56 protein-coding genes, 1 tRNA gene, 1 pseudogene and 2 riboswitches (2 of these 60 only partly in view) are annotated in these 56719 nt (G+C 56.9%); of the genes and pseudogenes, 28 read left to right on the top strand and 30 right to left on the bottom strand.

The annotated features are described in order from the left end of the window. From pstA to ACOSDR_RS05710, 5 genes and pseudogenes are all read right to left on the bottom strand, one after another. Positions 1 to 15 carry the beginning of a phosphate ABC transporter permease PstA gene (gene pstA, locus ACOSDR_RS05730; protein ID WP_420723134.1) on the bottom strand. The gene continues 1263 nt to the left of window position 1, outside the view, so the window shows 15 of its 1278 coding nt (coding positions 1–15); the start codon lies at positions 13 to 15; its stop codon lies beyond the left edge, outside the window. A gap of 14 nt (positions 16 to 29) precedes the next feature. Beyond that, positions 30 to 1409 carry a phosphate ABC transporter permease subunit PstC gene (gene pstC, locus ACOSDR_RS05725; protein ID WP_420723135.1) on the bottom strand — a complete coding sequence of 460 codons (1380 nt, stop codon included), beginning with the start codon at positions 1407 to 1409 and terminating at the stop codon, positions 30 to 32. A 121-nt stretch (positions 1410 to 1530) separates the two neighbouring features. Continuing rightward, a complete protein-coding gene (locus ACOSDR_RS05720) occupies positions 1531 to 2565 on the bottom strand; it encodes a substrate-binding domain-containing protein (RefSeq protein ID WP_420723136.1) in 1035 nt (344 codons plus the stop codon). 280 nt (positions 2566 to 2845) lie between these two features. Then, a pseudogene (locus tag ACOSDR_RS05715) lies at positions 2846 to 3628 on the bottom strand (sensor histidine kinase); the annotation flags it as partial. Between the two features lie 575 nt (positions 3629 to 4203). Then, a complete protein-coding gene (locus ACOSDR_RS05710) occupies positions 4204 to 6465 on the bottom strand; it encodes an NADP-dependent malic enzyme (protein WP_420723137.1) in 2262 nt (753 codons plus the stop codon). A gap of 232 nt (positions 6466 to 6697) precedes the next feature. Between ACOSDR_RS05710 and ACOSDR_RS05705 the strand changes: the two genes are divergently transcribed. Beyond that, a complete protein-coding gene (locus tag ACOSDR_RS05705) occupies positions 6698 to 7957 on the top strand; it encodes an EAL domain-containing protein (protein ID WP_420723138.1) in 1260 nt (419 codons plus the stop codon). Between the two features lie 12 nt (positions 7958 to 7969). Then, positions 7970 to 9013: an adenosylcobinamide-phosphate synthase CbiB gene (cbiB, locus tag ACOSDR_RS05700; protein ID WP_420723139.1), complete on the top strand. Its 1044-nt coding sequence runs from the start codon at positions 7970 to 7972 to the stop codon at positions 9011 to 9013. Here cbiB and ACOSDR_RS05695 read toward each other — a convergent pair. The 3 genes from ACOSDR_RS05695 to ACOSDR_RS05685 all read right to left on the bottom strand — a co-directional run bounded on the left by ACOSDR_RS05695 (position 8997) and on the right by ACOSDR_RS05685 (position 10996). Further along, positions 8997 to 9899, bottom strand: coding sequence for a polysaccharide deacetylase family protein (locus tag ACOSDR_RS05695; protein ID WP_420723140.1), 903 nt, complete (start codon positions 9897 to 9899; stop codon positions 8997 to 8999). The two genes, cbiB and ACOSDR_RS05695, sit on opposite strands and share 17 nt — an antisense overlap. Further along, the gene (locus ACOSDR_RS05690; protein WP_420723141.1) at positions 9896 to 10597 is read right to left on the bottom strand and encodes a GntR family transcriptional regulator; all 702 of its coding nucleotides are present in this window, start codon (positions 10595 to 10597) and stop codon (positions 9896 to 9898) included. The genes ACOSDR_RS05695 and ACOSDR_RS05690 overlap by 4 nt, the downstream gene beginning before the upstream one ends. 114 nt (positions 10598 to 10711) lie before the next feature. Continuing rightward, entirely contained in the window at positions 10712 to 10996 is a 285-nt protein-coding gene (locus ACOSDR_RS05685; protein WP_420723142.1) for a hypothetical protein, read from the bottom strand. A gap of 219 nt (positions 10997 to 11215) precedes the next feature. Here ACOSDR_RS05685 and lpdA point away from each other — a divergent pair, with 219 nt between their 5' ends. Then, a complete protein-coding gene (gene lpdA, locus ACOSDR_RS05680; RefSeq protein WP_420723143.1) occupies positions 11216 to 12619 on the top strand; it encodes a dihydrolipoyl dehydrogenase in 1404 nt (467 codons plus the stop codon). A 25-nt stretch (positions 12620 to 12644) separates the two neighbouring features. Then, a complete protein-coding gene (locus tag ACOSDR_RS05675; RefSeq protein ID WP_420723144.1) occupies positions 12645 to 13550 on the top strand; it encodes a DMT family transporter in 906 nt (301 codons plus the stop codon). A 458-nt stretch (positions 13551 to 14008) separates the two neighbouring features. On the opposite strand, the gene ACOSDR_RS05670 is transcribed toward ACOSDR_RS05675, so the two are convergent. The 6 genes from ACOSDR_RS05670 to ACOSDR_RS05645 form a co-directional block, all read right to left on the bottom strand. Continuing rightward, positions 14009 to 14779, bottom strand: coding sequence for a CbtA family protein (locus tag ACOSDR_RS05670; protein WP_420730641.1), 771 nt, complete (start codon positions 14777 to 14779; stop codon positions 14009 to 14011). A 126-nt stretch (positions 14780 to 14905) separates the two neighbouring features. Then, positions 14906 to 15097, bottom strand: coding sequence for a CbtB domain-containing protein (locus ACOSDR_RS05665; protein WP_420730640.1), 192 nt, complete (start codon positions 15095 to 15097; stop codon positions 14906 to 14908). Positions 15098 to 15132: 35 nt separating this feature from the next. Continuing rightward, positions 15133 to 15356: riboswitch (cobalamin riboswitch) on the bottom strand. 85 nt (positions 15357 to 15441) lie between these two features. Next, positions 15442 to 16098, bottom strand: a complete 657-nt coding sequence (locus ACOSDR_RS05660; protein ID WP_420730639.1) for an SCO family protein — start codon at positions 16096 to 16098, stop codon at positions 15442 to 15444. 107 nt (positions 16099 to 16205) lie between these two features. Beyond that, positions 16206 to 17984: a stimulus-sensing domain-containing protein gene (locus tag ACOSDR_RS05655; RefSeq protein ID WP_420730638.1), complete on the bottom strand. Its 1779-nt coding sequence runs from the start codon at positions 17982 to 17984 to the stop codon at positions 16206 to 16208. A gap of 28 nt (positions 17985 to 18012) precedes the next feature. Next, the gene (locus ACOSDR_RS05650; RefSeq protein WP_420730637.1) at positions 18013 to 18723 is read right to left on the bottom strand and encodes a response regulator transcription factor; all 711 of its coding nucleotides are present in this window, start codon (positions 18721 to 18723) and stop codon (positions 18013 to 18015) included. A gap of 199 nt (positions 18724 to 18922) precedes the next feature. After that, positions 18923 to 19495, bottom strand: a complete 573-nt coding sequence (locus ACOSDR_RS05645; RefSeq protein ID WP_420730636.1) for an RNA methyltransferase — start codon at positions 19493 to 19495, stop codon at positions 18923 to 18925. A 105-nt stretch (positions 19496 to 19600) separates the two neighbouring features. On the opposite strand from ACOSDR_RS05645, the gene ACOSDR_RS05640 reads away from it, so the two are divergent. Next, complete coding sequence (locus ACOSDR_RS05640; protein WP_420730635.1) at positions 19601 to 20659, top strand: asparaginase; 1059 nt, start codon at positions 19601 to 19603, stop codon at positions 20657 to 20659. A gap of 93 nt (positions 20660 to 20752) precedes the next feature. Here ACOSDR_RS05640 and ACOSDR_RS05635 read toward each other — a convergent pair whose 3' ends face one another. From ACOSDR_RS05635 to ACOSDR_RS05625, 3 genes are all read right to left on the bottom strand, one after another. After that, on the bottom strand, positions 20753 to 21265 hold the full coding sequence (locus ACOSDR_RS05635) for a type II toxin-antitoxin system YhaV family toxin (protein ID WP_420730634.1): 513 nt from the start codon (positions 21263 to 21265) through the stop codon (positions 20753 to 20755). Beyond that, positions 21262 to 21588 (bottom strand): type II toxin-antitoxin system PrlF family antitoxin, encoded by a 327-nt coding sequence (locus tag ACOSDR_RS05630; protein WP_420730633.1) that lies wholly within the window; start codon positions 21586 to 21588, stop codon positions 21262 to 21264. The genes ACOSDR_RS05635 and ACOSDR_RS05630 overlap by 4 nt, the downstream gene beginning before the upstream one ends. 281 nt (positions 21589 to 21869) lie before the next feature. Further along, the gene (locus ACOSDR_RS05625; protein WP_420730632.1) at positions 21870 to 22127 is read right to left on the bottom strand and encodes a DUF1127 domain-containing protein; all 258 of its coding nucleotides are present in this window, start codon (positions 22125 to 22127) and stop codon (positions 21870 to 21872) included. A 190-nt stretch (positions 22128 to 22317) separates the two neighbouring features. On the opposite strand from ACOSDR_RS05625, the gene ACOSDR_RS05620 reads away from it, so the two are divergent. Further along, on the top strand, positions 22318 to 23208 hold the full coding sequence (locus tag ACOSDR_RS05620; RefSeq protein ID WP_420723155.1) for a transcriptional regulator GcvA: 891 nt from the start codon (positions 22318 to 22320) through the stop codon (positions 23206 to 23208). A 2-nt stretch (positions 23209 to 23210) separates the two neighbouring features. On the opposite strand, the gene ACOSDR_RS05615 is transcribed toward ACOSDR_RS05620, so the two are convergent. Next, positions 23211 to 23726: a helix-turn-helix domain-containing protein gene (locus ACOSDR_RS05615; protein ID WP_420723156.1), complete on the bottom strand. Its 516-nt coding sequence runs from the start codon at positions 23724 to 23726 to the stop codon at positions 23211 to 23213. Between the two features lie 395 nt (positions 23727 to 24121). Between ACOSDR_RS05615 and pyrF the strand changes: the two genes are divergently transcribed. After that, positions 24122 to 24868 carry an orotidine-5'-phosphate decarboxylase gene (pyrF, locus tag ACOSDR_RS05610; protein ID WP_420730631.1) on the top strand — a complete coding sequence of 249 codons (747 nt, stop codon included), beginning with the start codon at positions 24122 to 24124 and terminating at the stop codon, positions 24866 to 24868. A 49-nt stretch (positions 24869 to 24917) separates the two neighbouring features. Then, the gene (locus tag ACOSDR_RS05605; RefSeq protein WP_420723159.1) at positions 24918 to 25559 is read left to right on the top strand and encodes a phosphoribosylanthranilate isomerase; all 642 of its coding nucleotides are present in this window, start codon (positions 24918 to 24920) and stop codon (positions 25557 to 25559) included. Positions 25560 to 25729: 170 nt separating this feature from the next. Here the strand turns inward: ACOSDR_RS05605 and ACOSDR_RS05600 are convergent, their stop codons facing one another. Next, positions 25730 to 26638 (bottom strand): LysR family transcriptional regulator, encoded by a 909-nt coding sequence (locus ACOSDR_RS05600; protein ID WP_420723160.1) that lies wholly within the window; start codon positions 26636 to 26638, stop codon positions 25730 to 25732. Between the two features lie 207 nt (positions 26639 to 26845). Between ACOSDR_RS05600 and ACOSDR_RS05595 the strand changes: the two genes are divergently transcribed. Continuing rightward, positions 26846 to 27055: a hypothetical protein gene (locus ACOSDR_RS05595; RefSeq protein WP_420730630.1), complete on the top strand. Its 210-nt coding sequence runs from the start codon at positions 26846 to 26848 to the stop codon at positions 27053 to 27055. Positions 27056 to 27185: 130 nt separating this feature from the next. Here the strand turns inward: ACOSDR_RS05595 and ACOSDR_RS05590 are convergent, their stop codons facing one another. Both ACOSDR_RS05590 and ACOSDR_RS05585 read right to left on the bottom strand, forming a co-directional pair. Further along, a complete protein-coding gene (locus tag ACOSDR_RS05590; protein WP_420730629.1) occupies positions 27186 to 27611 on the bottom strand; it encodes a DUF4864 domain-containing protein in 426 nt (141 codons plus the stop codon). Between the two features lie 91 nt (positions 27612 to 27702). Then, on the bottom strand, positions 27703 to 28857 hold the full coding sequence (locus tag ACOSDR_RS05585; protein ID WP_420723163.1) for a hypothetical protein: 1155 nt from the start codon (positions 28855 to 28857) through the stop codon (positions 27703 to 27705). A gap of 747 nt (positions 28858 to 29604) precedes the next feature. Here ACOSDR_RS05585 and ACOSDR_RS05580 point away from each other — a divergent pair. Both ACOSDR_RS05580 and ACOSDR_RS05575 read left to right on the top strand, forming a co-directional pair. After that, a tRNA-Arg gene (locus tag ACOSDR_RS05580) sits at positions 29605 to 29681 on the top strand. 391 nt (positions 29682 to 30072) lie between these two features. Further along, on the top strand, positions 30073 to 30408 hold the full coding sequence (locus ACOSDR_RS05575; protein ID WP_420723164.1) for a peptidoglycan-binding protein: 336 nt from the start codon (positions 30073 to 30075) through the stop codon (positions 30406 to 30408). Positions 30409 to 30410: 2 nt separating this feature from the next. On the opposite strand, the gene ACOSDR_RS05570 is transcribed toward ACOSDR_RS05575, so the two are convergent. Continuing rightward, positions 30411 to 30857 carry a hypothetical protein gene (locus ACOSDR_RS05570; RefSeq protein ID WP_420723165.1) on the bottom strand — a complete coding sequence of 149 codons (447 nt, stop codon included), beginning with the start codon at positions 30855 to 30857 and terminating at the stop codon, positions 30411 to 30413. 370 nt (positions 30858 to 31227) lie between these two features. On the opposite strand from ACOSDR_RS05570, the gene ACOSDR_RS05565 reads away from it, so the two are divergent. From ACOSDR_RS05565 to ACOSDR_RS05525, 9 genes are all read left to right on the top strand, one after another. Beyond that, positions 31228 to 32487 (top strand): MFS transporter, encoded by a 1260-nt coding sequence (locus ACOSDR_RS05565; protein WP_420723166.1) that lies wholly within the window; start codon positions 31228 to 31230, stop codon positions 32485 to 32487. Between the two features lie 78 nt (positions 32488 to 32565). Beyond that, on the top strand, positions 32566 to 33654 hold the full coding sequence (locus ACOSDR_RS05560) for a carbohydrate kinase family protein (protein WP_420723167.1): 1089 nt from the start codon (positions 32566 to 32568) through the stop codon (positions 33652 to 33654). A gap of 70 nt (positions 33655 to 33724) precedes the next feature. Next, complete coding sequence (locus ACOSDR_RS05555; protein ID WP_420723168.1) at positions 33725 to 34360, top strand: helix-turn-helix domain-containing protein; 636 nt, start codon at positions 33725 to 33727, stop codon at positions 34358 to 34360. 72 nt (positions 34361 to 34432) lie between these two features. Beyond that, positions 34433 to 35344: a class II glutamine amidotransferase gene (locus ACOSDR_RS05550; protein ID WP_420723169.1), complete on the top strand. Its 912-nt coding sequence runs from the start codon at positions 34433 to 34435 to the stop codon at positions 35342 to 35344. Between the two features lie 156 nt (positions 35345 to 35500). Then, a complete protein-coding gene (locus ACOSDR_RS05545) occupies positions 35501 to 36184 on the top strand; it encodes a protein glxC (RefSeq protein ID WP_420723170.1) in 684 nt (227 codons plus the stop codon). 9 nt (positions 36185 to 36193) lie between these two features. Beyond that, positions 36194 to 37516, top strand: a complete 1323-nt coding sequence (locus ACOSDR_RS05540; RefSeq protein ID WP_420730628.1) for an FMN-binding glutamate synthase family protein — start codon at positions 36194 to 36196, stop codon at positions 37514 to 37516. A gap of 42 nt (positions 37517 to 37558) precedes the next feature. Continuing rightward, positions 37559 to 38863, top strand: coding sequence for a type III glutamate--ammonia ligase (gene glnT, locus ACOSDR_RS05535; RefSeq protein ID WP_420730627.1), 1305 nt, complete (start codon positions 37559 to 37561; stop codon positions 38861 to 38863). An 88-nt stretch (positions 38864 to 38951) separates the two neighbouring features. Then, a riboswitch (cyclic di-GMP riboswitch) is annotated at positions 38952 to 39044 on the top strand. A 40-nt stretch (positions 39045 to 39084) separates the two neighbouring features. After that, complete coding sequence (locus ACOSDR_RS05530) at positions 39085 to 39603, top strand: hypothetical protein (RefSeq protein WP_420730626.1); 519 nt, start codon at positions 39085 to 39087, stop codon at positions 39601 to 39603. A gap of 168 nt (positions 39604 to 39771) precedes the next feature. Further along, positions 39772 to 40248 (top strand): MmcB family DNA repair protein, encoded by a 477-nt coding sequence (locus tag ACOSDR_RS05525; RefSeq protein WP_420723174.1) that lies wholly within the window; start codon positions 39772 to 39774, stop codon positions 40246 to 40248. On the opposite strand, the gene pip is transcribed toward ACOSDR_RS05525, so the two are convergent. Continuing rightward, positions 40245 to 41198 carry a prolyl aminopeptidase gene (pip, locus tag ACOSDR_RS05520; protein WP_420723175.1) on the bottom strand — a complete coding sequence of 318 codons (954 nt, stop codon included), beginning with the start codon at positions 41196 to 41198 and terminating at the stop codon, positions 40245 to 40247. The genes ACOSDR_RS05525 and pip overlap by 4 nt on opposite strands. 39 nt (positions 41199 to 41237) lie before the next feature. Between pip and ACOSDR_RS05515 the strand changes: the two genes are divergently transcribed. Next, positions 41238 to 42047 (top strand): thermonuclease family protein, encoded by an 810-nt coding sequence (locus tag ACOSDR_RS05515; RefSeq protein ID WP_420730625.1) that lies wholly within the window; start codon positions 41238 to 41240, stop codon positions 42045 to 42047. Here ACOSDR_RS05515 and ACOSDR_RS05510 read toward each other — a convergent pair. From ACOSDR_RS05510 to fdxA, 4 genes are all read right to left on the bottom strand, one after another. Beyond that, complete coding sequence (locus ACOSDR_RS05510; RefSeq protein ID WP_420730624.1) at positions 42042 to 42938, bottom strand: RNA polymerase factor sigma-32; 897 nt, start codon at positions 42936 to 42938, stop codon at positions 42042 to 42044. The genes ACOSDR_RS05515 and ACOSDR_RS05510 overlap by 6 nt on opposite strands. 323 nt (positions 42939 to 43261) lie before the next feature. After that, positions 43262 to 44065: a hypothetical protein gene (locus tag ACOSDR_RS05505; protein WP_420723178.1), complete on the bottom strand. Its 804-nt coding sequence runs from the start codon at positions 44063 to 44065 to the stop codon at positions 43262 to 43264. 202 nt (positions 44066 to 44267) lie between these two features. Beyond that, complete coding sequence (locus ACOSDR_RS05500; RefSeq protein WP_420723179.1) at positions 44268 to 44771, bottom strand: CarD family transcriptional regulator; 504 nt, start codon at positions 44769 to 44771, stop codon at positions 44268 to 44270. 535 nt (positions 44772 to 45306) lie between these two features. After that, a complete protein-coding gene (fdxA, locus tag ACOSDR_RS05495; protein WP_420723180.1) occupies positions 45307 to 45645 on the bottom strand; it encodes a ferredoxin FdxA in 339 nt (112 codons plus the stop codon). A gap of 109 nt (positions 45646 to 45754) precedes the next feature. On the opposite strand from fdxA, the gene ACOSDR_RS05490 reads away from it, so the two are divergent. After that, complete coding sequence (locus ACOSDR_RS05490; protein ID WP_420730623.1) at positions 45755 to 46447, top strand: DUF938 domain-containing protein; 693 nt, start codon at positions 45755 to 45757, stop codon at positions 46445 to 46447. A gap of 4 nt (positions 46448 to 46451) precedes the next feature. Beyond that, positions 46452 to 47621 carry a benzoate/H(+) symporter BenE family transporter gene (locus ACOSDR_RS05485; protein ID WP_420730622.1) on the top strand — a complete coding sequence of 390 codons (1170 nt, stop codon included), beginning with the start codon at positions 46452 to 46454 and terminating at the stop codon, positions 47619 to 47621. 132 nt (positions 47622 to 47753) lie between these two features. On the opposite strand, the gene ACOSDR_RS05480 is transcribed toward ACOSDR_RS05485, so the two are convergent. The 3 genes from ACOSDR_RS05480 to ACOSDR_RS05470 form a co-directional block, all read right to left on the bottom strand. Beyond that, positions 47754 to 49565 carry a pentapeptide repeat-containing protein gene (locus ACOSDR_RS05480; protein ID WP_420723183.1) on the bottom strand — a complete coding sequence of 604 codons (1812 nt, stop codon included), beginning with the start codon at positions 49563 to 49565 and terminating at the stop codon, positions 47754 to 47756. A 618-nt stretch (positions 49566 to 50183) separates the two neighbouring features. After that, positions 50184 to 50906 (bottom strand): acetoacetyl-CoA reductase, encoded by a 723-nt coding sequence (phbB, locus tag ACOSDR_RS05475; RefSeq protein ID WP_420723184.1) that lies wholly within the window; start codon positions 50904 to 50906, stop codon positions 50184 to 50186. Positions 50907 to 51057: 151 nt separating this feature from the next. Further along, positions 51058 to 51450, bottom strand: coding sequence for a hypothetical protein (locus ACOSDR_RS05470; protein ID WP_420730621.1), 393 nt, complete (start codon positions 51448 to 51450; stop codon positions 51058 to 51060). A 200-nt stretch (positions 51451 to 51650) separates the two neighbouring features. Here ACOSDR_RS05470 and ACOSDR_RS05465 point away from each other — a divergent pair, with 200 nt between their 5' ends. The 5 genes from ACOSDR_RS05465 to ACOSDR_RS05445 all read left to right on the top strand — a co-directional run. Continuing rightward, a complete protein-coding gene (locus tag ACOSDR_RS05465) occupies positions 51651 to 51923 on the top strand; it encodes a hypothetical protein (RefSeq protein WP_420723186.1) in 273 nt (90 codons plus the stop codon). A 139-nt stretch (positions 51924 to 52062) separates the two neighbouring features. Further along, positions 52063 to 52746: a M48 family metallopeptidase gene (locus ACOSDR_RS05460; RefSeq protein ID WP_420730620.1), complete on the top strand. Its 684-nt coding sequence runs from the start codon at positions 52063 to 52065 to the stop codon at positions 52744 to 52746. A gap of 47 nt (positions 52747 to 52793) precedes the next feature. Then, positions 52794 to 53987, top strand: a complete 1194-nt coding sequence (locus ACOSDR_RS05455; RefSeq protein WP_420730619.1) for a multidrug effflux MFS transporter — start codon at positions 52794 to 52796, stop codon at positions 53985 to 53987. Positions 53988 to 53989: 2 nt separating this feature from the next. Beyond that, positions 53990 to 55207, top strand: a complete 1218-nt coding sequence (locus ACOSDR_RS05450; protein ID WP_420723189.1) for a multidrug effflux MFS transporter — start codon at positions 53990 to 53992, stop codon at positions 55205 to 55207. Between the two features lie 185 nt (positions 55208 to 55392). Then, a protein-coding gene (locus ACOSDR_RS05445) for a DegQ family serine endoprotease (protein ID WP_420723190.1) crosses the window boundary here: on the top strand, positions 55393 to 56719 show its 5' portion. 197 nt of this gene lie beyond the right edge of the window; only the first 1327 of its 1524 coding nucleotides appear in the window; its start codon is at positions 55393 to 55395; its stop codon lies beyond the right edge, outside the window.

The following is a 56719-nucleotide window of genomic DNA, read 5'->3' as shown; positions in this document are numbered from 1 at the left end:
GGTCGTCACGGACATAATGTCGCTCCTGATCAATCGTATTTTTCACGGTATTTTTGAACGATCCGCAGCGCCACCACATTCAGGCACAGGGTCGCGACGAACAGCACAAGGCCCAGCGCAAAGGCTGCTAGTGTCTTCGGGCTGTCAAATTCGGTATCGCCGATCAACAGAGTGACAATCTGCACCGTTACGGTCGTCACTGCCTCGAAAGGATTGACGGTCAGCGACGCAATCAGGCCTGCCGCCATCACAACGATCATCGTTTCACCAATGGCGCGACTGACCGCCAGCAAAATACCCCCGACAATCCCAGGCAACGCGGCCGGGATCAATACGGCGGTAATTGTTTCCGCCTTTGTGGCGCCCAGTCCATAGGAGCCCTCGCGCATGCTTTGAGGCACCGCACGCAAGGCATCATCAGACAAGGAGGATACGAACGGGATAATCATGACACCCATGACCGCACCGGCAGCCAAGGCGCTGTTGGGTGCGATATCCATGCCCAACATGGCCCCGAACTGACGCATTGCCGGGGCGACCGTCAGCACCGCAAAGAAGCCATAAACAACCGTCGGAATACCCGCCAGAATTTCCAGGATCGGCTTAACCACATCCCGAAATTTCGGAGAGGCATATTCCGCCATATAGATCGCACTTAAAAGACCGACCGGTACAGCCACGACCATTGCCAGGGCAGAAATCAGGATCGTTCCGACAAAAACGGGCACTGCACCAAATGCACCGGCACCGGCAACCTGGTCTTCTCGCATGGCGATCTGCGGTTCCCAGCTTAACCCGAAGAAAAAGTCATACCATGGAACCAGCTGAAAGAAGCGAAAGCTTTCAAACAACAGGGAGAAAACGATGCCGAGCGTCACCAGAATGGCAAAGACCGAACAGGCGATCATTGTCACGGACATAAAGCTTTCGACCCGTGTGCGCGCCCGGAAATCTGCCGACAACTGAGACCGCGTATAGCCCAGGCCCAGGGCGGCCAGCGCACAGCCGACCACTACCATTGACCAATTCGCCATTGACTGCCAGGCAATCAAACGATCTGCGGCGGCCAGTGTTTCGGGCGCAGGCGTGCCAAAAACGCGCCCGGATGCGATAGAGCGAACTTCGCTTATCAGCAATTGGCGCGCCCCTTCCGTCAAATCATTCAGCATTGCCGCCGGGAAACTGGACATAACCAGACTATCCAGCACAGTGTCCTGAACCGCGACCCAGACCAGGATCAGCAGAAAGGCCGGGACGCCGGTCCAAAGAGCGACGTAAACACCATAATAGGATGGAAGTGAGTTCAGCCTGACCCCTTCGACAGAAGCCTTTCGCGTCGCGAAGCTTCTGGCAAGGACATAGCCAAGAATTGCTAATACCAGGATAGCAAGTGCAGACGTCCCAAACATGGAGAAATCCTCTTAAAGCCCGGCCAGGTTGGCCGGAAAGGTCACAAAGAAATTAGGTTTAATCCAGCAAAGATCCGCCGTGCCACAAAGTATGCGACACGGCGGAGTCCTTCAGACGGTCTTAGGAACCGTAACGGGTCATCATCCCGCCTTCTTTAACAGTCTTGACGAGCTTCGCGCGCTCATCATCAGACAGGGCAACCAGGCCACGCTCGTGCAGGTAACCACCTGGGCCCATAGCGGAGTCACTGACATACTCTGCAAGGAATTCATTCAGGCCGGGGATTACACCACGGTGATCGTTCTTGACATAGAAGAACAACGGACGTGACAGCGGGTAGCTGCCATCACCGATGGTGTCAAAACCAGGGCTTACATTGTTAATCTGAACGCCTTTCAGCTTATCCAGGTTTTCATACAGGAACGAGTAACCGAAAATGCCCAATGCGTTCGGATCGGCTTCCAGACGCTGAACGATCAGGTTGTCGTTTTCACCAGCTTCGATGAACGGGCCATCCTGACGCATGCGGGCGCATTTCTGCTTGGCATCATCCTTGGACAGGGCGTCATGTTCCGGCAGAGCTTCACAGCCAACTTCCATTGCCAGTTCAACGAAGGCGTCGCGGGTGCCAGAGGTCGGTGGCGGGCCCAGAACCTGGATTTCAACAGCCGGGAAGTCCGGGTTGATTTCGTTCCACATTTTGTAAGGATTGGCGACCCATTTGCCGTCAACTGGTACTTCTGCGGCCAACGCCAGGAAGATTTCTTTCTGGCTGAAGGACAGGTCGGCACCGCTGCGAGACGTCGCAATGGACAGACCGTCATAACCGATCAGAGCTTCAGTGATGTTGGTGACGCCATTCTCGACGCACAGCTTGTATTCAGACTCTTTCATCGCACGGGATGCACCGGTGATATCCGGATGGTCAACGCCAACGCCGCCACAGAAAATCTTCATGCCGCCGCCGGTTCCGGTCGATTCTACGACAGGAGCGGTGTTACCGGTCTTTGAAGAATATTCTTCAGAAACAGCCTGGGTGTATGGGAAAACCGTGGACGACCCGACGATGCGGATCTGGTCGCGTGCCTGGGCGGCACCGGCGAAGGCCATGGACCCTACGGCTACAGCCGCAAGCGTCAGTGAAAGTCTGCTCATTATTTCGCTCCATTTTGGAAAGTCGAAGTTTTAGTGGATAAGTCCGTCTTCAGATGCATGTCTTTTGTGGATGGCCGGCCCGGAAGGAATTCCCCCAACGGGGATCAGACCCCAACCCAAAAATTTCCACCTTCAATCAGGCGCTCCATGATCGCACAGTACGAACATAGCGCGCCCTAGAAGACGTTGAGGAGACTTCTAGGGGTTTCTGCTTTCCGTTTTGTGATGGTGACGAGACAGTTTTGTGACTCAAACGAAAATTTGTATAGATGATTATGTGTCAAATCGTATCAGGAGTCCCGGCCTTACTATCTGAGATAAAGGCATTCTTGGGGCGCGTCGTAGCGCCTTGCGTTGTTGCAGCAACCGGCAAGATCACGCCAAACGTGCTGCCCTTTCCAACTTTACTTGTCACAGTCAATCGGCCCCGATGACGGTTCAAAATATGTTTTACGATAGCAAGGCCCAGGCCGGTGCCGCCAAGCTCTCGTGATCGCGCGGCATCCACGCGGTAAAACCGTTCGGTCAGGCGCGGCAGGTGTTCTGGCGGGATCCCGGCGCCCTGGTCCGTGATTTCCACAACCAGGCGCCGCCGTTCATTCAGCTTTGCCGTAATCGTGACCGCATCGCCCTTCGCGCCATATTTAAGGGCGTTATCCAGCAGGTTCTGGAAAACCTGAAACAACTGATCGGAATCGCCACGCACCGGGGGCAGGTCATCCGGCCAGTCGGTGATGATCTTTACAGAAACCTTTTCCGCCTTTTGTGACAATAGCTCGATCAGCCGCCTCAACAGATCGGGAATATTGACCTGCTCCTGCGGGCGGCTGTGTTCTTCCAGTTCAATTCGCGACAGGCTCAGAAGATCTGAAATCAACCGGAACATCCGCTCTGACTGTTCCTGCATGATGGCCAGAAAGTGATCCCGTGCCACGGCATCGTCGCGGGCGGGGCCACGCAATGTTTCGATAAACCCGGTCAGGCTGGTCAGCGGCGTTCTGAGTTCATGACTGACATTGGCGACGAAATCGACGCGCATCCGCTCTGACCGGCGCAGGGCGGTGATATCCTGCATATCGATCAGAACGACCGGGGCATCCCGACCGGGCGGTGTGCCGGGTGGAGGGTCCACAGGTTCCACCCGTACGATAAATTCCGTCTCCACCGGAACCGGCAATACCAATTCGACAGTCTGAGAGCCCTGTCCATCGATCACCCGATCAATCGCCGACAACAGGGTCGGATCCCGCAGGCCATCCGCAATATCGCGCCCAATCAGATCGCTGTCCACCAAGACACGCGCAACCGTATTGGCCCGCACCACCCTGCGTTCCCGATCCAGAAAGAAAATCGGGTGCGGCAGCGATGCGATGATGCGATCGGCCACGGCGGCCTTGTAACTGAGGGCGTCCAACTGAGTCTGGGCCTCTGCCGTCAGCCGGTTCAGCCGCCGCATCACCACTTCTTCCGCAGAAAGCCGACGCCGAACGGCAATGGATGCACCAAACAAAACGGCCAGAACCAACAGCAGCACGATCCCGGTCGACAGGGATTCCTGATAATGAAGGATCGCCAGAATCAACAGCGCCGGCGCCGACGCCAGGAATATTGATCTGAGCCAGGATCCCGACATCACCGTCACACAATCGCATCATGGGCGGCCAGAGCGGCCAGGGAGACGATATCACTGACACTGGCCCCCATCTGGGCGATTTGTACCGGATGCTGTAACCCGATCAACAGCGGTCCGATCATGGTGCCGCCACCCAGGCTTTGCAGCATGCGGGTTGCCACATGGGCGGAATTGATCCCTGGCATGACCAGAACATTGGCCGCGCCGGTCAAACGGCTGAACGGATACAGCCGCTTCATAAGGTCATAATCCAGGGCGACATTGGGGGACAATTCCCCTTCAAACTCAAAATCCGGACTCTGCTGGTTTAGAATGGCCACTGCATCCCGGACGCGCTGACCGCCAGGGCGTTCCGGATTGCCGAAGTTAGAGGCATACAGCATGCCTACCCGGGGCTCGTGCCCCAATCGGCGGGCATAGGCCGCAGCCTCTTTCGCGATCTCGGCCAAGATCTTTCCATCGGGTAATTCATTAACCGCTGTATCTGCAATAAAAATCGTCCGACCGCGAGAGATCATGATCGTCAATCCCATCGCAATCGCACCCGGTGCCGTATCAATGACCTGGCGGATACCATCATAGGCGACATTATAAGCACGCGTTGCGCCGGTCACCACGGCATCCACTGCCCCATTTGCCAACATACAGGCTGCAAACACATTGCGATCCTGATTCACCAAACGCTGACAGTCGCGATACAACATCCCTTTGCGCTGAACCTTTTGATACAAGTGGTCGGTATAGAGTTCATTGTCTAAGCTGATCCGGGCATTGTGGATTTCAAATTCAATAGAGGAATCCAGCCCGACTTCCCGCGCCGTTTCCCGAATACGATCTTCGCGCCCAATCAGGACGGGAATACCATAGCCCGCACTCCGGAACAGGGCGGCGGCACGAATGACCCGAGGATCTTCCCCTTCGGCGAAACAGACCCGGCGCTGATTTTGTTTCACCCGTTCGAAAATGAAATGCAGCATATTCGCCGTTGGATCCAGCCGCGCCTTCAGGTCCCGCCGATAGGTTTCCATATCCATGATCGGATGTCGGGCGACACCAGAGGCCATCGCCGCTTCGGCCACAGCCATTGGCACCGCAACGATCAATCTGGGGTCAAAGGGAACGGGAATGATATATTCCGACCCATATTGCAGCGCCTGCCCACCATAAGCATTGGCAACCTCGTCGGGCACATCTTCCCGGGCCAATTCAGCAATCGCCTGGGCAGCAGCGATTTTCATATCGTCATTGATGGTTGACGCCCGCACATCCAGGGCCCCGCGAAAGATATAGGGAAAGCCCAGAACATTGTTCACCTGATTGGGATAGTCGGATCGACCGGTCGCCATGATTGCATCGGACCGCACGGATTTCACCTCGTCCGGAGTGATTTCAGGATCCGGGTTGGCCATAGCAAAAATAATCGGCTTTTCGGCCATTCGGGCGACCATCTGGGGTGTAACCGCGCCTTTCACCGACAGGCCGAAGAATACATCCGCCCCATCCAGGGCGTCTTCCAGCGTGCGGGCGTCGGTAATCGCAGCATGAGCAGATTTCCACTGATTCATACCAGCCTCGCGGCCCTGATAAATCACGCCTTTGGAATCACACAGGATGACATTGTTCGGGGCAACCCCCATCGCCTTAACCAGTTCCGTGCAGGCAATCGCCGCCGCACCGGCACCGTTCACGACCAGACGGATATCCGCAATCGACCGACCGGTCAGATGCAGGGCGTTGATCAGCCCCGCCGCCGCGATGATTGCCGTGCCATGCTGGTCATCATGAAAGACGGGAATATCCATCAATTCGCGCAGGCGCTGTTCGATGATGAAACATTCCGGCGCCTTGATGTCTTCAAGATTAATGCCGCCAAATGTTGCCCCTAAGAACCGGACGCAGTTGACGAATTCATCCACATCCTCGGTAGAGACTTCCAGATCAATAGAATCCACATCGGCAAAGCGCTTGAACAGGACGGCCTTGCCTTCCATCACCGGCTTGGAGGCCAGCGCGCCGATATTGCCAAGGCCCAACACGGCGGTGCCATTGGATATCACGGCAACCAGATTTCCCTTCGCTGTGTAATCATAAGCCAGGTTTGGATCCGCTTCGATGCGCAAACAGGGCACAGCCACGCCCGGCGAATAGGCCAGTGACAAATCACGCTGTGTTGTCAGTGGTTTGGTTGGTGTTAGCTCTATTTTACCGGGGCGCCCCTGAGCATGAAATTGCAGCGCTTCCTCTTCTGTTATTTTACTGTCAGCCATTATGTCCTCATAGCCTTCCTCTATACCGCCATCTCGGCACTCCTGATTCTGTCGATCCTAGAGTTAGCATATGGTTCAGGATATGACAGTTTTTCCGTTCTCTGCTTTTCTTGACATAATTATGTGCATAATCTATCGCCCATGCGGTTCTATTCGGTTAATTTATTGTGACCTGGATACAAAATTCAGTGTTTCTGTAAATAACTGATAACGAAAAGGGGTGAGACGACCAATGGCACAGCAGCCGAATACGGCCAGCCAGGAATATCTGCTTCTCGATTATGCTCAGCGACTGGAACGTCATCGCGACGGTCGCCGGGGCGTGCATGTCCATTTGTCGCGGCTGAAGCCCCAGAACCGGCGCGAGCATCATATTCGCATCGCAATGAACACTCTGGATGACTTTGTCCAGACCTTTGAGGGTCAGTCCTTCCTGTTGGGCAATGGTGACCTGATTTTCGTTGTGAAGGGCGCAAACCTGCAACAGATGGATGATGCCGTCATGCGCATGCGCTATCTGTTCAGCGAAGACCCATTGACCCAGGCTGATTCCGATGGGGAAGGCCATGGCCGCTTTGCCACGCTGTATAATATTGAAGGGCAATATGCCAAATTCATGGAATTGTGCGAACGTGTCTTCGAAGAAGAACGCGCCCGCCAGAAACGCCTGCAGCAGATGGCGGAACAGACAGGCGAAACCTTTGAAGATGCACGTCGCCCGCTAAAGCCGGAGCAGTTGGGTCGCCTGGAAGAATTTCTGGAACGCGCAGACCTGTCCAGCGTGTTTCGGCGCCAAGCGGTCAGTGTCGTCCACAAAGAATCCCCACCAAAACCCATTTTCAATGAATTGTTCATTTCCATTTTCGATCTGGCAAAAACTGTTCTGCCCGACGTGAACCTGTCTTCAAACCGGTGGCTTTTCCAGCATCTGACCCAGACATTGGATCGTCGGGTTCTGAAGATGCTGGCGCGGGCCGATGACAGTTCGCTGCATTCGTCCTTTTCCATCAACGTCAATGTCGGCACGCTTCTGGCCCCGGAATTCCTGGAATTTGATTCCAGCCTGCGCATGGGCAGCCGAGGGACATTGGTGGTTGAATTGCAATTGCTGGATATTTTGTCGGACTATTCCGCCTTTGTCTTTGCCCGGGATTTCGTGCGTGAAAAGGGATACCGTATCTGCCTGGATGGCATCACCCCCGACCTGATCCGCTTTATTGATCGCCAATATATGGAAGTGGATCTGGTGAAACTGTCGTCAGACAGCGTATTCGACTCCGGTGGCAATCCAGACATACGCGCGGCCATCGCACAACAGGTGGAGCGTGTCGGCAAAGGCCGGGTCATCCTGTCACGCTGTGACAACGAGGCGATGATCCGAACCGGGCAGTCCATGGGCATAACCATGTTCCAGGGGCGCTATCTGGATGCGGTGCTGCAACAAATCGCACGCACCAGAAATCCGCCATCACCGCGCGCCGTCCGTCGATAGGGACCGCGTTACATGGAGACGATACTGCCCACGATTGGGGCCACCATTTCGGATGGGGCCGACACTTTCTTTGGTGCCCTGCCCGCAAGTCCACCGCTGGCCCTGATCCTGGCGCTGGCCCTGTTGATAGACGCCATTGTCGGAGATCCCCGCTGGCTGTATCGCCGTATCCCTCATCCCGTCGTCTTGATCGGCAAACCGATTGCTTTCCTGGATCGTCGCCTGAACCGCCCCGACCGGGGGGAAAAGGACCGGCTGGCCCGCGGGGCGGTGACGGTTCTATTGGTTGTTGGGGGCTGCACCGCCATCGGCTTTGGCTTGGATCGATTGCTGGGCAGTGTCCATTGGGGCTGGATAGTCGAGGCCCTGGTGGTTTCCATCCTGTTGGCCGCGCGCAGCCTGCACGACCATGTGCGACGGGTTGGCACCGGCCTGCGCGTTGATGGGCTGGAAGGCGGCCGCCGCGCCATCGCCCATATTGTCAGCCGCGACCCCAAAAGCCTGGACCGACATGGCGTCGCCCGGTCTGCGATTGAATCCCTGTCGGAGAATTTCAGCGATGGGGTTGTCGCGCCGATCTTCTTTTATCTGATATTCGGCCTGCCCGGCCTGTTTGCCTATAAGGCGATCAATACCCTAGACAGCATGATCGCCTATAAGACCACGAAATACCGATCCTTTGGCTTTACCGCCGCCAAACTGGACGATCTGGCCAATTGGCTGCCCGCCCGGATCAGTGGCGCGCTGGTCTGTCTGGCCGCTTGTTTCACGCCGACCAGCTATCCCATCAGCGCGGTAAAAACCATGCTGCGCGATGCCAAAAAGCACAAATCCCCCAATGGCGGCTGGCCCGAAGGCGCTTTCGCCGGGGCGCTGAATATCGCATTGGGGGGCCCGCGCACCTATCCGGGCGGTGAAGTCGTCGGGGTCTGGATCGGGGATGGCCGCGCCCGGCTGGAACCCCGCGATATCGATAGGTCTCGGGCGCTTTATATTGTCGCCAACCTGCTGCTGTGGTTTGCGATCCTGTGCGGCGGTATTATCGCCCTGCTTTAGGAGGGTGTGTGGCGATCCAGTGCCGGGCGATGTCTTCCCGCCGTGCGATCCAGACATCGTCTTTCGCCATCATATGATCCAGCAATCGCATTAATCCACCAATCCGCCCCGGACGCCCGATCAACCGGGCATGCAGTCCGATGGTCAGCATCCGCCCCCCTTCCGCATACAGCACATCGAAAGCATCACGGTTATACTGAAAGAAATCATCCCCGGTCACAAAGCCGCTGGTGCGGAAAAACCGGCTGTCATTGGTATCAATGCTGTAGGGCAGGATCAGATGCGGCCGCCCATAGTCATAGCACCAATAGGGCAAATCATCTGAATAGGAATCGGAATCATACAAAAACCCACCTGCTTCGACTACCAGACGGCGGGTGTTCAGACTGGGCCGCCCGGTATACCACCCCACCGGGGGGCGCCCTGTCAGCCGTTCAATTTCCGCAACAGTCTGTCGGATATGGCTGCGTTCCTGATCTTCCGGCATATCGGCATAATCGATCCAGCGCCAGCCATGGGCATGAATATCAGCCCCACTGTCAGCAATCGCCTGGGCCGCATCCGGGTTTAGTGTCAGGGCTTGGCCCACCGCATTGATGGTGAAATTCAGCCCGCGATCCTCAAGACATCTCATCACCCGCCAGAATCCAGCCCTGGACCCATATTCATACATGCTTTCCGAATTCAGATCGCGATCCCCGATGCGGGCATCCCCGCCGACTTCATGCAGAATGCTCTCAGATTGGCCATCGCCATGGTCGATATGCCGCTCCGCCCCTTCCTCATAATTCAGGCAGAAATTAACGGCGATGCGGGCATCCTTAGGCCATTTTGCCTCAGGGGGGGTGCGGCCATAGCCGACCAGATCGCGCTTGGCTTGGGTCATTCTGGCCCCCCTGACGGTGGGGGAACCCGGTTTGCCAACAGGGCGGGCAATCCGCCCATCCCGTCCCGGATATCCTGTTCAATCGCCAGGGCAAGACCATTCTCGTCCCGGTCCTTAATCGCGGTGATCGCCTCTTCATGACGGTCGTCCAGATAGGTCGTGCCCAGGCTTTCCCGCGTCAGATACAGAAATGGGCCGATCTGAAGCCACAGGCTTTCGATCAGGGGCATCAAAACCTGCGCCGGCGCACAGGCATAAAGGGCAAAATGAAAAGCGCGATTGCGTTCCTGGTATCCGGCCCAATCCCCGGCGGCAATCGCCTCATCCTGCTGGGTATTGATCGCCGCCAGACGGTCTGCCAGCGCATGATCCGTGGCGGGAAAGGCCCGCCGGGCCGCCAGAACTTCCAGCGCGACACGCGCCTCTGTCAATTCCCGAAAAGTTTCCGGCGTCATACGAGGCACGGCAACCCGTCGATTGGGCAGCAAGGTCAGTGCCCGTTCCGCCACCAGTCGGCGCAAAGCCTCTCTTGCGGGCATCATGCTGGTCCCCAGCTTTTCCGCCAGCCCCCGGATCGTCATCGCATCGCCTGGATGAAACTGACCCAGCATAATGGCTTCACGCAATTCGCGATAGACCCGCTCTTGCAAGGTTGCCGTTGGGATCGTGTCCGGGGGAAATGGGTCGTCTGATGCCATGCGCGCGCCTGTCAGGCTGTAATCCATGAATGTGATCACAGTGTGCGAGCGACGCCCCCGCATCGCAACAGAATTTACAGGATTTTTCGCCTTAAGGGGCCACAGCCACGATCTTTAGATATCCTTGATCGTGCTGTCGTCCTGTTTCTGCGTATCCTTTCCCTGCGGCTCGTCATCGGGCTGAACCCGCCGGATGATGATATCGCCATTGGGAAGAACTTCCGGTGCTTCGTAGAGTGGGATGTTCGAGATGAACATTTCCATCGCCCGCATGACCTGTTGCAATCCCTCAGCGGCCAGGGATTCCGGACTTTTATTTTCCTCTGCCCAGGCGACGCCCGACACAGCCGTTCCCCCAACCAGGGCGGCCACAGCAGAAGCGAGAATGAGACGGCGCATAAGCGTTTCCTTTCAACAAGTCACACAGTTTGATCAAAGCCCGAGTTCATAAGGGATATGTGGGGCTGAATTATGGCGGTGTCAAAAGCCAGTCGACTGATTTTGCACACACCCCGTCATATCGGGCCCTCATAAATGCCCGCCACACTTGCCCAGCGCGTGTCTTTGGGGCACTGTCCGCACGATGATTAGACAACGACAGATATGAGGGTTTAGACGATGGCTGATACATATGATCTGGTGGTGATTGGCGGCGGGCCGGGCGGCTATGTGGCGGCTATTCGTGCGGCGCAGCTGGGCCTGAAGGTTGCCTGTGTGGAAATGCGCGGCAGCCTGGGTGGTACCTGCCTGAATGTCGGCTGCATCCCCTCAAAGGCCATGCTGCAATCGTCCGAATTTTATCATGAAGCCCAGCATTCCTTTGCCAATCATGGCATCGTGGTCAGCCCCAAGCTGGACCTGAAGGCGATGATGGCGCGCAAATCCAAGATCGTGGGCGACCTGACCAAGGGCATTGAGTTTCTGTTCAAGAAAAACAAGGTCGACTATATCAAGGGGCGCGGTCATATCGACGAGCCGGGTAGGGTCTCTGTCACCGAAGGCGACGATAAGGGCAAGACGCTTTCCACAAAAAACATCCTGATCGCCACCGGGTCGGAATCCACCCCCCTTCCGGGGATTGAGGTGGATGAGAAATCCATCGTGACCTCCACTGGCGCCCTGGAGTTTGAGGCAGTGCCCAAGCATCTGGTCGTGATCGGCGGCGGTGTCATTGGGCTGGAGCTGGGCTCTGTCTGGAAGCGCCTGGGGGCAGATGTCACGGTAATTGAATTCTTGGACCGCATCACACCAACCATGGATGGCGAGGTCTCGAAAAACTTCCAGCGCATCCTTAAAAAGCAGGGTCTGGATTTTAAGATGAAGACCAAAGTCACCGGCGCGAAAAAGGTGAAATCCGGCGTTGAACTAACCATGGAACCCGCCGATGGCGGCGACGCTGAGAAAATGACCTGCGACAAGGTTCTGCTGTGCATCGGTCGCCGGCCCTATACGGATGGGCTGGGCCTGGACGAATTGGGGGTCGAGCGCGATAAGCGCGGCGTCATTCAGGTCGATGCGCATTACAAGACCAATGTCGATGGCATCTATGCAATCGGCGACTGTATCCCCGGCCAGATGCTGGCCCATAAGGCCGAAGATGAAGGCGTTGTCGTGGCGGAAATGCTGGTTGGGCAAAAACCCCATATCAATTACGACGCCATTCCAGGCGTGATTTATACCTGGCCGGAAGTCGCCGATGTCGGGGCCAGCGAGGAACGCCTGAAAAAAGAAGGGCGTGCCTATAAGGTCGGGAAATTCCCCTTCTCCGCCAATTCACGGGGCAAGGCGAATGATGCAACGGAAGGGTTTGTTAAAATCCTGGCCGATGCGGAAACCGATAAGGTTCTGGGTGCCCATATCATCGGGCCGGGTGCCGGCGATATCATCCACGAGATCGTGACCATCATCGAATTTGGTGGCTCAGCAGAAGATATCGCGCGGACCTGCCACGCCCATCCGACCTATTCGGAAGCTGTGAAAGAGGCCGCTATGGCCGTGGATAACCGCCCGATCCACATGTAATGCGCCATCACTTAGGGTCACAATAATGGTAACCGTGCCAGGCCCCCGCCTGTCCTTAGCGTTTTTGATCGCTGGGATGGGCTTTTTGATGCTGCCCCTGGCGGACGCATTGGGTAAAATGATGGGAGCGGAAGGCCTTTCGCCCCTGCAGATCGGATGGGGCCGTTGGGTCGCCCATGCCGCCATCATGACACCGCTGGTGCTGATTTTGTATGGACGCGCCGCCCTGCGACCCAAGCAATTTTGGGGTCAGGTGATTCGGGCGTTGCTGCTGGTCACGGCGACAATGTTCTTCTTCACCGGGCTGCTGACCATCCCCCTGCCGACCATGACGGCCACCCTGTTTGTTGCGCCCCTATTGGTCACCGCCCTGTCTGGACTGGTGCTGAAAGAACGTGTCGGGATCTGGCGATGGTCCGGCGTGGTGGTTGGCTTTCTGGGCATGCTGCTGATCGTGCGGCCCGGCGCGGACTCATTTCAAACCGGATCCCTGTATGCGCTGGCGACGGCTGCCTGCTTTGCCGGTTATCTGCTGGTGACGCGCAAAATCGCTGGGCAGAATCCCCCGATGGTCACAATGATGTGGATGGGGTTCATCGGCGTTCTGGTGATGTCTGTGGTGGTGATCCCCGTCTATCAGCCCTTCACACCCCGCCAATGGGGCATGATCGGCATTATGGGGGCGATCCTGACGCTGGGCCATGGGCTGATCGTCTGGGCGGCAGATCGGCTGGAAGCATCTGCCATGGCCCCAATGCCCTATCTGGAAATGGTGACATCAACCATTGTGGGCTATTACGTTTTTCAGGATTTCCCGACCCTGACCACCTGGATCGGCTGTGGCATGGTCACTGCCAGCGGGATCTTCATTGCCTGGCGCGAAAACCGCCTGAACAAACAGATAGACCCCGCTGAACAGAACCTGCTTTAGACATCATTTTACGCAAACGCGTCGTCGCAGACTTTCGTCTGCTCGGGGTTTGCGCCAGCGCATCATGCGTCCGCATGAGCGCACACAAAATGCACTGGCTTCTTATTTTTATAGCAAACGCGTCGTCGCAGACTTTCGTCTGCTCGGGGTTTGCGACAGCGCATCATGCGTTCGCATGAGCGCACACAAAATGCGCCGGCTTCTTGCTTTTATAGCAAACGCGTCGTCGCAGACTTTCGTCTGCTCGGGGTTTGCGCCAGCGCATCATGCGTCCGCATGAGCGCACACAAAATGCGCTGGCTTCTTGTTTTTATAGCAAACGCGTCGTCGCAGACTTTCGTCTGCTCGGGGTTTGCGCCAGCGCATCATGCGTCCGCATGAGCGCACACAAAATGCGCTGGCTTCTTGTTTTTATAGCAAACGCGTCGTCGCAGACTTTCGTCTGCTCGGGGTTTGCTTTAAGCCTCAAACCGCTTGTAGAACGTGCCGCTGAGCCAGCCCAGCATGGCCCAGAAAACGGCCGCAACCACGATGGAAGCGGCGGCAAAATGACCTGCCAGTTCCGGCGGCACCCCACCCCCGATTTCCTCTGGATGCGGCGCGCCAATGACATGCGGTGCAATCAGGATCAATATGCCCAGCACAACAAAACCAATCTTGCGCCCGAATACCATCAGGCACAGGCCAATCCCGGTCGCCGCAGCACAGCCCAGCCACCACATCTGGCGGGCCCCCAGTTCAGCGGCCATGCTGCCCGGGACCTCTGGCGGCAATCCCAAATTCGGGCCCAATGTGAACATGGCAAAACCGCCCATCGCCCACAGGACGCCGCGACGGCCCGACATTTCCCCGCCATGCACAGCAAAGGCGGCCGTCAGCATCAGGGCAAAGGCGATTCCCATCGTAATATTTGCACCCAATGTAAAGACGGTCCGTTCCAGGCCATCCTCTGGTGCCCATGCCTCGTCGTCATGATCATGACCTTCTGTCCCACTGTTGCTGTGGGCCAGGAACAGCGTCTCTGACCCGGCAGACGGGCGGGTTGAAAACAGTTTGGTCTGAATAATCACATAATCCGACTGAACGGCGGCGGCATGATCATGCCCGCCATTTTCATATTCTTCCGCATGCAGGATCAGCGGTGTGGTGGTGACTTGTTGAATGCCGGTGATCAACAGACCCGCGATAATACCGGCGGCAAAGGCCGCCCCGAAGAGTTTTCTAAACATGGACAATATCCCATTCTTGCGCGGCACGGTATCGTGCCACGGTCAGGTCAATAAGACTGGATTGAACAGAGACGGGTCACCGCGTCAGACAAACGCCCGACCCGGACCCCAATCATTCCATAGCGATTAGTGGCAGGGCAGCGCGAATGCGTGCCGGGCATCATGGGTCGCATTATGGACCGTTGCGGAATGGGCAAAACCAATCGCCAGGAACAGAAATGACCCGAATACAGCAGCGGCAAGCGCAGCAGCCAGAGTCTGTGTCCGATTTGCGAGATAGGCCTGATCGGCAGTGGTGGTCGTGTTACGCGTCTTCATCACTTTTCTCCCCCCGTCACACCCGACGGTTTCTTGAGATCGTGTGGTCGCTCGGCAGGTCTCCCGGCTCACGGATCCTCGTATCTTTCCGCCTTCCCAAGGCATCGAACCTCAGTGGCAAAATCGAAAAATACTCACCGCTCACGGTCGCGGGGGCGGCCCAGGCGCAGGTCCCCTGATGGGTAGACCCTTCCTGTGTTCCCTCTTCGCTCCAAGACCTTAAGGCCCTTAAAGGAGCACCGATCCACATTCCATTAAGCTGTATCGCGGACACGACAGCATCGTCAAGCGTGAACGCGACACCCAGTATCCTTTTTGGCGCTGTGGATATTCTAAAATGTGTTCTAACCGTCCTTGCCTGAAACATAGCGGGTGATCGCCTCCGCCATTGTTTCAGGGGCCGTTCCGCCATGGAACATGGTGACGAAGGATCCGTCCGGCGCCATGAAATAGACATATCCGGAATGGTTCATCAGGTAAAATCCACCCTCAATCTGGGTGCCCTTAGAATAGAAAACGCGAAATTTTCGGGCAATATCGGCAATTGCCGCATCAGATCCGGTCAGGCCCACCATACGGGGGTGAAACGCGGTGACGTAGTCTTTCATCATTTCAGGCGTATCACGCGCCGGATCGATGGTAATAAAAACCGGCGTTACTTGTTTGGCCAGATCGGGCTTATTTTCCGCAACGATATCAAGGGCTGCTGCCATGCTGGACAATTCCGTCGGGCACACATCCGGGCAACTGCTATAGCCGAAATAAATCAACTGATACTGTCCCGGAAAACTGTCTTGCGTGACCGTCTGACCATCCTGATTGATCAGTTCAAAGCTGCCGCCAACAGTGATGCCAGGCGCAACCAGTGCTTCACCGGAACGACTGACGCCTTGTTCATGACCGGTTCCAGCCAATTGATTCCAGGCGACCAGAGCCGCCAGGCCGATCGCGGCCATGGCTGCCAACATTACACCAATTATGGGGAGAGCTTTGCGATTCATGTACCCATCGCTTTTGTTACATCTTTCAATTTAAGGTCCAGACATTAAGGGATCGGCCCGCCGCGCCTCAAGACGCCAAATCGTCGCGCATCCTAAAGGAAGGGATGTTACGATGCGGCTGGCAAGCGAACGACAAAGCGCGCACCCGATGGTGTCCCCTTAGAACCCGTGCGATTTTCTGCGTGAATTGCACCGCCATGGGCCTCTACAATCTGCTTACAGATCGACAGACCCAAACCGGAATGCCCGCCAAACTTCTCATGCTCCGGGCGCTCTGTATAAAATCGGTTGAATATCGCATCCAGTTTGCCTGCGGGCAGGCCCGGCCCCTCATCCTCGCACATGGCGACAATCCAGTTATCGTCACGCATCACAGATAACTCAATCTTACCACCATCCGGGCTGAAGCTCTCCGCATTGGAAATGATGTTCTGGAAGACCTGAACCAATCGGCTTTCCATACCTGCGACACTGAACGGGCCATTATTCCGGCGAATGAATGACAGCACCGGCCCGGTTTCGGCTTTCGGCTCGGATTCGCGCTCTGTCTCGTCGCGGCGATGTGACTCGCCCCGCGCTGTGCGATGAACGCTGACAAGCATGTCCAGCATTTCTGCAATATCAACCTCTTCCGTCTGAATACGGCCCAGTTCCGCATCCAGGCGTGAGGAATCTGAGATATCCGTGATCAAACGGTCCAGCCGCTCAACATCCTCTTTCACAATACGCAGCAATTCGCGCTGATGGTCTGGATTCTTTACCCGTTGAACGGTTTCAATCGCGCTTTTCAAGGAGGTCAGGGGATTCTTGATCTCGTGACTGACATCTGCGGCAAACCGTTCGATGGCGGTGATACGGCTGGTCAAAGCATCTGTCATTTCCCGCAAGACGCCCGACAGATCACCAATTTCATCATGACGCCCCGTCAGATCCGGAATTGCCATGGCATCCCGGCCAACCGAATGGCGGACCTTTTCTGCCGCCTCTGCCAGTCGATGCAGGGGACGGGCAATGGTTCCGGCAAAATACAGGGACAGCAATGTCGTTATGACAAGCGCCCCGGCAAAAACCGCCAGCACGGTCAATCGCACATCGCGCATGGCGGAATCGATTCGCGCGCCATCCCGCGACAGCATCAAACTGCCAAACACATGAACATAGCGCGCTACCGGCAAGGCGACCGACAGCACCAATTCGCGATTTGCATCCTGCCGGACATAGCCCACAGTCTCACCAGACAAGGCCCGGATCGCTTCGGGATAATCGCCCACTGTCGAGTCGCGCCGATCCCGATAGGTATCATAATCCCGGTTATCGACCCAATGGGCCAATTCATCCAACCACCGGACAATCGGATTGACCACCGGGGCCAGAGTCTGTTCGTCATCGATCGGGTCCTGCAGTTCTTCGACCATGATATCCTGTCCGGTGACGCCAAGGCGGCGGCTGTCCACCGCCAGGGACCCATCCGCCAGATAGAAGCGGGCGCGGACATCGCTGGCTTCTGACAGGCGGCGAACCAGATCGCGCGCAGGCACGATGTTTAAAACCTCCTGCCCGTTTGCCAATAGACCGATAGCGCCTTCTCCCAACGCGCCTGAGAATATCTCCCCCTGTTCTTTCAGGGCAAAGAGTTCCTGTTCCACCAAACGGTCGCGATAGGGTCCCAGATACAGCATACCCAAGACAGGAATGATCAAGGCCAGCAAGTTGACGGCAAGTATTTTCCGGGTCAGGGGGGACAGTCGCTGGCGTCGCCGCAAGCGACGCATCGCCTTCGCGCGGGGGGGCGATGATTTATCCCCCTTATGCGCACTATCGGACTGGCCCTGCCCCCGATAGGAAGACTGGGTCGTCGCATCCTTATCTGTCCGTGAAGACTTCAACGCGCCAACATCCCTTTAAAACCTGATATCAGGCTTCATCCTTGTATCGGTAGCCGACCCCATACAGGGTTTCGATATTATCGAATGTCTCGTCCACCTGACGCAGCTTTTTACGCAGGCGTTTGATGTGGCTGTCAATGGTTCGATCATCGACATAGATATTCTCGCCATACGCGGAATCCATTAACTGATCGCGATTTTTCACATGGCCGGGACGATGCGCCAGGGCTTTTAGCAACAGAAACTCTGTCACGGTCAACTTTACCGGCTCTCCCTTCCAGGTGCACAGATGGCGGTCTCCATCCATAACCAGTTCCCCTCGGGAGAAGGCACCCTGACCCTTGGTCAGCGTCCCATCCGCATTGCGCTGTTCCAGTTCCGCGCGACGCAGCAGGGCGCGGATACGCTCAATCAGCAAACGCTGGGAAAACGGCTTTTTGATGTAATCATCCGCGCCCATGCGCAGACCCATCAACTCGTCAACCTCATCATCCTTGGATGTCAGGAAAATCACCGGCACTTCCGATGTCTGACGCAGCTTGCTCAACAGTTCCATGCCATCCATGCGGGGCATCTTGATATCCAAAATCGCCAAGTCGACTGGGCGGGTTGTCAGGCCACGAAGCGCGGTTTCGCCATCGGTATAGGTGCTGACAGCAAAGCCTTCCGCTTCCAGGGCAATAGAGACAGAGGTCAAAATGTTGCGATCATCATCTACCAGAGCAATTTGCTGCGCCATTTGGTTTTACATCCTCACCAAAACGGGTTGACCGTCATCCGTCACGACCAATCCACCCAAGCCAAAATCACAGGGATACTCCCCCAACGAACCGGCATGAAGCCCCTACCACCGTAGCCTTCAATACCGCAGAATGCCACAAAAGCCCTTATAACGGGGCGGAAATAAGGCAAGGCTGCGGCAGTTCTGGGAATTCGTGTCATTGGGGCTTTGCCGCGATTGGCTTTTTTGCCACCCGCTTGGTTCGGAAAACCTGCGCGCCATGGACATGGGGGGGCAATTCCATATCAGGCCCCCCGGCCTTTACCGGGCGTTCGGCATAGCGGCCCCGGCTGATCATGCGATCATATAAGACAATCGCGCCAGCAATGCCGACATTCACGCAAAAGGCGATCGGGATTCGCACCACGAAGTCACACCGGTCAATCATCGCCTGCGACAGCGATCCACGTTCCGGGCCCAGAACATAGGCCGCCCGTTCCGGATGTCGGAAAGAGGGCAGCATGATCGACTGTTCCACCAGTTCAACGCCAACAAGGGCACAGCCCTTGGGCAGAACGATGTCGCCGGGCGTATCCCATTGATAATAGGGGACCTGGTCGGCGGTGCGCGATGTGTCAGCATGACGAATGCCGCGCATATCGACATAGGGAGAAACCGCAAATGTAAAACTGGCACCAAAGGAATGGGCGGTCCGCATCAGGCTGCCAGCATTCATTGGCTTGGACAGGCCTTCTACGCCCAGTCCAAAATATCCCCGTTGTTGCGCCATTGTCGCATGCCTGTCCTGTGCTGGTGTTCTGGAATTGCGCGACCTTGCACAAACCCGCCGGGCAAGGCAAGTTTTCCCCCCGTATCAGCAACAGGGTTGACCGCCATGCCCCACGATCATGTAACCATTTCCAACAGCAATGCCTATCATGGCGATGTTCATCCCCTGACTGTCGAAGTCACCCGCAATGGGATCGTGGAAAGCCGTCATCGCGGCAGCGCGGTCATTATCGATGTTTCTGGGTCGATCCAGGATGCCTGGGGGGACAGTCGCCAGCCCACCTATCCCCGCTCTGCGATCAAGGCAATTCAGGCGCTGCCCATGGTGGAAAGTGGCGCGGCGGCAGCTGCAGGATTTACCGACGCAGAAATCGCGCTCGCTTGCTCATCTCATAATGGAGAGGTCGGCCACACCGAAACCGCTGCATCGATGCTGCATAAGTTGGGATTGGCCGAGGCGGATCTGGAATGCGGCAGCCATTGGCCCTACCACGAAGAGACCACCCGCAAGATGGCCAAATATGACGTCGCGCCGTCGCAATTGCATAACAATTGTTCGGGCAAGCATTGTGGCATGTTGGCCCTGGCCAAGCATTTGGGCGGGCCGACGAAAGGCTATGTCAACCAGACACACGGCGTACAACAGCGCATTCTGGGGGCGATGGAACAAATGTGCGGGGTCGATCTGTCGGGTGTTCAGCCTGGCATTGATGGCTGTTCCGCGCCGAACTGGCCGATTCCGCTGGAAAATCTGGCCTTTGGCTTTGCCCGTATCGCCGACCCGAAGGACCTGCCGCAAGCCCGCGCGGACGCCATCGGCTGGATCAAGCGGGCGGTTTTTGCCAATCCCTTCATGGTCGCAGGCACCGGGCGCTTTTGTACCGAAGTCATGAAAATTCTGGGCGACAAGGCCTTCATCAAGACCGGCGCGGAAGGGGTGTTTTGTGCGTCGCTGCCAGAATATGGTCTGGGGATCGCGCTGAAATGTGATGATGGCGCAACCCGCGGTTCCGAAACCATGATGGCCGCCCTGTTGCGCCATGTCGGTGTTCTGGACGACGCGCATTTGGACGCAATGGCCCCCTGGCTGAACCCGCAACTGAAGAACCGTGCCAACAAAACCGTCGGCGACATCCGCCCCGCATCAAGCTGGCTGTCCTTCTGAGCATTCCGGTATTGTCCGAATGGGTTGAGCAATAGTCCCATTTTATAGGGACTGTTCAACACTATGCCAGCCGTCAGCGACCCGCTGTCCCCGCTAAGGCGTCCCCACTACGGCGTTCCTGAAGCGTTGTGCCGATGTCAGGGCATCCTTCAGCAGCGTGTCAAAAGTTTCGGGTGGATTCCCAGTATCCAGAAGACGGCGGAATGTGGCATAGGCGTCTGTCCTGGAACCATATGCGCGTAACGTCTGTTCGTCATTTACCCAGGCCAGAACAATCACTTTGGCTGTGCTGTCGAAACGATAGAACAGCCTGTATTGTTGCAAGAATTTCGCCCGGAACCAGTGCTTTCTGTTGTCGCCCAAAGTGTCGCCCTGCCGGAACGCCGGGGCACCAGGATCAACGGGGATCATTTCGCCCACCAGCTTGAAGATCGCGGCAAGCCGCTTTGTACAGTTCTTCTTCTGCCAGGTCTTGGGATCGCGTGTTTTCCGAATCTCGACTTCCCGGATCAAGTCTTCAAGCTGATCCAGGAACAGCGGGTGGGCATAAATAGACCACCCGTTTATGCATAGCGGCGCTTCTGCCGTTGCAGGCGTGTCTGTCATTCGTCATCGGGTGATAGTGAATCGTCAATATCAACATCCACACCGCCGACCAACCCATTCAATCGATCATACAGTGTGCCGGAGAACACGTGAAGACGCCCGGGATTCTGGCGAATGTCAGTCTCTAGGAAGTCAAGAAACGCACCCAATGCGGGATCATCCCCTGACTCACGGACAGGTTCTATATAGACCCGACCATTAAGGTCGATGCAGTAGCGTATCTGATCACCCTTTTGGAGTTTCAGTTGTTTGCGCACGCCGCTGGGTACCGTCGTCTGATAGCGATCGGTTAGCTTTGAGATATCTTGTGCAAGCACGACCATGGCGAACTCCCGATGAGCAAATCTGTCTTCTATTTTAGAGGTAATGCATTTGCATTACCGTGTCAAGATAAGGGTATGATATGCTGTATCACATTTGGTGGAAGTGGGTACGGCTTGTCTACACGCGCCGTCGAAGACGACACGCACCGTTCTGCACTTCAACGCACATAGTCAGGAGAAAAGAAAAAGCCCCCATGCTTTGCACGAGGGCTTTTCTTAGTGAGGCGGCGAACAGGGAGGAAGGCCGCCCCTCAGGGGACTTGTATCCGACCGGGGCGTGATTACGCCTTCCAGAAGGGCTTATTGGCTTCTTTGTCTGCGGCCTTACGGGTCAGGCCGATGTCAGCCAACATGCGGTCATCCAGGCCTTTCAGCTGACGGCGCTGTTGCGCGCGGGCCTGAAACCGGACCAGGGTGTTGATCGGGTTGATCGTTACTGTGCGCAGGCCGTCCAAGGCCGCTGCAGTTGCATCGACCATCAGAGCTGCCAACGGCGCGACCGGGCTTGCATTCCCGTAAACTTGATAAACATTCGCCATGACTGTCACTCCTACTTCTCAGGTTTCACAAGACAGTTCCGGGATTTCTCAGTCTGTGAGGGGTATCCGACCGGCTGTTCTTGTTCGGCATGTTTGCCTTACAAGGCTGAAATAGGCTCTTTTGACAAAACCGACAAAGGATATATTTTCATCCCTCAGATTAATTTTTCGAATGCGAAGGGATTGGGCCATGGTATCGCGTTTGCCGCCATTAAAGCCGCTTCCAGCCTTTGAGGCGGCCGCCAGATTGCTGTCCTTTACCGAAGCTGCGGATGAACTTTTTGTGACCCAGGCAGCGATCAGCCATCAGATCAAACAGTTGGAAGATGCGCTGGGGGTGCGCCTGTTTCGACGCCTGAATCGCGCGCTTCTGTTGACGGAGGAAGGCCAGGCCTTTGCCGGGGCAGTGCGTCAGGCCCTAGGCCAGATTGCCACCGCAGCCGATCGTGTGAAACGCCAGGACGCCACTGGGGCGCTGAATGTCAGTTGTTTGCCGTCTTTTGCCTCTGCCTGGCTGGTGCCCCGCCTGGCGCGATTCCGGGCACGCCACCCTGAAATCGATGTGCGTCTGGCGGCAGATTATGAACTGACCGATTTTACGGTTGAAGATATTGATCTGGCGATCCGCTGGGGAACCGGCGGCTATGATGATTTGTTTGAAATCCGCATGATGACGGAGGAAGTCTTTCCCGTGTGCAGCCCGCGCCTGCTGCAGGATCCCGAAAAACCGCTGGAGCGGTTGGAAGACCTGCGCCACCACACGCTGTTGCATGACGATATTCGAACCGATTGGCGGGTCTGGCTGACGGCTGCCGGGGTGACCGGCGTCAATCCGGACAAGGGCCCGCGCTATAACTATTCAAACCTGGTGCTGCAGGCGGCCATGGCGGGCGAAGGCATCGCATTGGGCCGCAGCGCGATTGCCCATGATGCGCTGGAACAGGGCCTGCTGGTCAAACCCTTCGATTTCTCCATCCCCAGCGACTATGCCTATTGGGTCGTCTGCCCCAAAGACCGCGCCGACCATCCTAAGATCAAAGCCTTCACCGAATGGCTGCTGGAAGAGGCGCGGTTGGATTAAGCCTATTTCAGAGGGTCAGTGGCCAGTAATGCCGCTGTGACAAGGTCTGGTTCTCTATCGATCACGTGCAATAGAGTGCGAGCGGTTTTATTGGGCGAAGATCTGTGTTGCTCCCAAGATTCAAGCGTTCGTTCATCAATACCAAACCGTCGGCTAAAATCCGCGCGCGTCAAATTCAGGCGAGATCGAATGGCGATCACATCTTTCTCAGGAACGGACTCGAAAACATTCGCGTCGATCCCTAGTTCTTTCAATTCACGGCACACCAACACCGCATCTTGCCGTGTTGTTTGCAGATCAATCGTCGCATCGGCACCCGTCGCCAATTTATCAATCGTTTGCTTTGCAGATTTAGGCGTTGCGCCCTTTTGAATCAAAAGTCGTGCAACAGAAACTAACTGACTTCCACCCACCATCTTCATTAAAAAGCTAACGGTCAAATGGGAATGGTTTCGGCCTTCGTCCGGGATTCGCGCCGCTGGTTCGAACTGCGCCTTGAATTTCGATTGTATTGACATCCAATTCCTCCATCACGACGGCCGCCATAACATTCAACTTTTTTCTATTCATTGGCGATGCGCCAACGCTCTCTATATGGACCTGCTCCACAAGCAACACACCACGCCCAAATCGTGTAACATTTCCCATTAAAATCAAGGATCCTTCGGGCGTTTGGAGTTCGAGCGTGACGAGATCGCCTGCGCTCATGTCCTCACTATACTTAACAATGATATCCTTTTCTGTAAACATTTATACGTAATCTCCGTAGCAAAGAAGCGAATCATTTCACTTCCCGTGTGACTATTTATAAATTTGCAAAACGCAGCATGGAGGTTTAGTTGACGTATCGGATATGATTGCAAATATATGTTAGACTTCAGTGCTACGGTGCTCAAAGGAAACTCAATCGACGATGTCAATTCTTGCAAAAACAAAACCCCACGACCGAATTCTTGTGGCTTTGGACACGCCGGATGTGGATCGGGCGGTCGCCTTGTCTCAGGCGCTGGCCGGGCAAGTGGGCGGAATCAAACTGGGGCTAGAATTTTTCAATGCCAATGGGCCGCAGGGGGTTCGCGACGTTGCACAGGCCGCATCCGAAAGCGCACCGACACCGCTGTTCCTGGATCTGAAGTTTCACGACATCCCCAATACCGTGGCAGGCGCGGTGCGATCCGTCATGCCGCTGGCGCCCGCCATTCTGAATGTTCATGCATCGGGCGGTTCGACGATGATGGCCGCAGCGCTGGATACGGCAACAACAGAGGCAGCGCGTTTAGGCATTGCCCGCCCGATGTTGATCGCGGTCACGGTCCTGACCAGCCTGGACGATGGCGATCTGGCAGCGGTGGGCCAGGCAACGCCAGCCCGCGATCAGGTTCTGCGCCTGGCCGCCCTGACCCAGAAGGCAGGATTGGACGGGGTTGTCTGTTCTTCTCAGGAAATCGCAGCCATCCGCGCGGAATGCGGCCCCGACTTCAAACTGATCGTGCCGGGCATCCGCCCCGCAGGAGCAGCGCTTGGCGATCAGAAGCGGGTGATGACACCAAAACAGGCGATTGCACAGGGCGCGGACTATCTGGTCATTGGACGCCCAATCACCGGGGCCGACGATCCCGCAGCCGCCGCCGCAGCCATCGCCGCCGAGGTGGATGCCTGATCAGTGACTCCTTGTTCCTGCCGTCCTGGCCTTCTATATACGGGCGGTTATGACCATTGACGCAAAAATCTGCGGGATTACCGATCCCATCGCGATGGAGGCCGCCGTTCGATATGGCGCGTCCATGGTCGGGCTTGTGTTTTTTCCGCCCAGCCCGCGTGCCCTGTCCCCGGAAGAGGCGGCCATGTTGCTGCGGCCTGTTCCAGGTCAGGTGACCAGCGTCGGATTATTCGTCGATCCCGATGACAGCCTGATCGACCGGGTTCTGGCACAGGTGCCGCTGGATGTGATCCAGTTGCATGGCAATGAGCCGCTGGATCGATGCGCCGGCTTGCGGGAGCGCACCGGGAAACAGATCTTTAAGGCCATCAAAGTGCGGGACGCAGAAGACCTAGTCAGCGCCAGCCAGTATGCCAAGGTCTGTGACCGCCTGTTATTTGATGCGAAACCGCCTGAAAATGCGACGCGCCCTGGCGGCAATGCGGAAGTATTCGATTGGACTGTGCTGGAAGGGCATCGCTGGTCCGTGCCGTGGCTGTTGGCCGGTGGCCTGACCCCGAACAATGTGAAAAATGCCATCCGCGTGACGGGCTGTCCGGGCGTGGACGCATCTTCAGGGATTGAATCCGCCCCTGGCAAGAAGGACCCGGCCAAGATTCAGGCTTTCCTGAAGGCCGTTGCCGAGGCTTAACCCAGCGCCATAAAAAATCTCAAACCTTTGATCTAGATCAAAGTATGCCCCGGCGCCGCCCCTTACTGTGGGGTCACGTCCTTCGGGGCGCGGTAGTGTCAGGCTGGGCTGCAATCCTGCCTGTCCTTCTATCCCATCCAAACTTGCAACCCTGTTCCGCTAGAGTCTTATCAAGCTTCCCACGGCGGAACGGGGTTGAATTTTTCCACCAGAAAATCGACGAAGGCCCGAACCTTGGGCGACAAGTGACGCCGCGTTGGGTAGACCGCGTTGATCGGCACTTCGATATCCCGATAGAACGGGCGCAGAATCCGCACCAGCTTGCCTTCCTGGACCTCCGGCGCGACAAGAAATTCTGCCAGACGCGCAATACCCAGTCCCGCCAGAACCATTTCGTGGATCGTTTCGCCATTATTGGCCGTGAAATTGCCTTCGGCCTTTACAGGATAGTCACTGCCATCCTGAAGCTTGAAGACCCATTCATTCAAATGAATCGCTGTGGAAAACGCCAGCCGGTTGTGATTGATCAGCTCCATCGGTTCCTTGGGTTCGCCATGCTGGGCCAGATAAGCGGGGGAACAACAGATCGCACGCCGACTGACCGCCAATTGCCGTGCCACCATGGAAGAATCCTGCAATTTGCCGAACCGGATGGCGATGTCCTGACCTTCTTCCACCAGATCCGACAGCGCATCGGTCAGGGTCATTTCCACATTCACATCGGGATAGCGGCTCAGAAACTCCGGAATTAATGGACTGATCTGGTGTTTACCAAAGGCAACGCCACAATTGACCCGCAATGTGCCGCGCGGCGTCGAATGGCGCTGACTGACGGACAATTCCGCCTCTTCCATATCCATCAGAATACGGGTGCAGCGTTGATAAAAGGCATCCCCCTCTTCCGTCGCAGAAAGTTGCCGCGTGGTCCTGTTCAACAGCCGCACACCCAGCCGATCTTCCAACCGCCCGATCTGTTTGCTGACAGCAGACGGGGTCAGTTTTAGCGCCCGCGCGGCGCTGGAAAAGCTGCCCTCTTCCACAACTTTGGTGAAAACAGCCATTTCTCCGGCTCTATCCATTCTCTTTTCCACTCCCAACCCGGTTATAGTCTTATGGTCACGTATCGCGACAAATTCGGTGATATTTATTCCTGATGCGCACAGATCATTGGATCATTCTCACGATTATTATGCAATGACGCAATTGCTAAGTATATGCCAACGAAAACGCGAGTCGCCCAAGATTTCCAGGATTGACCCTGACCGGCTCGCCCAAGGAGCAAAATTATGAATGCGGACTATCACAACACGCGCACAGACTATCTGGGATCCGCTGGATTTCCGACAGAAATCGAGGTGAAGCAGGCACTGGACCGTGCGGCAAAGGCCCGTAATGAAGCTTTGTGGGCTGGTGTTTCTGCAATTGGTCGCTTCTTCACAACCGGGTTTGCCCTGCGGGAAATCGGACGTCCCAGCGCCAGCCCTTGCAGATCCTAGAGCCCCCCTCCGACAGTCCGTTAAAATGGGGTGGTCCCCCTTCCACCGCATTGGACTTCGGTCAGAAAAACCCCGTCTTTTCAGGATGGGGTTTTTTTGTATGCCAGCGTCAATTTCGCCCTGCGTCCGGCTAAACAAATCCGCCCGGCAGCTTTTCCAGCCAACAACCGGATATCCGCCAGAGGCCGTCTTCCATCTGCTGTAAGGAATAATGCGCCATCCAGGCCGATCCATCGCTGGCGATGATCATCACATCCTGTTCGACCCGCCCGCCCCGTATTTCATAGTCTTTGAAATCAACAATCTTTGGGCTGATCAGCGCTGGATACCCGGACGTGACCATCTGCATGAAAATATCAGGATTGGAAAAGCGCTGTTGAATGACCGGTGCGGCATAGGAATAGGCGCCGGTCTTGTCGCCCTGGGCAAAGGCAGAGAGTTGTTCCTGAATGACACGCTTGACCGTGGCCTGTGCCGGATCACCCTGTGCGCCCGCTGTGGTCGCGCACAACCCCATCAACAGACCAACAGCAACCCACCGAAACATGTGTTTCATGACCCCATTCTCCCGAATGACACAACAGCCCCTCCCATAGGAAAGATACGCAGTGCCGCCGCGATAGGATCATCGTTTTGAAGATCAGGCCTTATCGAACGTATAGATGCACTTCGTTCTGGGCGGTGTTGCGGGTATCGGCCAACAGATTAATCCGACCCGGCTGAACCCCCATATCCGTCAGCGTGCGCAGCACGTCTTCCGCATTGCGCCGCGCGGCGGACCCGTTCAGCGCCACCTGGGCGGCATTGCCCCCATTCGGGCTGACAGCCACCAGATCGAACACGGCATCAGGCTTTGCGGTCAGTGCCTGGCTGACGGCGTTATACAGCGCCTGCTGATAGGGGACGTTATCGCGGTCAAAGCGGATGATCACCAGCGGCTCCGCATTCGGAGAAATACCCGCACTTGATGAGGCCTGGCTGGCCGCCGCAGCCTCGACCAGCGCAAAGGAGCGGCTGGCGATATTGGTACCGTACAATTCCCCGTTCTTGATGCCCAGCGCCAGGGTCGTCATATTCTGACGCTCGTTCGAGACATACAGATTATGGCGATTGATTTCCTGGGTCACGCTGGTCAGCATCCGGTCCAGATCGACCAGCGATTGATAGACCGAATCTTCCAGGATGCGCAGGCGGGCATGATCCTCGTCCACGGCGCCGCTCAGGCCATAGGTTGCCTGAACCGTGCTCAACAGGAATTTCCCGAAAGCGGCCTCGTCAGAAGCTTTGCTGTGCAGTGACGACAAGGCGGGGATGGTCTGTTCCACCGTCGCCAGAGAGGTCTGCGCCTGGTTCCATTGATCCACCAGAATGGGATTGCCCGGCGTTGTGCCCAATTGCAGACGCGATGTGATATCCGCCTTGGCCGTATGATAGGCCGTCGCACTGGCCGCGCTGTTGCCACGAATAGCATTCAGTTGGGATTTCAGCTCGGACACATTGGCGGTCAACTGGTTCAGGTCGCGCTCCATCTGCGCGATACGCTCACCCACCGCCGTGGTGCCATTATAGACAGCCGTGCGCTCGGCAGAGACCGTTCCGGCATCGCTAAGGGTCATCGCGGTCGGGGCCGTGGTTTGATTGGTGCCTTGAGCAGCCGAGCCGGTCGGGCTGGCCGCCGTGGTCGGGGTCGAAGAACCGCCAGCCGGGTCTTGCGAGTCCAGTGACGGCCACAGGGAGTCACATCCCGTCAGCATCACGCAGGTCGCGCCGATCAAGCCTAGCATTTTAAAAGAAGTGGTCATGCCCTGCACCGCCCTATCTTTAATCAGGTCGCCGTGACGCCCGAAATCCTCCGAAATCAAAACCCCCGCCAAAGACCCCCATCATCAGAAGCCTGTCTGCGGTTGCTTTCCACACTTACCGTCAAACGCACCCGGATTTTAACAGGATATTTGATCCGGTTCACCCAACAATCGGTGTCCCCATGATCCCGTGATCCAGCGTTTGTCCGGCACTCCCCCAATTCTTCCACCCGCCGCGTTCCGCAAATCCAATTGATCTGACCAATCCGCCCGACCAATCCCTCAAAACGCGCGACCGTCTCCGCCAGGCCCTGGCTCCCAAAATCCGCATCGGAACCCGGACCCTAAATCCACTGTCAGACACGCCCCATCAGGGCGGCTTAAACGCCAGCTAAGTGCTTATCCTAAAGGACAAACCGCACCCGTCGCCAGGCCCCAAAGCAATCCGACTGAGCGGATACTACTTTACCCTTTGCGCGGGGACAACCCGCATTCTGATAGACAATAGCGCGAATCCCATTGGACTCACGCGGTTTTTCCCATCCAACGGCGCTCTTGGCCGGGACTGTGCCCTCCCTGCAACACAGCCGCGATGCACGCCGGACCCACGCCCCCCATATTATCTCCAGCACCGCACCCATCCATCCGATACCACCCGGATTTTACATTTTTGCGAAAATCACCCTTGCCAACCCGTCCCACATCGCCTATCAACCGCGCCGCGTCACCGCACCAGCGGACGCCTGCGCGCCCCTAGCTCAACTGGATAGAGCACCTGACTACGGATCAGGAGGTTGGGAGTTCGAACCTCTCGGGGCGCGCCATTTTTTCTCAATAATATAATTCCAATCCCGTCTTTGCCGGTGCCCAGCTTCAGCGTGCTCACCGTCGAGCATGATTAATTCTCAGCACCAGAACAGATTAATTTTCTTTTTGTTCTTTTTAAATTGAACTTTTGAGGTTTTTGCCCATAATAAGACCGGGCCCTTTTAGGATAACCCCTCTCTGGCGACCGCGCAGTCAACGGATCGAAGAAATGTGCCCGAAAGGCCGGGGCTGTCTCTCAGAGGCCCTGATAACCGGACGGACAACGCGTTACTCCAGCGCAAATTGAGCGCTCTTCCCGGTGCCCCACGGGTGTTGGTGAAGAGCAAGGCAATCGGGATCCCGCTGAACACACCAATCGGCGGAGGATGTTCAATATGGAGTACGGAAATGGCAACGAAGTACTGGCTTCAACAAACGCTGGGTGGCGGGTATCCCGCTGATCCTGGAGATGTTGTGCAAACCAAACTCAGGCTTCAGGCGCAAGGCTACTATCGTGAACCAGACTATGGGATCACAGAATACCCTGATACCCCGATGTTTGACGGAATCAAGCGATTCCAGAGTGACAATGGCCTTCAAGTTGATGGCTTGATGCGCCCAGGTGGACCAACGGAAACAGGGCTTGCGGCAAGGTCGCCACGATACACTTGCTCAGAGTGCGGAGCAAAGCACGGTGGTGTGTATTCTCCAACTGTATGCGCAGACTGTTGGCTAAAATCATAGTTCTAAGTGGTCGAACGCGACGGGGTCCAATCCCCGTCGCGTCTTGCTTTTTTTATTCGAGCCCTCCAGCTTATGAAACAATCGATTTCGTGCTTGGTATAACCAAGCAGCTCACCCATCTCGCGAGAGTCATGCTCTGTTTCTTTGCGGGTCTGATAACCCCGCAAGCGGTTCGCATGGGCCTTGTCGATTCGCCATTCCTCGCCTGGCAACGCATAGTAGAGAGAGCGAATTTCCTCATCCTGACCAAACATTTTCTGAATGTGCAGGATATCCCGTTTGATAATCCGGCCCGCTTGCACATGGGGTTCAAACTCCGCGTCGGGGAATTCAAATTCGGCGCGTGTCAACTCCGAGAAATAGGCCAGCGGCTTGACGCCCGCCAACATCAACTCAAGTTCTCGCTCTTCATGAGGGCCAATTTCTGGCGGCGGTTTATCGAAACCCAATGTTTACACACCTTTTTGTTTTCTTGTTCGCGTTTAAGCTTAACAAACTGACCCTAGTCTAAAGCGGAGTTTAAATGAATTCCATCTTCTGTAGCGATTGGAATGTTTTTCAGAATCTTACTCCAATCGCTGGGTCCTTTTTCTTTTGCAGAAAGCCTATAGGACGCACCAAGGTGGATGTGGTCTTGATTGGTCACCTGTGGCCAAATCAATAGCCATATGAGTTTCTACGATGGGTGCCCTTTAGTGGCGCAGCGTTCTCTATTGTTCTTTGTCGTAAACCTGCACGCATACGGCGCTGCAACAAAAGCAGCAATGAAGAAACTGAACTGTATTTTGAGAAAGACCGCCTGATACAGAGAGGTGACTCATGATTAAAGTGTTATCCGGGGTCTGGCCCCTTCTCATTGGTATCGTGTTCATCATGCTGGGCAACGGCATGCATTTCACCCTTATTGGTCTTCGTGGCGGGATTGAGAGCTTTTCGTCCCTGGAACTGGCTATTGTCACCTCTGGCTATTTTATCGGCTTTCTTTCCGGTGCGCGTCTTAGCCCCTTGTTGATCCGGCGGGTTGGGCATGTGCGCGTCTTTGCGGCACTTGGCAGTTTTATGTCGGCGGCGCTGATCACATTTCCCTTACTGGCCGAACCCTGGACCTGGACGCTCCTGCGGATACTTATTGGTTTTTGTATGTCTGGTGTTTATGTCACGGCTGAGAGTTGGCTGAACAATGCTGCCACCAACGAAACACGCGGCAAGGTTCTTTCGGCTTATATGATCGCGCAGACACTTGGCATCATCGGGGCGCAGGGACTCCTGACGCTGGGAGATGCCGGGACCTCTGTACTCTTCATCGGCGCCTCCATTTTGGTATCTATTTCTTTCGCGCCGATTTTGTTATCTGTTGCCTCCGCCCCAACGGTTGAGGTTGCGCGCCCAATGCCGTTGCGTACCCTTTTTTCGAGTTCTCCGCTGGGCACAGTTGGGATCTTCCTATTAGGGACAGTCTATGCGACGCAATCAGGTATGGGGGCGGTTTTTGGCACTCAGATTGGAATGCCGGTCGCCCAGATATCGTTGTTTGTCGCGATGTTGTTCGCGGGCGCGCTGGTATTTCAATATCCCATCGGCTGGCTTTCAGACCGGGTAGACCGGCGTAAGCTGATTTTTGGCGCGGCCTGTCTTGGCGCGGTGGCGTGCATATTGGGGTGGGTTACCGACGGCGGTCTTTGGCCCTTAATGGCAGCAGCCTTTTTGGCTGGAGGGATGACAACACCTCTTTATGCCCTGTTTCTGGCCTATACCAATGATTCCCTTTCACCCGAAGATATGCCGGCAGCATCCGGGGGGCTTGTCTTCATCTTCGGGCTGGGTGCCATCGCTGGTCCAATGGCTACTGGTTGGGCGATGGAGGGGCTTGGCCCTTTCGCATTCTGGGTCGTGCTGGGGGCGACTTTTGGGGCAATTGCGCTCTATGCCCTATATCGCATGACACAGCGCGCCGCCGTTCCAGTGGATCAGACAGAAAGCTATATCGGTGTTATACCAACTTCATCGCTGGTCGCGGTAGAAGCAGCGGGAACCTGGGCCGCAGAGCAAGCAGACTCAGAACGCGAAGCAAACGCTTAAAGGTGCCACTAATATGCAGTCAGCAACACGCCACAAAGACGCACTGCAATGTCCTTTCCCCCATCCCAAGGTCCGCCCATGACCGCCTTGCCCCGCCTGAAAGCCATTACCGTTGGGTCGGCGACGGTGGATATTATTGCGACGGTGGCCAGTGATGATATTGAGCGGATGACGCTGCATAACAGCACGACGTCCTTCCTGTTGCTGGAGCCAGGCCGCAAGGTGGATGCGTCTTCGGTGATTACCCAGACCGGCGGCGGGGCGGTGAATGCGGCGGTGTCGCTGGCGCGCCTGGGGCTGGATGTGTCGGCGCTGGTGAAGCTGGGCGAAGATCATAATGCAGAGAAGATCATCGACCGGCTGAGCCAGGAAGGGATTGGGACCAACCTGGTGCGGACCTGTCGGGGGGATGGCCCCGATGAAGCGGGCGGCGAGACCACCGCCGTATCGGTGATGATTGCGTCCCATGATCGCAATGCGGCGATTTTCACCCATCGCGGGGCCAATGGTTTCCTGACGGAGGCGGATGTCGCCCCCCAGGCCTTTGCGGGGGCCGATCTGGTCTATGTCACCAATCTGAGCAATGACTCGGCAAATCGGTTTCCCAGTATTGTCTCCCACGCCAAGGCGGCAGGGGCCTTTGTGGCGGTCAATCCGGGCATTCGGCAATTGACGCGCAAGACCGATCCGTTCTTTGACAGTCTGCGCCATGTCGACCTGCTGGTCTGTAATTATGAGGAAGCCCGCGCCCTGGTCCCGGCCCTGGTCAATCGCACCGGATGGGAGCGCCAGTCTGCGCCATTGCTGGAGGGAGAAACCGGGCCCTGCCTGGAGATTGAAGGGTTCCGGCTGAGCCTGGCCGACTATACCCGCCGCCTTATGGATCTGGGGCCGCGCTATGTCGCGGTCACCCATGGCGCGAACGGGTCCTATCTGGCCGATGATACCGGCCTGCACCACCAATCTGCGATCCAGACACAGGTTTTGGGAACCGTCGGGGCGGGTGATGCCTTCGCCTCCACCCTTGCAGCGGCGTTGGTGCGGGGCGAAGACAGCCCCCGGGCAACCCTGTTGGCGGCGCATAATGCCGCATCGGTCGTGCGCCATGTCGATGCCCAGGGCGGATTGATGACCCTGGACGCGCTGAAGAAGGCGGCGTTTGAATGAGCCTGCGGATAGGGACAGTGTCGCACAAGCCCATGTGACATTTCTTTTCAAAAAGAGTAGACAGGTCGCCATGACACAGGATGCGACTGATAATCCGACCGAGGATCCCGGTGAGGCTACCCCGCCCCAGAAGCTGGAGGCGGCGATTGGGGCTGAGATCCGACGGCAGCGGAAGCGCCAGGATATGACCATGGCGATGCTGGCCGATGCGGCGGGCCTGTCGCAGGGCATGCTGTCGAAAATTGAGACCGGCCAGACCAGCCCGTCGCTGGCGACCCTGGCCAGCGTGGCAGAGGCGCTGGCGGTGCCGCTGTCGTCCTTCTTCAGCGCCACGGAACAGAGCCGCGATGTATCCTATGTGCCCAAGGGTCAGGGGATCGGCATTGATCGGCGGGGCACACGGGCGGGTCACTTGTATCACCTGCTGGGTCATTCCGTGCGCGGCGCGCTGGAAATGGAACCCTATCTGATCAAGCTGGATGAAGGATCCGAGCCCTATGATGAATTCCGCCATGAAGGGATGGAGTTCATCCATATGCTGTCGGGCAAGGTCAATTATCGCCATGGGGACAGATATTATACGCTCAATCCCGGCGACTCCCTGTTCTTCGATTCCATGTCGCCCCATGGCCCGTCAGAGCTGTTGGAGCTGCCGGCCATCTATCTGTCGGTGATCGCTGCGCGCACCAAATCGGATGATGACTAAATATTCCTTGTAAGATTATCTGTTTCCTATTAGTAATATCGCCCATCCGCTAATAACAGGAGCAGCGCGGCGATGTGTGGCATTGTAGGACTGTATTTAAAAAACCCGGATCTGCGATCCAAGCTGGGCCATCTTTTCGCGCCGATGCTGATGGAAATGACCGATCGTGGCCCGGATAGTGCGGGTTTCGCGGTCTATCGCGATGGAACGGACAGCGCCAAGGCAACCGTCTATGACCCGGACGAGGCATTCGATTGGGCGATGATCGCGTCTGAAATGACCAATGATCTAGGCTTTGCGGTTTCTGTCACGCGCAGTTCCACCCATGCGATCCTCAGCGCACACAGCGATCCCGACACGATGCGCCGCTGGCTGGTGACCCATCATCCGGAAATCCGCATCATGAGTACCGGCAGTTCGCTGGAAATCTATAAGGAAATCGGCCTGCCGGTTGATGTCATGGACAGGTTTGGTGTCACCCAGATGAGTGGCAGTCACATGATTGGCCATACCCGCATGGCAACCGAAAGCGCGGTGACGACCGAAGGGGCCCATCCGTTCAATACCGGGGCGGATCTGTGCCTGGTGCATAACGGCTCGCTGTCCAATCACAACGGGCTGAAGCGCTGGCTATCGCGCGACAAGGGGCTGGTGTTCCAGACCCAGAATGATTCAGAGGTCGCAGCGGGGTATCTGTCCTGGCGCCTGTCCGAAGGGGCCAGCCTGGCCGAAGCGCTGGAAGCCGCCCTGAAAGATCTGGACGGATTTTACACCTTCACCGTCGGGACCAAGGATGGATTCGCCGTTTTGCGCGATCCGGTTGCCTGCAAGCCTGCCGTGATGGCTGAAACCGACGATTGGGTGGCCATGTCATCCGAATTTCGCGCCCTGGCCCGCCTGCCCGGTGTGGAGAAAGCCACAGTCTGGGAACCAAAACCCGCAACTGTTTATAGCTGGGGTCACGAGCATCATGCGGCAGCATGAGCTCAGACAAACAAGCATCATGCAGCCGCATGAGCGCACACAAACAAGCATCATGCGGCAGCATGAGCGTGAACTAGAGATTCGGACCCTTTGTAATTTCCGCAAATCCAACATGGCAAACATCCCCGTTTGCTGAAGATTTGCCCAAGGATGAGTATGATGAGAGAGATTGATCTGACCGATGGCGATATCCGCCAGTTAAACCGCATCCTGCAGCGCCGCGATGGCAATCAGGATGCCCTTTTCACCGTCACCAACCCGATGGGTCGCCATTCCCTGGCGGCGGGCCTGATGGATGACATAGAAGTCCAGATCAAAGGTCATGTTGGCTATTACTGTGCGGGCATGAACAAACACGCCCAGATCACCGTTGACGGCAATGCAGGCGTTGGCGTGGCCGAGAATATGATGAGCGGCTGTGTCCGGGTGAAGGGCGATGCCAGTCAGTCTGCTGGCGCGACCGGGCATGGCGGGTTGCTGGTGGTGGAAGGCAATGCGTCGTCCCGCTGTGGCATATCCATGAAGGGGATCGACATCGTTGTGCAAGGCTCTGTCGGGCATAACTCCGCCTTTATGGCACAGTCCGGACATCTGGTGATCTGTGGCGATGCCGATGATGGGCTGGGCGATTCCATCTATGAGGCGGTGATCTATCTGCGCGGCGAGGCACGGGGACTGGGCGCCGATTGCATCGAAAAAGAGATGACCGACGAACACCGTGCGACTTTGCAGGGCCTTTTAGACACAGCAGGGATCGTCGCGGATGCGAATGACTTCCGGCGCTACGGCTCGGCCCGTCAGCTTTATAATTTCAAGATCGACAATGTCAGCGCGTATTAAGGACCCATCATGAGCCAAGATCACCCAGATTTACGGGAATCCTATCTATTTGACCGGCCCACTATCCGCGATATCCAGCGGGCAGCCGATAAGGGGATTTATCACATCCGGGGTGGTGGGGCGAAACGGCGCCTGCCGCATTTTGATGACCTGGTCTTTCTGGGGGCCAGCGTGTCGCGCTATCCGCTGGAAGGATATCGCGAATCCTGCGGCACCGATGTGACATTGGGCGCGCGCCATGCACAAAAGCCGCTGAAAATCGATATCCCCATCACCATTGCGGGCATGAGTTTTGGCTCCCTGTCGGCCAATGCGAAGGAAGCCCTGGGGCGCGGGGCCTCTGAAGTTGGCACCAGCACCACGACCGGTGACGGCGGCATGACCCAGGAAGAACGCGGCCATTCGACCAAGCTGGTCTATCAATATCTGCCGTCACGTTATGGTATGAATCCCGATGATCTGCGCAAGGCGGACGCGATTGAAGTTGTCATCGGTCAGGGCGCAAAGCCCGGCGGGGGCGGCATGCTGCTGGGTCAGAAAATCTCCGACCGCGTGGCGGAAATGCGCGACCTGCCCAAGAATATCGACCAGCGCAGCGCCTGTCGCCATCCCGATTGGACCGGGCCCGACGATCTGGAAATCAAGATCCGGGAATTGCGGGAAATCACCGACTGGCAGGTGCCGATTTATGTGAAGGTTGGGGCAACGCGGACCTATTACGACACCATGCTGGCGGTCAAATCTGGCGCGGATGTCATCGTGGTCGATGGCATGCAGGGCGGGACAGGTGCCACCCAGGACTGTTTCATCGAACATGTCGGAATCCCAACCCTACCTGCGGTGCGGATGGCGGCAGAAGCCCTGCAGGAGTTGGGCATGCATCGCACCGGCGTTCAGCTGATCGTATCAGGCGGAATTCGCTGTGGGGCGGACGTGGCAAAGGCGATTGCGCTGGGCGCTGACGCAGTTTCCATCGGAACGGCGGCCCTGATCGCCCTGGGGGACAATCGCCCGGATCTGGCAGAAGAATACGCAAAACTGGGCTCTGCACCCGGCTTTTATGATGATTGGCAGGCAGGGCGCGATCCGGCCGGGATCACCACCCAGGACCCGGACCTGTCCAGCCGCCTGGATCCGATCAAAGCGGGCCATCGCCTGGCGAATTATCTGCGGGTGCTAACCTTGGAAGCGCAAACTCTGGCCCGGGCCTGTGGTAAGAGCCATGTCCATAATCTGGAGCCGGAAGATTTGAATGCGCTGACAATCGAAGCCGCCGCCATGGCAAAAGTGCCGCTGGCCGGGACAAACTGGATACCGGGACAGGGTTTCTGATACAATAATGGAATAGGTTGAAGCAAAGGGGATTTGGGGATCATGAGCAAACTGGAAGCTTTCGCAAAAAAGAACGGCGTTAAATACTTTCTGGTCAATTTCACCGACCTGTCAGGCATTCAGCGGTCCAAGCTGGTCCCGACGCCTGCCATCGCCGGGATGGAAAAGAATGGCGCGGGCTTTGCCGGATTTGCCACCTATCTGGATATGACGCCCGCCTTTCCCGACCTGTTTGCCGTACCCGATCCAGACAGTGTGATCCAACTGCCCTGGAAACCAGACGTCGCCTGGGTTGCAAGCGATCTGGTGATGGAGGGGAAACTGGTTGAACAGGGGCCCCGAAACGTCCTGAAACGCCAGGTCGAAAAGGCTGATGCCGCCGGATACAGGCTAAAAACCGGGGTGGAGGCTGAATTCCACCTGATCACCCCGGAAGGCGATGCAATTTCCGACGGTCTGGATACCGCCGCCAAGCCCTGTTACGACCAACAGGCCGTCATGCGCCGCTATGACGTGATCGCGGAAATCTGTGATGCGATGATCGGGCTGGGCTGGGGTCCGTATCAGAACGACCATGAAGATGCCAATGGCCAGTTTGAAATGAACTGGGACTATGACGATGCCCTGATCACCGCAGACCGTCAGGCGTTTTTCAAATTCATGGTGCGGTCCATTGCGGAAAAGCATGGCCTGCGCGCGACCTTCATGCCCAAGCCGTTTATGAACCTGACGGGCAATGGCTGTCACATGCATCTGTCCCTATGGGACAAGACCGGCAAGAAGAACCTGTTTTCCGACAACAAGGGCGAATTGGGCCTGTCGGACCTGGCCTATACCTTCCTGGGCGGGCTGATGCGTCATGCATCCGGTATGTGTGCCCTGACCAATCCCACCGTGAACAGCTATAAACGGCTGAACGCGCCCGTCACCCTGTCCGGCTCCACCTGGTCGCCCAATACGATCAGCTATGGTGGCAACAATCGCACCCATATGGTCCGCATCCCCGATCCGGGCCGGTTTGAATTGCGCCTGGCCGATGGGGCGGCCAACCCCTATCTGCTGGCCGCTGCGGTTCTGGCCGCCGGCATGATCGGCATGGAAACCAAGGCCGATCCCGGCAAACGCCTGGATATTGATATGTATACCGAGGCTCATAAGGCAAAGGGCGCCAAGAAGCTGCCAATCTATCTGATCGACGCGATTCGGGAATTCGCCAAGGACAAAACCCTGGGGGCCGCCCTGGGCGAGGATTTCGCCAAATCCTATATCACGATCAAAACCCGGGAATGGAATGACTATGCCCGCCATCTGACCGAGTGGGAGCGAGCCAATACCCTGGATTGCTAAAAAATATCGAAAACCCTGTGACCGCGATCACTGCTTATTTTGAAAAAGTGGCACTACCTTAATACCCATCGGTAGGGACGATCCATCGTTCCGAAAAAGGCAAACCGTCGGTAACGGCGGGACGCAAAGTTACCGGTCCCAAAGCGATTTTAGACACCTTTGGGACAGCGGGACCGCCGGGAAATGTGTGTTGATCTGTCCAAACCGAAAGTCTGTGCTGAATGTCCAGTCGCCAAATTGTGGCCTATACCGTTATCCTGTTGTTTCTGGCGCTGCCGATGATCGCGCTGCCCTTTGTCGGCCGGCAAATTCTTGAGCGGCTGGAATTTTCCGGCCCTAATGCTGTGCAAGGCACCCCGATTACAGATCCCAGCCTGATGATCCGCCTGGTCACCACCCCCCTGATTGGATTGGTTGAAGATGACACAAAGACACTGGTTGCAGCGATTGACTTGCCGACACGCGAAGTGGCCGCCCAGCTTTGTGCCAAGTCGGCCTATGTGAATGATGCCATCCAAATTTATGCTGCCAGCAATCCAAACCGGGTCGATCCCATTCGGGATATGGTGGATAATGATCCCAGGCTTGTGCGATTCTTAAATCAGGAATTTCCCACCTTCTTTATCATCAAGGCCCGGATCACACCGCAAATGGCATATCAGGGGGAGGCCCTTCGCATGGACATTTATGAATGTTCTGGAAACAGCTTTCGCCGGGTCGCCGCCAAAACAGAGCGATAACGCCTGATAAGAGCATCATGCGCTCGCATGAGCTCAGACATAATGCTTTTATCCCTATTTTTCAGCAAATACGTCGTCGCAAACCATTCCGCTTGCGAAGGCTTTGCTTTAGTTCCTTGTTTGTTTCAATATCCTCCCCTAGAGTTCCAGGCATAGGAGATCCCCCCAATGGCAGAATCATACCCTGACCCGGTTGTTTTCGACACGCGCCCGGATGCGACGCTGGCCGTCACCCGCGGCACGGTTCGTCTGTTGCGGAATATGGGCATGGCCTGCCTGACGGAGGTTTCCCTGAATACTGGCCGTCGGGTCGATGTGCTGGCGCTGGATAAAAAGGGACAGGCAACGGTGGTGGAGGTTAAATCCTCACTTGAAGATTATGCCGTAGACTCGAAATGGACCGAATATCTGCCCTTCTGCGACCGGTTTTACTTCGCCGTGCCGGTCACATTTCCTGTCGAAATTCTGCCAGACTCTGTGGGCCTGATCATCGCAGATGCCTATGGCGCATCCATCGAACGGCCCGCCGCAGAGGGGACCATGAATGGCACCCGTCGAAAGGCGCTGACGCTGCGTTTTGCCCGGTTGGCCGCAGATCGTTTTGCTGATCTGATGGATCCAAAGCTTACGGCAAAACGGATTTAAGGCAAAACGGATTTAAGGCTGTCCATCGCCTCGATCAATGCCCGCATGATGCCGGGTTCAGTGGCAGAATGGCCCGCATCATCAATGATTTTCAACCGTGCATCTGGCCAGGCTGATACCAGGTCATAAGCAGAAGTCGGCGGGCAGACCACGTCATAGCGTCCCTGTATGATGATGCCCGGAATGCCATGCAGGCGATGGACATTCTCAAGCAATTTATTTTCACCCAGGAACAGCCCGTTGGCGAAATAATGGGCCTCTAACCTTGCCAGGGGCAGGGCGGCATCCCGAAATCCAACAGATCGCAGACTGTCGGCATTTGGGCGCAAGGTTGAACAGACCGCCTCATAACGGCTCCAGATTTCAGCAGCGATGCCGTGCACGGCCTCATTGGGATCATTCAGACGCCGCAAATACGCCGCCAGGGGATCGGTGCGCTCTTCTGCGGATAAATGCCCAATAAAGCGGGCATGTTCTTCTGGAAAGAATGTCCCCATACCCTGCAGGAACCAGGACACTTCCTTGGGCCGACACAGAAAGATGCCGCGCAAAACCAGTGCCTGTATGCGATCAGGATGGGTTTGCGCATAAGCCAGGGCCAGGCTGGACCCCCAGGACCCGCCAAAGACGACCCAGGAGTCAATTCCCAGCATTTCACGCAGCGATTCAATATCTTTGATCAATCGGCCGGTATCATTATTGCGCGTTTCCGCCGCCGGGCGCGATCGGCCTGCGCCGCGCTGATCATGCAGAATGATGCGATAGAATTCCGGATCGAAAAACCGTCGATGGCCAGGCGTCGTTCCGGCCCCTGGTCCACCATGCAAGAAACAGACAGGCACGCCCTCAGGGTTGCCGCTCTCCTCCCAATAGATACTATGAGGCGGTTCCACGTCTAAGTGGCCGCTGCGGATGGGTTCAATGGCTGGGTACAGCCGATCTCGGGACATAATGGGTCCTGTCGATGGGATTAAAAAGGAGCAACTGCAGTGCAGTATGGCCTGTACACGTCGGGGGTGCAAAGCCGATTATCAAGGCGTAAGGCATTGCGGATTGGACTGGGCGGCGGGGCACTTCTGAGCCTGGGGCACCAGACAGGCCTGGCGGCACCAGATGGCCCCTTGTCGTTTCTTGCGACCATTATCGCTGTTGATGACGGACGATCTGTCCGACTGGCCGATGGGCGCCGGGTGGTTTTGCCTCATATTCTGCCCCCCGGACCGGACCGCCACGCCGCGATGACCGACACAACCCCGATCCGTCAGGCCGCTCAAGGGCTGGCGGATTTGGTGCTGGGGCAACAGGTTCGCGTCGACCTGGATGCCATCGCCCAGGATCGCTATGGCCGCTTACGTGCAAAACTGTCCCTGAAGGGTCTGGATGTCGCCGCCCTGCAAGCCCGAAACGGATGGGTGCGGGTCTTCCCGGAGCCCGGCGCTGACCTTCAGGATATCAAGCCCCTGCTTGCGGCGGAAACAGCCGGTCGGACGGCGGTGACAGGATTCTGGAAAACGGCCCTGTTTCAAATCCACCCCGCCGGGTCTTATGAAAGCGGGTCAGACCGCTTTGAAATTCTTTCTGGTCGCCCCCGGAATGTGACCCAAATTGGCAACCGCGATCATCTGGAATTCGGCGCGGACTGGAGAACTGATTTCACCGCTGGATTGGATAGATCGCTGCGAAAGGTCATCGATCCCGAAACACTGATTGGCACACCAGTCGAACTGCGCGGCTGGATACGCCACTGGAACGGCCCCTTCATGGAAATCACACAGCCAGGCCAGATCGCGCTGTTATAGGGGTTCCGCCGCATCCATCAGCAGGTCGGAAGGCAGATCAACCCGGCGTCCGATGGAAACCTTCAGCTTTTGCAGCGCGCGGGATTCCAATTGCCGCACCCGTTCCTTGCTGACGCCCAGAACCTTGCCCAATTCTTCCAGCGTCGCACCGTCTTCGACCATGCGGCGGCGATGGATAATGGTCTGTTCCCGCTCCGTCAGTTCACCGATCGCTTCCGCCAACCAGCGGGATCGGCTTTCAGCATCTCTCAGCCCGGTCACAACCTCTTCCGGGTTGGGTCCTTCATCCTGCAGGAAGCCGATCCATTCCTCCTCACCGTCCTCACCGACATGGGCGTTCAGGGATTGGTCGCCCGCAGACATGCGACCTTCCATCTGTTCCACATCGCCGACATTCACATTCAATTCCTTGGCGATCTTAAGGCGCTGGGCAGGGGTCATTTGTGTGGCAGAGGCATCTGATATCTTGGCCCGCAGCCGACGCAGATTGAAGAACAAAGATTTCTGAGCAGCCGTAGTACCCGTGCGCACAATCGACCAATTGCGCAGAACATAATCCTGCATGGCAGAGCGGATCCACCAACTGGCATAGGTCGAAAACCGCACATCCCGTTCCGGTTCAAACCGCGCGGCGGCCTGCATCAGACCGACATTGCCTTCCTGAACCAGATCGCCCATCGGCAGACCATAATTGCGGAAGCGCGACGCCATGCTGATCACCAGACGGGTATAGCAATTAACCAGCTCATGCAGGGCTTTTTCGTCCTGCTCATCCCGCCACAGGCGCGCCAGATCCATTTCATGATCGCGCGATAACAGCGGTTGTTTCATGGATTGGCGGATATAGCGAACATTCGCGCGCTGGGTTGCTGGATCGTCGAGATGTGCCATCTTACCTGCTCCTGCTGAGGTCTGTCTGTATTGACGTTGCGGGCCAGCGTTTCAGATCCTTTGCCCGCTCACACCCGGATCAATCCCGCAGATCGAGCGCTTTGGCCTACTTTGACGATACGTCACAGCAGCCCGATTGGATCATGTTGCGGTGCAACGGTAGCATGGACCCTTCACAATCCATGGACACGATCCCGTGATCCCGGAATTCGGAGGCACTGTCGTGTAACAGCATAATGCTGCGCAGGGTGCTTTTTTACTCTTCAAGCTCATGCTGCGCATGATGCTTATGTTTGTATTCAGCTCATGCTGCGCAGGATGCTTTAGATTTCCACCCGCTGTTCAATCTCTCCGGTCACCGCCAGACGAACAGCGGCAAGACGGCCGCCGCGCCCGGCCCCGCTGTCGACAGAGATTGTATACTCCCCCTCAACAATGCCGCTGGCATCGGGATCATAACCCCGCACGATGCGCTGGAATCCTCGATAGGGTCGATTAATTTCAGCAAAGCTGCGGGCCGCCCACCAGAAGGAATCCGCCTGTCGGGCCAGGGGCTTGTCGATATCCAGCCCCGCATGGACAAACAACAGCGCCCCATCATCCGTATAGGCCGCACGCTTCAAGGCGTTCTGCAATGCATCATGACCAGGCAAGGCGCGCGCCGCCTGGCGCAGTCGATTGGTCCAGTAAGTCAGGGCCAAAGTCCCTTCTTTCGCCTGAAGCGCACCTTCTTCCGGGTTAAAGCCCAGGGCCTGCATCATCGACCCCATGCCGCGCTGAAGCATCCAAGTCAGGACTTCGGCAGGATTTGGGGCGAATTGCAGTTGCATCAGCTTCCACCACATTTCCTCCTGCGCGCCCCGCAGATAGACCAGATCGTCGACATGCCGGAAGGGATCGAAAGACAGGAACCAATTGCGAAACCGCAGCAATTCCTCCAGCACACCCGGACCATCGGTGCCATAGCCCCAGTAATTGCCCAGATACACGACGCGATCACCAAAGCGGATGTCTTCGGCGATGGTGTCATGCAGCGCCATCAGTTTATTTGAATCGCCATGAATTGCGCCAATCGCCCAGACCCTGTCAGTGGCGCGCAACACGGTAAATCGCTCGGATTGGCTCATGGATCAGCTGAGGATGTTGTTATCAGGACGGCACCTGCCCTGTCGTACCCGACCATGGCACAGACAACGCAGGCGCAGCCTATCATTCCGAAACCGGGGGGGACAGAAAATTCAGGCCCGCCCCCAGATCGGGAACGGGCCTTTATCTTCTTTTGCACAGCCAACAACACGTTGCCTTGGCATGTGCCAAAAACTGCCGAATTTACGCGGCGGCTTTTTCCATCATTTCTTCCAGCTTCAGCGCCGCTTCTTCTTCGCCCAGCTCTTCAACTGCGGCGAATTCACGGGCCAGACGGTCCAGCGCCGCCTGATACAATTGGCGTTCGCTATAGGACTGGTCCGGCTGGTTTGCGTTGCGGAACAGGTCGCGCACGACCTCTGCAATCGCGACCGGATCGCCGGAATTGATTTTTGCTTCATATTCCTGGGCCCGGCGGGACCACATGGTACGGCGAACCCGGCTTTTGCCCTTCAGGGTTTTCAGCGCGGCCTTCATCATGTCAGGCGACGACAATTTGCGCAGGCCGGACATATCCGCCTTCGCAACCGGCACCCGCAAGGTCATGCGGTCCTTGTCAAATTCAATGATGATCAATTCGATTTTCTGGCCGGCGATCTCCTGATCTTCGACGCCCAGCACCTTGCCAACCCCGTGGGTCGGATACACAACGAAATCACCTTTGGTATACGCACTTTTCTGTGACATTTTTGGTTCCTTGTACCCATCCATCGTGTGTCGCACCGGTCGTCCGTCGGGGGTGGTCTGATTTGGCACCCGTCCCCACGGACTCCGTCGATATCACGTCTCTGCCCGATCTTTCCATTAGGATGCCGGCGGGACTGCCAGCACCCATCCGTTCATGATCGTCCGCCTACCACTTCAGTCATTTCCCCTGGATCCGATGGGCTGACTCAGGGTCGAAGACTAAAAATACAGACCGAAAAAACCACCGCCGAAACCGTATGATTTCAGACAACTGGCCGCACATTTGTCGGAAAGAGTTGCCAGACCAGCAACCATTCAGCCCATCTTTCCTCTCTGTGATTTACACAGGGACCGTTGAGAGATTGGACCGAAAACTCTCCATATCTATCTCTATAATAGCACAAAAATTAGGGTGTTCCGAGTCCCTAATGACGTTATGTCGCGCTTTTTTTGTGCACCGCACGCTAAAAAGCCGATCCTAACAGTCCTTAATCAGGGTTGGGCAGGGTCAATTGCCTGAGCCACAGGCCCAGTCTCAGCTGCCTTCGCCCGGCTCGGAGGAGAAGTAATTCTTGAACTTATCGGGCACGCCCTGCCATTCCTCGGCATCCGCCGGGGCAACACCCTTTTGGGTAATCACCGGCCATTGTTCGGAATAGGTCTTGTTCAGCTCCAACCACTTATCCGCTTCGGACTCGGTATCGGGCAGGATCGCTTCGGCGGGGCATTCCGGTTCACAGACGCCGCAATCGATGCATTCATCGGGATGGATGACCAGCATGTTCTCGCCTTCATAGAAGCAGTCCACAGGACAGACTTCCACGCAGTCCATGTGTTTGCATTTGATGCAATCTTCGGTGACGACATAGGTCATTTCGGTCCCTCTCATTCCATGATACGGCCTTGGTGCGGAGCCTTGCCCCGCGAGACCCCTGTCTGATATTAGACTTCACCCTGTCTTCGCAACTGATTTCGTAAGGTCCATGGCACAAACACCCCCCAAATCGACTGAAAGTGACGCCGATCCCCGTCGCCATGCGCCCGCCACCCTGCGCAATCGCGACGCCATCCTGGCCATTCTGCCCCAGGCATTCGGCAGCGCTCTCCAGATTCTGGAGATCGCATCGGGCACCGGGGAGCATGCCGCCCATTGCGCACCCGCTCTGGCGAAAGCGGCCAAGGGCGGCTTTATCTGGTATCCCAGCGATTGGGATGCGGAAAACCTGCCCGGCATCGACGCCCATGCGAAGGCGGCGATGGCTGACAGTGGCCAGCCCGGCTGTATCGCGCCCGCCCAGCGCATCGATGTGTCGCAGGCTGACTGGACCCCCCAATGGACCCAACCGGGACAGGCCGGCCCTATTGAGGCGATATTTTGTGCCAATATGATCCACATTGCCCCCTGGGCCGCGGCGGAAGGTCTGTTTTCCGGCGCGGGTCGGCTGCTGCCCCGGAATGGGACACTGACCCTGTATGGCCCCTATCGCCGCAATGGGCAGCATACCGCGCCCAGCAATGCAGGTTTCGATGCCTCCCTGCAATCGCGCGATCCAAGCTGGGGCGTGCGCGATCTGGAGGGGGAGGTTGCGCCCCTGGCCCAGTGCAATGGCCTGTCCCTGCATAGAATAGAAACCATGCCCGCCAACAATCTGATCGTCATCTTCCGGAAGGACTAGGACCATGCGGCTTTCCCTGTTCAGCAATGCCCTGGTCGCGGTCTTGGTCGGCTTTGGCGGCAGCGTCGCCATCGTGCTGGCAGGGGTGCAAGCCGTCGGCGCGACTCCGGCGCAAAGTGCCTCCTGGATCAGCGCGCTGTGTCTGGCGATGTTTGTCACCAGCACCACCCTGTCGGTCCTGCACCGCATGCCCATCGTCACCGCCTGGTCGACGCCCGGTGCCGCGCTGATCGCCGCCACCGCCATTGGCGGGGTGCCAACCTATTCCATTGAGGTCGCGGTCGGGGCCTTCCTGTTTGCCGCCGCCCTGATCCTGCTGAGTGCCGCCGTGAAGCCGCTGGCAACCCTGATCGCCAAAATCCCCAGCGCCCTTGCCTCTGCGATGCTGGCAGGTGTGCTGATCGGCTTTTCCATCGCGGTCTTTGATCAGGCCGCGAAAGACCCGCTGTTGGTGCTGCCCCTGGTCGCGGTCTTCCTGATCGTTCGGATGGTCAGCGCCACCTGGGCGGTGATCGCCGTGCTGGGGGCTGGCATCGCCTGGGCCGCCATTCTGGGCAAGATCGCCCCGATGACCGGCGGGATTGAATTGACCAGCCTGGAGCTGATCACCCCCGTCTTTGACCCGGCCGCCCTGATCGGGCTGGGCCTGCCGCTGTTTCTGGTGTCCATGGCATCCCAGAACCTGCCGGGCTTTGCCGTGCTGCGGGCGGCAGGCTATGAACCCCCCACGCGGTCCGCCCTGGCGGTAACGGGCCTTGCCTCCCTGCTGACCGCCCCCTTTGGCGCCCATACCACGACCCTGGCAGCGATCACCGCCAGCCTGTGTACCGGGCCAGACACCCATCCAGACCCGAACAAGCGCTGGATCAGCGGCATTTTCTATGGGCTTGGCTATCTGATCCTGGCCGGCGTTGGGGTGTCCGTCGTAGCGGGCTTTGCGGCACTCCCCACCGGCGTCATCGTCACCGTCGCAGGCCTGGCCCTGATCGGCCCCCTGATGGGCAGCATGAGCGCCGCCCTCGCCCCCGACGCCACCCGCTTCCCCGCCGTCCTGACCCTGACCGCCACCGCCTCGGGCCTCACCCTATTCGGCATCGGCAGCGCCTTCTGGGGCCTGGTCCTGGGATTGCTGGCACTAGGGCTGGATAGTCTGGCGAAGAAGATGCGGGACTGACGCCGGAAGATTTACCGCAGAGGGCGCGGAGGAGGCGCAGAGGGCGCAAAGACAATCTCTGTACGTCTCACCCGCGAAGGCGGGTATCCAGGGCCACAGGCACCAAATTCACCTACCGCCCTGGTCTCCGGATCACGTCCAGGATGGCTGGTCGGGCGGCACGTATGTATCCGGGTTCGCCTTCCATTTTTCCCATTCTTCATGAAAATCGGGCCAATCAAGGTCGAATTTAGGCCAATGAACTGGGGAATTCAGTCCTTCTGGCAAGCGTATGCTAGAATCGCCAAACATATCATTCAGATGAATCCTGATTTGAGGTAAGGTCGAAAAATCCACGCCCTTGACAGTTGCCATTGCCCAATCCACATCCGTCATTTCAGTGGCTTGGTCAAACTGTGTTTTAATAAGCCTCACGCCACGTAGCATCGCAGTTATAAGAAACGCACCCTGTAACTGCGCTTTGCTGAGATCAGCGTCCTGCATATGCACAAGAATGAGACGCGCGCCTCTGAATTGTACATCTACAAGATTTGCATGCTGCAACCCTGCTAAAGTAAAGCTAACACATTCCGCCTGAGCGCCTCTGAGATAGGCCGACTGCAGCTGAGCACCGCTAAGATTTGCGCACTGCAACTGCGCCTTTGCAAGATTCACTCCTTGTAAATTTGCGTTTGAAAAAATGACGCCTTGCAGCTGCGCCTCGGCTAGGGATGCACCATGAAAAAAGGAGTTCCCAAGGTTGGCGCCCTGCAATTGCGTTTTGCTGAGATTTGACCCTTGCAAAAATACACCTTCCATTAACGCACCGTTAAGATTGAGGTTACTTAAATTTGCCCCTTGCAAATCGGTGTATCGCAAGTCCAGGCGATACCCTTGATAATTTTCGCGCTTGGCTTTCCAATCTTCTAATTCAGCTTGATCAATCAAGCCATTCTTAAGGCGTGGCAGCGACTCAAAGCCTGGTCCATCAAAAATAAATTCTGCCGTAAGAACAGGATTGTTGTGTCGCGCCTCTTGCAAGCGTCCTTGGGCATTGCGGCGACCAAGGACAGTCAGGACGACCTGTATGTCCTCCCGCGGTTTCAAACCCGCAATATCCCTACGAAGTTGCGCGTGGAAGGCTTCTAATCTGTCCTTCCAATCTTCTCGCAGCGGCCCATTTTTCTCATCTGTATAAATTTCTACAGTAGCAACATTCTTCGCGCCACTAGCCGGTGCATTTTCGCGGATATAGGCGCAGAGGATTTCCATGATCTGGACATGGATATCGAGATTGTTGCGGGCCAATCGTTCCAGCGCCAGGATCGCGCCGATGCGGACTTCCAGATTGGGGCGGGTTTCGGAGAAGACTTCCCATTTCCCGCCTGCGACGGGGACAGCCCCGTCGATAGGCTTGTCCTTCCATTCAATCGTGATTTCTTCGCCGCCCCCTGGCTTTGGACGCATCACAGTCCGTCCGATGCGGTCGATCTTCTTTTCCGCCCCCAGACCCTCAACCGCATTATTGATGCGGTCGGTGATCAGGCCTTCTTCCGTCGCCTTTGTCTGGCGTTCGCTCTGTCGGGTTTTGATCAAGGTGAAAGGTAGTGCCACCACCGCGCCTAAAGTCGCGACCAGCGCCGTCATTCGCACCAATAACCAGCGTTGCTCAGTTATTGCATCCTCTGACAATGGAACTGGGTTGGAGATCACATTAAAAATGACAGTGATCAGGCTGAACAATAGAATCAAAAATAGAACGGTCCAAAATAACAGGGCCGGGACACTCAGCGCCTTTGGTGCTTTTTCAACACCCAATTTCTCAAGCACTATATCGCGAAGCGCGCAAAATGCCTTGGTATAAGATACTAAAGCCAAGACCAGAAAGATGCAGAAGAACAGCCCTATATTCAGGGCAATCCCCGTCACCTGATCCCAGGTCAGCGTCAGTGCTGTTTCTTCCATCCCCACCCCCAAATATTAGTCTTATCAAATAAGACCATAGGGAGAGGAAAAAGGGAAACAACAACTCTATCCAATGTTGCCTGTCGCCCTGGACCCCGTATCAGGGTCCGGGGTGACGATGGGGCAGATACAAACGCGCGCTCACCCTGAGGAGCGGAGCGTCTCGAAGGGGGAAGCACCGTGCTTACAGCCCCTCCTTCGAGACGGCGCTACGCGCCTCCTCAGGATGAGAATGGGGCGGTTTGGGGTTGGGTGTGCCAGGCCGCTCTGCGTCCTTTGCGCCTCCTCTGCGCTCTTTGCGATTAATCTTGAAAAAAGGGAACGCGGAGGACGCGAAGACAATCCCTGTCTCGTCTTACCCGCGAAGGCGGGTATCCAGGGCAGCCCGTTCCACTGTTGCCTGCCGCCCTGGACCCCGGATCAGGGTCCGGGGTGACGATGGGGCAGATACAAACGCGCGCTCACCCTGAGGAGCGGAGCGTCTCGAAGGGGGAGCCCGCTAGAAGCACTGCGCTTACAGCCCCTCCTTCGAGACGGCGCTAACGCGCCTCCTCAGGATAAGAGTGGGGCGCTTTGGGGTTGGGTGTGCCAGGCCGCTCTGCGTCCTTTGCGGATACGTCAGTACATATGCTGGCCGCCATTGATCGAAAGGGTGGAGCCGGTGATGAAACCGCCCTCGTCAGAGACCAGGAATTTTACGCCGCGCGCGATTTCGGAGGCCTGGCCGAGGCGGCCAACGGGGATTTTCGCGACGATTTTATCCAGCACGTCGGCGGGCACGGCGCGGACCATGTCGGTGTCGATATAGCCAGGGGCAATGGCGTTGACGGTGATGCCGACGCGGGCGCCTTCCTGGGCCAATGCCTTGGTGAAGCCATGGATGCCCGATTTGGCGGCAGCATAGTTGACCTGGCCATATTGCCCGGCCTGACCATTGACGGAGCCGATATTGACGATGCGGCCGAATTTGCGTTCGCGCATGCCGTCAATGACCGCGCGGCAACAGTTGAAGCAGGAGCCCAGATTGGTATCCAGCACCGCCTGCCATTGTTCCGCATTCATACGGTGCATGGTGCCATCGCGGGTGATCCCGGCATTGTTGACCAGAATTTCGATGGGGCCCAGATCCGCCTCGATCTGTTTTACCGCCGCCTGCACCGCGTCAAAATCAGATACGTCGAATTTATACACCGCAATGCCGGTTTCCGCCTTGAAGGCATTGGCCTTTTCATCATTGCCGGCATAGGCCGCCGCAACGGTATAGCCAGCGTCTTTCAATCCTGTGGAGATCGACGCGCCAATGCCGCGCGTTCCGCCCGTTACCAATGCCACTCTGCTCATCTTGATATGCCTCCCTGTTATTGTGACCTGTCCATCGTCGTTGCGACGGAGCATTTCTGCCAGATGTATCCCTTAACCCATTTGGGGCCGCTTGGGGCCTGTGTCCACTGTGGCACAGTCTGTTTTAGAATGCGACACTCCGGTTCGGGCCCTAACCCTTTTGTTTCGACAGGCTGCGGATCACCAGCGTTAGCTCGTCGCGCTCAAAGCTTAAATCCTCGACATCGCCAGGATCGTCGGTTTTCGCCAACCGCGCCTTGATCTGGCGCAATACTTTTTCCAATTCCTGCACCATCAGCGCGCGCTCTCCGGCGCTGACATCTTCCAGCACCACCTCCTGCTCCATCATCAGATTGGCAAAGGCGTCCATGTCGGATTTACCCAGATCCACCAGTTTGGCATCCAGATCAACCCAGACATCTTCCCATTTGTCATACAGGGTTTTCAGCGCCGATCCACGCCCGCCGCCGTGGGAAGACAGGGTTTCTTCCATGCCCACCATCAGGCGAACAAATTGCCATACATCCAGGGTCACATCCGCCATGGGGTCCATCCTTCATTGCCAGAACTGCGTTTCTTGAACTCATTGCGCAACCTACGCCGGTTGACCGGATCAGAAAAGCATCGCGCAGGATACAGGGGGCGTAAGCGAAACGTCAGGAAATCGTCCAAAATCCGTAACAGAAGCCTGATAGCTAGACAGGCTACGGTGGCATTCCGTCATCGCACAGGAAGGTCAGAGTCATGATGATCGACGCCCAGACTTACGACGGACAGGATATGTTGGATACTGTTGGTGACGATGTCGCCGCCGCCTTCGCCTCCATCGAGGGTGAAATCCAACAGGTTGCCCATTGGATGGATGATGCCTTTGGCGAGATCGAGGCGGACGCCGCCCGTTATGCCCCGATGCTGACCAGCGTGGCCCGCCCGATGCGCGGCACATTGGCGATGGGGGTCGCCCTGTTCACGCGCATGACAGCGGTCATGCCCCGGCACCGCCTGATCAACCGGTAAACATATCCCGGTTCGTTTCCGCCCCCATTCGGAAAAGCTTCCCGACGCGGACGAGTCGCGCTAATTTCAGGCTATGAACTTTTTCCGCAGCCTTACCCAACCGCGCCGCAAGACAGCGCCGACTCCCACGGAAACCCGCGTGACCGTGCCCTTGAACGGGCAGGAAACGGATGTGGTGCTGCGCCGACATCCCCGCGCCCGACGCCTGAAGTTGCAAGTTGATGGCAAGTTGGGTCTGCCTGTCTTAACTCTGCCGCCCGGCGTGACAGAGGCAGAGGGCCTGTCCTTTCTGAATCGCAATGCAGGCTGGACCCGCAAACGGATGGAAACACTGCCGGAAAAGGTTACCTTCGCCCCCGATGTGATTTTCCCGTTTCGCGGTCAGGACCTGAAGATCGATCACCGGCCCGATGCGCGGGGAACAGTTTCCATCGACGGGGACCGGGTGATTGTGTCGGGCGGGGCAGAGCATCTGAGCCGCCGGGTAACCGATTTCTGTAAGAAGCAAGCCAAGGCGACGATCAAGCCGCTGGCCGGACAATTGGCCGCAGAACTGGGCCGGAAGCCCAACCGGATCACGATCCGGGACCAGCGAACCCGTTGGGGATCCTGTGCGGCGAATGGGGATTTGTCGTTCAGTTGGCGTCTGATCCTTGCCCCGCCGGATATCTTGGATTACGTCGTAGCCCATGAAGTCGCGCATCTGGTTCACATGAACCATTCCACCGCATTCTGGAAAACGGTCACTCAACTTTACCCACAGTGTGACCGCGCCCGGGACTGGCTTGGAATTCACGGGACGCGGCTGCACCGCATCGGTTGATCGGCACATCTGTCCTGCCGGGAGACCCAAACCAAAAGGAGCCTGAAATGGCATCGCGTATCGCACCAGGGTTTCTGGTGCTGGTGACCTCTTTGGTTGCGATGGGGGTCGCCTCCATGGCCTTGTATGTGCCCTCCCTGCCCGCCATCCGGGCGGAATTCGGGGTCCTGCCCAGCGACACCCAGGTCACGCTTACCCTGTTCTTTCTGGGATTTTCCTTCGGTCAATTGCTTTTTGGTCCGCTGTCAGATCGTTTCGGGCGGCGACCGGTCCTGCTGGTCGGACTGTCGCTATATATGGTAATCAGCCTGTCCTGCGCCTTTGCCACCAGCATTGAAATGCTTCAGGTCGGGCGCTTCTTTCAGGGGTTTGTTGCCTGTGTCGGGCCGGTGGTCGGGCGCGCCGTGGTGCGCGACGCCTTTTCAGGCAAAGCAGCCGCAGCCGCCTTTTCCGTTCTGGGCACGGCGCTGGCCGTGGTGCCTGCCATTGCGCCCATCCTGGGGGGCCAGATCCAGACCCATATCGGATGGCGCGCCAGCTTCTATCTGCTGGCCGCCCTCAGCCTGATCCTGTTGATCGTGTGCGCCTTCCGCCTGACAGAATCCCTGATCCACAAAAATCCCGATGCCATCAAACCTGTGCGACTGATTAAGATTTATGCGCATCTGCTGACCAGCCCCTATTTCATGGGAAATGTGCTGGTCTCCGGCCTGGCCTTTGCCGGCTTCTTTGCCTATTTCACCGAAGCGCCGTTTCTGTTCATTGGGGAATTGGGCCTGCGGGAAGACGCTTTCGGGGCCATGATGCTGTTTACCGTCGCAGGCTATGCCAGCGGCAGTTTCCTGTCGGGGCGATTGGTGCCGCGCCTGGGATCTCGACGTGTCGTCTTCATTGGCTGCGGCTTCCTGCTGGTCGGTGCCAGCCTGTTGCTGCTGCTATCGGGCACGTTGAGTCTGGTGAATGTGATTGCCCCGATGAGCCTGTACACGATCGGATTTGGCATGGTCATTCCAGGCAGCATGGCTGAAGCCCTGCGCCCATTTCCAAGGGTGGCAGGCAGCGCATCCGCCGTTTTGGGGTTCTTTCAATTTTTCTGTGCGGCGATGACCAGCCTGATCGTGCAGCCGCTGTATGATGGTACTGCCGTGCTGTTGTCTGTGGTCATTCTGTCGGTCGCGGTTCTGGCCCTGGTCCAATATCTGATCCTGGCAAACACCATTCCCCCCGACGGGGAGGCCTGAGGATGATCACACGACCCGATCCCCGCGGCGTGGTGATTACCACATTGCTGGTGCTGATGGTCGCGACAGGTCCAATTTCGACTGACCTGTATCTGCCCGCCCTGCCGGGGTTACAGGGATATTTCGGGGCCTCTGCCGCGACGGTCCAGTTGACCCTGTCGGTCTATCTGGGGGCCTTTGCTGTGTCGCAATTGATCTATGGCCCCTTGTCGGATCGATTTGGCAGACGCACCGTCGTTGCCGCCGGGATGGGGCTTTACACCCTGGCCTCGCTGGCCTGTATTCTGGCCCCCACCATCGAATGGTTGATCGCCGCACGCTTTGTTCAGGCACTGGGCGGCTGTAGCGGCGGGGTCATTGCGCGCGCCATCGTGCGCGATGTGCATGGCGCACAAGGGGCGGCCAAAGTGCTGGCCAAAATCGCGGCCGCGATGGGACTGGCCCCCATGATCGGGCCCGTTCTGGGGGGCTTTCTGACCAATCTTTTCGGCTGGCAGGCCTGTTTTATCGTGCTGACCTGTGCTGGCGGGATTGCCCTGTTCGGGGCCCTGTTCGTCTTGCAGGAAACCAATGCCACACTGGATTCAACCGCCCTGTCGCCGCGCCAGATCATGCGCAATATGGGCACCTTGCTGCGCGACCCGAATTATATGGGATATGCCCTGACTGCCAGTGGCAGCTATGCCGGGGCCTTCGCCTTTATCTCCGGGTCCAGCTTTGTCTTCATCCAGGTGTTGGGTGTATCTGTTCAGGGTTTCGGGTTCTGTTTCGCCGCTGGTGTGGCGGGTTACATCCTGGGCGCACAGATCGCATCGCGCCTGCCCGGCGGTGTACGAACGGTGGGCTGGGGCGCTGTGCTGAACATTGTGTTCGGCCTTGCCATGGTAATGCCAATACTGATCGGCATCGAAACCGTCGCCACCGTGCTGATCCCCATGGTTTTATATATGATTGGTATGGGGATTATTCTGCCCCATGCTCAAGCGGGCGCGGTTGGTCCCTATCCCCGCATGGCGGGCACAGCATCGGCCTTGTTCGGCACCATGCAATACAGCATCGCCGCCTTGTTGGGGATCGCCGTCGGGCAGGGTTTCAGCCTGGCGGGGGGTGTTACGCCCTTGCCCATGGCTTTCGGTATCGCTGGGGCAGGATTCTTCACTTTTATGTGTTACCTGATCCTTCTGCGCCCGTTCTTGTGGCGAAAACCGGATCTGGAATGAGGCAATACCGTGGCATTCTGAGCGCGCGTGCTTGACTCGCGTTGACGCAAGGACATGGGGATACCACTTGGATTGAAGTAAATTCATGCGCAACGATCATGAAACCGGGTGCACCACCCGCCATGCATGATAGTCTAAGCGCAAAAGCGCGCGTCAGCTTCCGGCGCAAAATATGTGAGGACGACATGACCCACCTAAGAAATCCAAATACCCTGAGGGACCGCCAAGTCCCGGATCAGAGCCAGGCTGTGGCCGAGCCCCTGTCGCATGATCCAAACACTGCCATTCGGCTGCGATTCCTGAATATGATGCTGGCGGCAACTTTGGGCCTGGCAATGCTGCTCGCCGCCCATCCCAGCTTTGCCCGGGGTGCCCCGGAAAGTTTTGCGGACCTGGCTGAAAAACTTTTGCCCGCCGTGGTGAACATTTCCTCGGAACAGGAAGTCAAGCGGGATGGCCCCTTCCCCGAACAATTCATGGAACGCTTTGGCCGTGGCGGTGAAAATCAAAGCCCACGCAAGGCGCAAAGCCTGGGCTCTGGCTTCGTGATCGATGGCACCAAAGGCATCGTGATCACCAACAATCACGTTATCGAAGGCGCAGATTCAGTCAAAGTCATCCTGCAGGACGACCATGAATATGTCGCCGAGATCGTTGGTTCCGACCCGTCCACCGATGTCGCTGTTTTGAAGATTGATCTGGATGGAAAAACCCTGCCGGAAGTGCCGTGGGGTGATTCTGACACAATGCGCGTTGGCGATTGGGTTGTTGCCATCGGGAACCCGCTGGGGCTGGGCGGGACCGTCACGGCTGGCATCATTTCCGCCCGTGGTCGCAATATTCAAAGCGGCCCTTATGACGACTATATCCAGACCGATGCCTCCATCAACCGCGGGAATTCCGGCGGTCCGCTGTTCAACATGGATGGCCAGGTGATCGGCATCAACACCGCGATCTTTTCACAAACCGGCGGGTCTATCGGGATCGGGTTTTCCATCCCATCCAACCAGGCCATGAATGTCGCCGATCAGATCCTGAAATACGGATCGACCCGACGCGGCTGGTTGGGTGTTTCCATTCAGGAAGTGACGAAAGATATCGCCGACTCCCTGAATTTGGAGGAACCCCATGGCGCCTTGATCTCCACCGTTCATGATGGCGGCCCCGCTTTGGCGGCTGGTTTCAAGGCCGGTGACGTTGTGGTCAAGTTTGGCGGCAAGAAAGTGGACGATACCCGCGAATTGCTGCGTCTGGTCGCCAATGCACCGGTTGACGAAGAAGTCGATGTCGAAGTCTGGCGCGACGGCAAGACAATAACCCTGTCCCCGATTCTGGGCCAGCGCGAAAAGATTGATCTGGCTGCCCTGTCCGATAATGGCATGCCCGAAAAAGGCGCTGGAACGATCAGCAAGCTGGACTCTCTGGGCCTGGAAATCGCCGGTCTGACCGATGAAATCGCCCAGGAATACGGAATTCAATCCACGGAAGGTGGTGTTGTCATCGCCGGCGTCG

Source organism: Hwanghaeella sp. 1Z406 (assembly GCF_048892425.1).
Lineage (GTDB): Bacteria > Pseudomonadota > Alphaproteobacteria > UBA8366 > Aestuariispiraceae > Pacificispira.
Note: the sequence above shows the minus strand (reverse complement) of the source record. Positions and strands in the feature narration are given on the sequence as shown.

Coding starts and splice junctions, on each gene's coding strand:
- pstC (WP_420723135.1), bottom strand. CDS start 1,409: ATGTTTGGGACGTCTGCACTTGCTATCCTGGTATTAGCAATTCTTGGC.
- ACOSDR_RS05720 (WP_420723136.1), bottom strand. CDS start 2,565: ATGAGCAGACTTTCACTGACGCTTGCGGCTGTAGCCGTAGGGTCCATG.
- ACOSDR_RS05710 (WP_420723137.1), bottom strand. CDS start 6,465: ATGGCTGACAGTAAAATAACAGAAGAGGAAGCGCTGCAATTTCATGCT.
- ACOSDR_RS05705 (WP_420723138.1), top strand. CDS start 6,698: ATGGCACAGCAGCCGAATACGGCCAGCCAGGAATATCTGCTTCTCGAT.
- cbiB (WP_420723139.1), top strand. CDS start 7,970: ATGGAGACGATACTGCCCACGATTGGGGCCACCATTTCGGATGGGGCC.
- ACOSDR_RS05695 (WP_420723140.1), bottom strand. CDS start 9,899: ATGACCCAAGCCAAGCGCGATCTGGTCGGCTATGGCCGCACCCCCCCT.
- ACOSDR_RS05690 (WP_420723141.1), bottom strand. CDS start 10,597: ATGGCATCAGACGACCCATTTCCCCCGGACACGATCCCAACGGCAACC.
- ACOSDR_RS05685 (WP_420723142.1), bottom strand. CDS start 10,996: ATGCGCCGTCTCATTCTCGCTTCTGCTGTGGCCGCCCTGGTTGGGGGA.
- lpdA (WP_420723143.1), top strand. CDS start 11,216: ATGGCTGATACATATGATCTGGTGGTGATTGGCGGCGGGCCGGGCGGC.
- ACOSDR_RS05675 (WP_420723144.1), top strand. CDS start 12,645: ATGGTAACCGTGCCAGGCCCCCGCCTGTCCTTAGCGTTTTTGATCGCT.
- ACOSDR_RS05670 (WP_420730641.1), bottom strand. CDS start 14,779: ATGTTTAGAAAACTCTTCGGGGCGGCCTTTGCCGCCGGTATTATCGCG.
- ACOSDR_RS05665 (WP_420730640.1), bottom strand. CDS start 15,097: ATGAAGACGCGTAACACGACCACCACTGCCGATCAGGCCTATCTCGCA.
- ACOSDR_RS05660 (WP_420730639.1), bottom strand. CDS start 16,098: ATGAATCGCAAAGCTCTCCCCATAATTGGTGTAATGTTGGCAGCCATG.
- ACOSDR_RS05650 (WP_420730637.1), bottom strand. CDS start 18,723: ATGGCGCAGCAAATTGCTCTGGTAGATGATGATCGCAACATTTTGACC.
- ACOSDR_RS05645 (WP_420730636.1), bottom strand. CDS start 19,495: ATGGCGCAACAACGGGGATATTTTGGACTGGGCGTAGAAGGCCTGTCC.
- ACOSDR_RS05640 (WP_420730635.1), top strand. CDS start 19,601: ATGCCCCACGATCATGTAACCATTTCCAACAGCAATGCCTATCATGGC.
- ACOSDR_RS05635 (WP_420730634.1), bottom strand. CDS start 21,265: ATGACAGACACGCCTGCAACGGCAGAAGCGCCGCTATGCATAAACGGG.
- ACOSDR_RS05630 (WP_420730633.1), bottom strand. CDS start 21,588: ATGGTCGTGCTTGCACAAGATATCTCAAAGCTAACCGATCGCTATCAG.
- ACOSDR_RS05625 (WP_420730632.1), bottom strand. CDS start 22,127: ATGGCGAATGTTTATCAAGTTTACGGGAATGCAAGCCCGGTCGCGCCG.
- ACOSDR_RS05620 (WP_420723155.1), top strand. CDS start 22,318: ATGGTATCGCGTTTGCCGCCATTAAAGCCGCTTCCAGCCTTTGAGGCG.
- ACOSDR_RS05615 (WP_420723156.1), bottom strand. CDS start 23,726: ATGTCAATACAATCGAAATTCAAGGCGCAGTTCGAACCAGCGGCGCGA.
- pyrF (WP_420730631.1), top strand. CDS start 24,122: ATGTCAATTCTTGCAAAAACAAAACCCCACGACCGAATTCTTGTGGCT.
- ACOSDR_RS05605 (WP_420723159.1), top strand. CDS start 24,918: ATGACCATTGACGCAAAAATCTGCGGGATTACCGATCCCATCGCGATG.
- ACOSDR_RS05600 (WP_420723160.1), bottom strand. CDS start 26,638: ATGGATAGAGCCGGAGAAATGGCTGTTTTCACCAAAGTTGTGGAAGAG.
- ACOSDR_RS05595 (WP_420730630.1), top strand. CDS start 26,846: ATGAATGCGGACTATCACAACACGCGCACAGACTATCTGGGATCCGCT.
- ACOSDR_RS05590 (WP_420730629.1), bottom strand. CDS start 27,611: ATGAAACACATGTTTCGGTGGGTTGCTGTTGGTCTGTTGATGGGGTTG.
- ACOSDR_RS05585 (WP_420723163.1), bottom strand. CDS start 28,857: ATGACCACTTCTTTTAAAATGCTAGGCTTGATCGGCGCGACCTGCGTG.
- ACOSDR_RS05575 (WP_420723164.1), top strand. CDS start 30,073: ATGGCAACGAAGTACTGGCTTCAACAAACGCTGGGTGGCGGGTATCCC.
- ACOSDR_RS05565 (WP_420723166.1), top strand. CDS start 31,228: ATGATTAAAGTGTTATCCGGGGTCTGGCCCCTTCTCATTGGTATCGTG.
- ACOSDR_RS05560 (WP_420723167.1), top strand. CDS start 32,566: ATGACCGCCTTGCCCCGCCTGAAAGCCATTACCGTTGGGTCGGCGACG.
- ACOSDR_RS05555 (WP_420723168.1), top strand. CDS start 33,725: ATGACACAGGATGCGACTGATAATCCGACCGAGGATCCCGGTGAGGCT.
- ACOSDR_RS05550 (WP_420723169.1), top strand. CDS start 34,433: ATGTGTGGCATTGTAGGACTGTATTTAAAAAACCCGGATCTGCGATCC.
- ACOSDR_RS05545 (WP_420723170.1), top strand. CDS start 35,501: ATGATGAGAGAGATTGATCTGACCGATGGCGATATCCGCCAGTTAAAC.
- ACOSDR_RS05540 (WP_420730628.1), top strand. CDS start 36,194: ATGAGCCAAGATCACCCAGATTTACGGGAATCCTATCTATTTGACCGG.
- glnT (WP_420730627.1), top strand. CDS start 37,559: ATGAGCAAACTGGAAGCTTTCGCAAAAAAGAACGGCGTTAAATACTTT.
- ACOSDR_RS05530 (WP_420730626.1), top strand. CDS start 39,085: ATGTCCAGTCGCCAAATTGTGGCCTATACCGTTATCCTGTTGTTTCTG.
- ACOSDR_RS05525 (WP_420723174.1), top strand. CDS start 39,772: ATGGCAGAATCATACCCTGACCCGGTTGTTTTCGACACGCGCCCGGAT.
- pip (WP_420723175.1), bottom strand. CDS start 41,198: ATGTCCCGAGATCGGCTGTACCCAGCCATTGAACCCATCCGCAGCGGC.
- ACOSDR_RS05510 (WP_420730624.1), bottom strand. CDS start 42,938: ATGGCACATCTCGACGATCCAGCAACCCAGCGCGCGAATGTTCGCTAT.
- ACOSDR_RS05505 (WP_420723178.1), bottom strand. CDS start 44,065: ATGAGCCAATCCGAGCGATTTACCGTGTTGCGCGCCACTGACAGGGTC.
- ACOSDR_RS05500 (WP_420723179.1), bottom strand. CDS start 44,771: ATGTCACAGAAAAGTGCGTATACCAAAGGTGATTTCGTTGTGTATCCG.
- fdxA (WP_420723180.1), bottom strand. CDS start 45,645: ATGACCTATGTCGTCACCGAAGATTGCATCAAATGCAAACACATGGAC.
- ACOSDR_RS05490 (WP_420730623.1), top strand. CDS start 45,755: ATGGCACAAACACCCCCCAAATCGACTGAAAGTGACGCCGATCCCCGT.
- ACOSDR_RS05485 (WP_420730622.1), top strand. CDS start 46,452: ATGCGGCTTTCCCTGTTCAGCAATGCCCTGGTCGCGGTCTTGGTCGGC.
- ACOSDR_RS05480 (WP_420723183.1), bottom strand. CDS start 49,565: ATGGAAGAAACAGCACTGACGCTGACCTGGGATCAGGTGACGGGGATT.
- phbB (WP_420723184.1), bottom strand. CDS start 50,906: ATGAGCAGAGTGGCATTGGTAACGGGCGGAACGCGCGGCATTGGCGCG.
- ACOSDR_RS05470 (WP_420730621.1), bottom strand. CDS start 51,450: ATGGCGGATGTGACCCTGGATGTATGGCAATTTGTTCGCCTGATGGTG.
- ACOSDR_RS05465 (WP_420723186.1), top strand. CDS start 51,651: ATGATGATCGACGCCCAGACTTACGACGGACAGGATATGTTGGATACT.
- ACOSDR_RS05455 (WP_420730619.1), top strand. CDS start 52,794: ATGGCATCGCGTATCGCACCAGGGTTTCTGGTGCTGGTGACCTCTTTG.
- ACOSDR_RS05450 (WP_420723189.1), top strand. CDS start 53,990: ATGATCACACGACCCGATCCCCGCGGCGTGGTGATTACCACATTGCTG.